General features: G+C 39.8%; 57 protein-coding genes (2 of these 57 running past the window's edge). 26 read left to right on the forward strand and 31 right to left on the reverse strand.

Annotated features, from left to right (window positions below):
- Positions 1-488: the 3' portion of a pirin family protein gene (locus DYH63_RS08235; RefSeq protein WP_240409106.1), read on the forward strand. Its footprint begins 232 nt before the window's first position; the window shows 488 of its 720 coding nt (coding positions 233-720); its start codon lies beyond the left edge, outside the window; its stop codon occupies positions 486-488.
- A 121-nt stretch (positions 489-609) separates the two neighbouring features.
- Positions 610-1,140, forward strand: coding sequence for a YceI family protein (locus DYH63_RS08240; protein ID WP_116788357.1), 531 nt, complete (start codon positions 610-612; stop codon positions 1,138-1,140).
- A 178-nt stretch (positions 1,141-1,318) separates the two neighbouring features.
- Here the strand turns inward: DYH63_RS08240 and DYH63_RS08245 are convergent, their stop codons facing one another.
- From DYH63_RS08245 to DYH63_RS08260, 4 genes are all read right to left on the reverse strand, one after another.
- A complete protein-coding gene (locus DYH63_RS08245) occupies positions 1,319-4,744 on the reverse strand; it encodes a methylmalonyl-CoA mutase family protein (RefSeq protein ID WP_116788358.1) in 3,426 nt (1,141 codons plus the stop codon).
- A 234-nt stretch (positions 4,745-4,978) separates the two neighbouring features.
- Positions 4,979-5,629 carry a hypothetical protein gene (locus DYH63_RS08250; RefSeq protein ID WP_116788359.1) on the reverse strand — a complete coding sequence of 217 codons (651 nt, stop codon included), beginning with the start codon at positions 5,627-5,629 and terminating at the stop codon, positions 4,979-4,981.
- A 105-nt stretch (positions 5,630-5,734) separates the two neighbouring features.
- Positions 5,735-6,907 carry a class I SAM-dependent methyltransferase gene (locus DYH63_RS08255; protein ID WP_116788360.1) on the reverse strand — a complete coding sequence of 391 codons (1,173 nt, stop codon included), beginning with the start codon at positions 6,905-6,907 and terminating at the stop codon, positions 5,735-5,737.
- 2 nt (positions 6,908-6,909) lie between these two features.
- Positions 6,910-7,992 (reverse strand): AI-2E family transporter, encoded by a 1,083-nt coding sequence (locus DYH63_RS08260; RefSeq protein WP_116788361.1) that lies wholly within the window; start codon positions 7,990-7,992, stop codon positions 6,910-6,912.
- A gap of 244 nt (positions 7,993-8,236) precedes the next feature.
- Here DYH63_RS08260 and DYH63_RS08265 point away from each other — a divergent pair, with 244 nt between their 5' ends.
- The gene (locus DYH63_RS08265) at positions 8,237-9,979 is read left to right on the forward strand and encodes a thiamine pyrophosphate-dependent enzyme (protein WP_116788362.1); all 1,743 of its coding nucleotides are present in this window, start codon (positions 8,237-8,239) and stop codon (positions 9,977-9,979) included.
- Between the two features lie 85 nt (positions 9,980-10,064).
- On the opposite strand, the gene DYH63_RS08270 is transcribed toward DYH63_RS08265, so the two are convergent.
- Positions 10,065-10,703 carry a DUF4159 domain-containing protein gene (locus DYH63_RS08270; RefSeq protein WP_116788363.1) on the reverse strand — a complete coding sequence of 213 codons (639 nt, stop codon included), beginning with the start codon at positions 10,701-10,703 and terminating at the stop codon, positions 10,065-10,067.
- Positions 10,704-10,857: 154 nt separating this feature from the next.
- Positions 10,858-12,492 carry an NADP-dependent glyceraldehyde-3-phosphate dehydrogenase gene (locus tag DYH63_RS08275; RefSeq protein ID WP_116788364.1) on the reverse strand — a complete coding sequence of 545 codons (1,635 nt, stop codon included), beginning with the start codon at positions 12,490-12,492 and terminating at the stop codon, positions 10,858-10,860.
- Positions 12,493-12,689: 197 nt separating this feature from the next.
- Here DYH63_RS08275 and DYH63_RS08280 point away from each other — a divergent pair, with 197 nt between their 5' ends.
- The 3 genes from DYH63_RS08280 (at position 12,690) to DYH63_RS08290 (ending at position 14,996) form a co-directional block, all read left to right on the forward strand.
- On the forward strand, positions 12,690-13,580 hold the full coding sequence (locus tag DYH63_RS08280) for a sulfite exporter TauE/SafE family protein (RefSeq protein ID WP_116788365.1): 891 nt from the start codon (positions 12,690-12,692) through the stop codon (positions 13,578-13,580).
- 99 nt (positions 13,581-13,679) lie between these two features.
- On the forward strand, positions 13,680-14,528 hold the full coding sequence (locus DYH63_RS08285) for an aldose 1-epimerase family protein (RefSeq protein ID WP_116788366.1): 849 nt from the start codon (positions 13,680-13,682) through the stop codon (positions 14,526-14,528).
- A 66-nt stretch (positions 14,529-14,594) separates the two neighbouring features.
- Positions 14,595-14,996, forward strand: a complete 402-nt coding sequence (locus DYH63_RS08290) for a hypothetical protein (protein ID WP_116788367.1) — start codon at positions 14,595-14,597, stop codon at positions 14,994-14,996.
- A 113-nt stretch (positions 14,997-15,109) separates the two neighbouring features.
- Here the strand turns inward: DYH63_RS08290 and DYH63_RS08295 are convergent, their stop codons facing one another.
- A complete protein-coding gene (locus DYH63_RS08295) occupies positions 15,110-16,981 on the reverse strand; it encodes a M1 family metallopeptidase (RefSeq protein WP_116788368.1) in 1,872 nt (623 codons plus the stop codon).
- A gap of 210 nt (positions 16,982-17,191) precedes the next feature.
- Entirely contained in the window at positions 17,192-19,093 is a 1,902-nt protein-coding gene (gene rho, locus DYH63_RS08300) for a transcription termination factor Rho (RefSeq protein WP_116788369.1), read from the reverse strand.
- A 193-nt stretch (positions 19,094-19,286) separates the two neighbouring features.
- Here rho and DYH63_RS08305 point away from each other — a divergent pair, with 193 nt between their 5' ends.
- Positions 19,287-19,700: a DUF4293 domain-containing protein gene (locus DYH63_RS08305; RefSeq protein ID WP_116790775.1), complete on the forward strand. Its 414-nt coding sequence runs from the start codon at positions 19,287-19,289 to the stop codon at positions 19,698-19,700.
- A 558-nt stretch (positions 19,701-20,258) separates the two neighbouring features.
- Positions 20,259-20,450 carry a cold-shock protein gene (locus DYH63_RS08310; protein WP_116788370.1) on the forward strand — a complete coding sequence of 64 codons (192 nt, stop codon included), beginning with the start codon at positions 20,259-20,261 and terminating at the stop codon, positions 20,448-20,450.
- 341 nt (positions 20,451-20,791) lie between these two features.
- On the opposite strand, the gene DYH63_RS08315 is transcribed toward DYH63_RS08310, so the two are convergent.
- Both DYH63_RS08315 and DYH63_RS08320 read right to left on the reverse strand, forming a co-directional pair.
- On the reverse strand, positions 20,792-21,787 hold the full coding sequence (locus tag DYH63_RS08315) for a 2-hydroxyacid dehydrogenase (RefSeq protein ID WP_116788371.1): 996 nt from the start codon (positions 21,785-21,787) through the stop codon (positions 20,792-20,794).
- Between the two features lie 75 nt (positions 21,788-21,862).
- A complete protein-coding gene (locus DYH63_RS08320) occupies positions 21,863-22,360 on the reverse strand; it encodes a metallophosphoesterase family protein (protein WP_116788372.1) in 498 nt (165 codons plus the stop codon).
- 118 nt (positions 22,361-22,478) lie between these two features.
- Between DYH63_RS08320 and DYH63_RS08325 the strand changes: the two genes are divergently transcribed.
- The 3 genes from DYH63_RS08325 to DYH63_RS08335 are packed head-to-tail and all read left to right on the forward strand — an operon-like array spanning position 22,479 to position 24,703.
- A complete protein-coding gene (locus DYH63_RS08325) occupies positions 22,479-23,273 on the forward strand; it encodes a HipA family kinase (protein ID WP_116788373.1) in 795 nt (264 codons plus the stop codon).
- Positions 23,251-23,634 (forward strand): DUF3037 domain-containing protein, encoded by a 384-nt coding sequence (locus tag DYH63_RS08330; RefSeq protein WP_116788374.1) that lies wholly within the window; start codon positions 23,251-23,253, stop codon positions 23,632-23,634. Before DYH63_RS08325 ends, DYH63_RS08330 begins: the two co-directional genes overlap by 23 nt.
- Before the next feature lie 10 nt (positions 23,635-23,644).
- Positions 23,645-24,703: an NAD(P)H-dependent flavin oxidoreductase gene (locus DYH63_RS08335; RefSeq protein ID WP_116788375.1), complete on the forward strand. Its 1,059-nt coding sequence runs from the start codon at positions 23,645-23,647 to the stop codon at positions 24,701-24,703.
- A gap of 143 nt (positions 24,704-24,846) precedes the next feature.
- On the opposite strand, the gene yajC is transcribed toward DYH63_RS08335, so the two are convergent.
- The 4 genes from yajC to DYH63_RS08355 all read right to left on the reverse strand — a co-directional run bounded on the left by yajC (position 24,847) and on the right by DYH63_RS08355 (position 27,786).
- Positions 24,847-25,134 (reverse strand): preprotein translocase subunit YajC, encoded by a 288-nt coding sequence (yajC, locus tag DYH63_RS08340; RefSeq protein ID WP_116788376.1) that lies wholly within the window; start codon positions 25,132-25,134, stop codon positions 24,847-24,849.
- A 10-nt stretch (positions 25,135-25,144) separates the two neighbouring features.
- The gene (locus tag DYH63_RS08345) at positions 25,145-25,624 is read right to left on the reverse strand and encodes a DUF1573 domain-containing protein (RefSeq protein ID WP_240409082.1); all 480 of its coding nucleotides are present in this window, start codon (positions 25,622-25,624) and stop codon (positions 25,145-25,147) included.
- 26 nt (positions 25,625-25,650) lie between these two features.
- A complete protein-coding gene (nusB, locus tag DYH63_RS08350; protein ID WP_205528290.1) occupies positions 25,651-26,595 on the reverse strand; it encodes a transcription antitermination factor NusB in 945 nt (314 codons plus the stop codon).
- 87 nt (positions 26,596-26,682) lie between these two features.
- The gene (locus DYH63_RS08355) at positions 26,683-27,786 is read right to left on the reverse strand and encodes a Glu/Leu/Phe/Val dehydrogenase dimerization domain-containing protein (RefSeq protein ID WP_116788377.1); all 1,104 of its coding nucleotides are present in this window, start codon (positions 27,784-27,786) and stop codon (positions 26,683-26,685) included.
- A gap of 196 nt (positions 27,787-27,982) precedes the next feature.
- Between DYH63_RS08355 and DYH63_RS08360 the strand changes: the two genes are divergently transcribed.
- Positions 27,983-29,740, forward strand: coding sequence for an ABC transporter ATP-binding protein (locus tag DYH63_RS08360; RefSeq protein ID WP_116788378.1), 1,758 nt, complete (start codon positions 27,983-27,985; stop codon positions 29,738-29,740).
- A 71-nt stretch (positions 29,741-29,811) separates the two neighbouring features.
- Positions 29,812-30,183 carry a PUR family DNA/RNA-binding protein gene (locus DYH63_RS08365; RefSeq protein ID WP_116788379.1) on the forward strand — a complete coding sequence of 124 codons (372 nt, stop codon included), beginning with the start codon at positions 29,812-29,814 and terminating at the stop codon, positions 30,181-30,183.
- Positions 30,184-30,625: 442 nt separating this feature from the next.
- On the opposite strand, the gene DYH63_RS08375 is transcribed toward DYH63_RS08365, so the two are convergent.
- Together DYH63_RS08375 and DYH63_RS08380 are read right to left on the reverse strand one after the other, a co-directional pair.
- The gene (locus DYH63_RS08375) at positions 30,626-31,105 is read right to left on the reverse strand and encodes a hypothetical protein (RefSeq protein WP_116788381.1); all 480 of its coding nucleotides are present in this window, start codon (positions 31,103-31,105) and stop codon (positions 30,626-30,628) included.
- A 121-nt stretch (positions 31,106-31,226) separates the two neighbouring features.
- Positions 31,227-31,700, reverse strand: coding sequence for a DNA-deoxyinosine glycosylase (locus DYH63_RS08380; protein ID WP_116788382.1), 474 nt, complete (start codon positions 31,698-31,700; stop codon positions 31,227-31,229).
- Positions 31,701-31,872: 172 nt separating this feature from the next.
- Between DYH63_RS08380 and DYH63_RS08385 the strand changes: the two genes are divergently transcribed.
- The 3 genes from DYH63_RS08385 to DYH63_RS08395 all read left to right on the forward strand — a co-directional run bounded on the left by DYH63_RS08385 (position 31,873) and on the right by DYH63_RS08395 (position 35,053).
- Positions 31,873-32,526: a YciE/YciF ferroxidase family protein gene (locus DYH63_RS08385; RefSeq protein WP_116788383.1), complete on the forward strand. Its 654-nt coding sequence runs from the start codon at positions 31,873-31,875 to the stop codon at positions 32,524-32,526.
- 132 nt (positions 32,527-32,658) lie between these two features.
- A complete protein-coding gene (gene uvrB / locus DYH63_RS08390) occupies positions 32,659-34,644 on the forward strand; it encodes an excinuclease ABC subunit UvrB (protein ID WP_116788384.1) in 1,986 nt (661 codons plus the stop codon).
- A gap of 31 nt (positions 34,645-34,675) precedes the next feature.
- Complete coding sequence (locus DYH63_RS08395) at positions 34,676-35,053, forward strand: VOC family protein (RefSeq protein ID WP_116788385.1); 378 nt, start codon at positions 34,676-34,678, stop codon at positions 35,051-35,053.
- A gap of 111 nt (positions 35,054-35,164) precedes the next feature.
- On the opposite strand, the gene sucD is transcribed toward DYH63_RS08395, so the two are convergent.
- From sucD to DYH63_RS08445, 10 genes are all read right to left on the reverse strand, one after another.
- Positions 35,165-36,037 carry a succinate--CoA ligase subunit alpha gene (gene sucD / locus DYH63_RS08400; RefSeq protein WP_116788386.1) on the reverse strand — a complete coding sequence of 291 codons (873 nt, stop codon included), beginning with the start codon at positions 36,035-36,037 and terminating at the stop codon, positions 35,165-35,167.
- Between the two features lie 109 nt (positions 36,038-36,146).
- Positions 36,147-37,229, reverse strand: a complete 1,083-nt coding sequence (locus DYH63_RS08405; RefSeq protein ID WP_162926964.1) for a DoxX family protein — start codon at positions 37,227-37,229, stop codon at positions 36,147-36,149.
- Between the two features lie 52 nt (positions 37,230-37,281).
- Positions 37,282-37,638: a hypothetical protein gene (locus tag DYH63_RS08410; protein ID WP_116788388.1), complete on the reverse strand. Its 357-nt coding sequence runs from the start codon at positions 37,636-37,638 to the stop codon at positions 37,282-37,284.
- A 2-nt stretch (positions 37,639-37,640) separates the two neighbouring features.
- Complete coding sequence (locus DYH63_RS08415) at positions 37,641-38,570, reverse strand: UDP-3-O-(3-hydroxymyristoyl)glucosamine N-acyltransferase (protein ID WP_116788389.1); 930 nt, start codon at positions 38,568-38,570, stop codon at positions 37,641-37,643.
- A 12-nt stretch (positions 38,571-38,582) separates the two neighbouring features.
- On the reverse strand, positions 38,583-39,848 hold the full coding sequence (locus DYH63_RS08420; protein ID WP_162926965.1) for a carbohydrate porin: 1,266 nt from the start codon (positions 39,846-39,848) through the stop codon (positions 38,583-38,585).
- Between the two features lie 63 nt (positions 39,849-39,911).
- Positions 39,912-40,475 (reverse strand): elongation factor P, encoded by a 564-nt coding sequence (gene efp / locus DYH63_RS08425; RefSeq protein WP_116788391.1) that lies wholly within the window; start codon positions 40,473-40,475, stop codon positions 39,912-39,914.
- Positions 40,476-40,593: 118 nt separating this feature from the next.
- Entirely contained in the window at positions 40,594-41,379 is a 786-nt protein-coding gene (gene lpxA, locus DYH63_RS08430) for an acyl-ACP--UDP-N-acetylglucosamine O-acyltransferase (RefSeq protein WP_116788392.1), read from the reverse strand.
- A gap of 10 nt (positions 41,380-41,389) precedes the next feature.
- Positions 41,390-42,778, reverse strand: coding sequence for a bifunctional UDP-3-O-[3-hydroxymyristoyl] N-acetylglucosamine deacetylase/3-hydroxyacyl-ACP dehydratase (locus DYH63_RS08435; RefSeq protein ID WP_116788393.1), 1,389 nt, complete (start codon positions 42,776-42,778; stop codon positions 41,390-41,392).
- A 23-nt stretch (positions 42,779-42,801) separates the two neighbouring features.
- Positions 42,802-43,824 carry a UDP-3-O-(3-hydroxymyristoyl)glucosamine N-acyltransferase gene (gene lpxD, locus DYH63_RS08440; RefSeq protein WP_116788394.1) on the reverse strand — a complete coding sequence of 341 codons (1,023 nt, stop codon included), beginning with the start codon at positions 43,822-43,824 and terminating at the stop codon, positions 42,802-42,804.
- 23 nt (positions 43,825-43,847) lie between these two features.
- The gene (locus DYH63_RS08445) at positions 43,848-45,092 is read right to left on the reverse strand and encodes an HD domain-containing protein (protein ID WP_116788395.1); all 1,245 of its coding nucleotides are present in this window, start codon (positions 45,090-45,092) and stop codon (positions 43,848-43,850) included.
- Between the two features lie 191 nt (positions 45,093-45,283).
- On the opposite strand from DYH63_RS08445, the gene DYH63_RS08450 reads away from it, so the two are divergent.
- The 5 genes from DYH63_RS08450 to DYH63_RS08470 all read left to right on the forward strand — a co-directional run bounded on the left by DYH63_RS08450 (position 45,284) and on the right by DYH63_RS08470 (position 50,051).
- On the forward strand, positions 45,284-45,577 hold the full coding sequence (locus DYH63_RS08450) for a hypothetical protein (RefSeq protein WP_116788396.1): 294 nt from the start codon (positions 45,284-45,286) through the stop codon (positions 45,575-45,577).
- Between the two features lie 249 nt (positions 45,578-45,826).
- Positions 45,827-47,380, forward strand: a complete 1,554-nt coding sequence (gene porX, locus DYH63_RS08455; protein ID WP_116788397.1) for a T9SS response regulator signal transducer PorX — start codon at positions 45,827-45,829, stop codon at positions 47,378-47,380.
- A 15-nt stretch (positions 47,381-47,395) separates the two neighbouring features.
- A complete protein-coding gene (gene tsaE / locus DYH63_RS08460; RefSeq protein WP_116788398.1) occupies positions 47,396-47,803 on the forward strand; it encodes a tRNA (adenosine(37)-N6)-threonylcarbamoyltransferase complex ATPase subunit type 1 TsaE in 408 nt (135 codons plus the stop codon).
- Positions 47,804-47,855: 52 nt separating this feature from the next.
- The gene (locus DYH63_RS08465; RefSeq protein WP_116788399.1) at positions 47,856-49,049 is read left to right on the forward strand and encodes an alanine dehydrogenase; all 1,194 of its coding nucleotides are present in this window, start codon (positions 47,856-47,858) and stop codon (positions 49,047-49,049) included.
- Positions 49,050-49,202: 153 nt separating this feature from the next.
- Entirely contained in the window at positions 49,203-50,051 is an 849-nt protein-coding gene (locus DYH63_RS08470; protein WP_116788400.1) for a trypsin-like serine peptidase, read from the forward strand.
- A 101-nt stretch (positions 50,052-50,152) separates the two neighbouring features.
- Here DYH63_RS08470 and DYH63_RS08475 read toward each other — a convergent pair whose 3' ends face one another.
- From DYH63_RS08475 to DYH63_RS08485, 3 genes are read right to left on the reverse strand one after another with little or no spacing between them, the layout of a single operon-like run.
- Complete coding sequence (locus tag DYH63_RS08475) at positions 50,153-50,764, reverse strand: DUF6705 family protein (RefSeq protein ID WP_116788401.1); 612 nt, start codon at positions 50,762-50,764, stop codon at positions 50,153-50,155.
- A 16-nt stretch (positions 50,765-50,780) separates the two neighbouring features.
- Positions 50,781-51,395: a DUF6705 family protein gene (locus DYH63_RS08480; protein WP_116788402.1), complete on the reverse strand. Its 615-nt coding sequence runs from the start codon at positions 51,393-51,395 to the stop codon at positions 50,781-50,783.
- A 16-nt stretch (positions 51,396-51,411) separates the two neighbouring features.
- The gene (locus DYH63_RS08485) at positions 51,412-52,023 is read right to left on the reverse strand and encodes a DUF6705 family protein (RefSeq protein ID WP_116788403.1); all 612 of its coding nucleotides are present in this window, start codon (positions 52,021-52,023) and stop codon (positions 51,412-51,414) included.
- Between the two features lie 566 nt (positions 52,024-52,589).
- On the opposite strand from DYH63_RS08485, the gene DYH63_RS21440 reads away from it, so the two are divergent.
- Together DYH63_RS21440 and DYH63_RS08490 are read left to right on the forward strand one after the other, a co-directional pair.
- The gene (locus DYH63_RS21440; RefSeq protein WP_205528291.1) at positions 52,590-52,790 is read left to right on the forward strand and encodes an endonuclease V; all 201 of its coding nucleotides are present in this window, start codon (positions 52,590-52,592) and stop codon (positions 52,788-52,790) included.
- A 12-nt stretch (positions 52,791-52,802) separates the two neighbouring features.
- Positions 52,803-53,306: an endonuclease V gene (locus tag DYH63_RS08490; protein ID WP_205528292.1), complete on the forward strand. Its 504-nt coding sequence runs from the start codon at positions 52,803-52,805 to the stop codon at positions 53,304-53,306.
- A 42-nt stretch (positions 53,307-53,348) separates the two neighbouring features.
- Here the strand turns inward: DYH63_RS08490 and DYH63_RS08495 are convergent, their stop codons facing one another.
- Both DYH63_RS08495 and glmM read right to left on the reverse strand, forming a co-directional pair.
- On the reverse strand, positions 53,349-53,912 hold the full coding sequence (locus DYH63_RS08495; RefSeq protein ID WP_116788404.1) for a hypothetical protein: 564 nt from the start codon (positions 53,910-53,912) through the stop codon (positions 53,349-53,351).
- Positions 53,913-54,064: 152 nt separating this feature from the next.
- Positions 54,065-55,456, reverse strand: a complete 1,392-nt coding sequence (glmM, locus tag DYH63_RS08500) for a phosphoglucosamine mutase (protein ID WP_116788405.1) — start codon at positions 55,454-55,456, stop codon at positions 54,065-54,067.
- Positions 55,457-55,822: 366 nt separating this feature from the next.
- On the opposite strand from glmM, the gene DYH63_RS08505 reads away from it, so the two are divergent.
- From DYH63_RS08505 to DYH63_RS08515, 3 genes are all read left to right on the forward strand, one after another.
- Positions 55,823-56,404: an acyl carrier protein phosphodiesterase gene (locus DYH63_RS08505; protein ID WP_116788406.1), complete on the forward strand. Its 582-nt coding sequence runs from the start codon at positions 55,823-55,825 to the stop codon at positions 56,402-56,404.
- A 34-nt stretch (positions 56,405-56,438) separates the two neighbouring features.
- Complete coding sequence (locus tag DYH63_RS08510) at positions 56,439-57,071, forward strand: DNA alkylation repair protein (protein ID WP_162926966.1); 633 nt, start codon at positions 56,439-56,441, stop codon at positions 57,069-57,071.
- A 73-nt stretch (positions 57,072-57,144) separates the two neighbouring features.
- On the forward strand, positions 57,145-57,671 hold the 5' end (the start) of the coding sequence (locus DYH63_RS08515; protein ID WP_116788408.1) for a chloride channel protein. 1,291 nt of this gene lie beyond the right edge of the window; 527 of the gene's 1,818 nt are visible here — the first part of the coding sequence; its start codon is at positions 57,145-57,147; its stop codon lies off the right edge, out of view.

The raw sequence follows: 57,671 nt of genomic DNA on the forward strand, positions 1-57,671 counted from the left end.
AAGACAGTATGGGCAATACCGCCGTTATTAAAAGGGGCGATATACAGGTAATGAGCGCCGGTACGGGCATACAACATAGCGAATATAACCGCAATGCGGACAGGCTCACCAAGTTCCTGCAAATATGGGTATTCCCTAATAAACGTAACGTTACCCCACGCTACGACCAGATAACACTTAAAGAGGCCGACAGGCAAAATAAGCTACAACAAATACTTTCGCCCAATGCTGATGATGCAGGCGTATGGATACATCAGGATGCGTGGTTTAATCTGGGTACGTTTGATAAAGATTTTACAACCACGTATAATATTAACCAAAAAGGAAACGGCGTATACGTCTTTGTAATAAAAGGTGATGTAACTGTAGGCGGAATTGCGTTAAACGAACGCGATGGACTGGGTGTATGGGATGTAGACACTTTTAGCCTGCAGGCAAATTCTCAGGATGCCGAGGTGTTACTGATGGAAGTACCCATGACCTTATAATTTTTTAAGAGTAAGTGGTTTTCTTGTCCTAGTTCAATGCCGGGGCAGTTTCCCTCCCCTACCTTTGCTTCATCAAAATTGATAAAATAATTAAAAATAATAACCATAACATTTTATAATCATGGCAACAACAAAATGGGTATTAGACCCAACACACTCAGAAGTTACTTTTAAAGTAAAACACTTAATGTTTACAAACGTATCTGGTAACTTCACAAAATTTGAAGCTACAGCTGAGTCTGACGACGAAAATTTTGACAATGCTTCTTTCGCATTTAGTGCAGAAGTAGACTCTATCAACACTAACAATGCAGACCGCGACGGACACCTTAAGAGCGCTGACTTTTTTGATGCTGCCCAGTTTCCAACAATCACTTTCAAATCTACTAACGTAGTTAAAGCTGAGGAAGGCGAATATGTTGTTACGGGTGACCTTTCTGTTCACGGCGAAACTAAAGAAGTTACCCTTGCAGTAGAATATGGCGGTATCCAGAAAGATCCTTGGGGTAATATTAAATCAGGCTTCTCTGTAGTAGGTAAAATTAACCGTAAAGATTTTGGCCTTAGCTGGAACGCTGCCCTTGAAACCGGTGGTGTTATGCTTGGCGAAGAAGTAAAACTGGCGCTTGAGCTTCAGTTTGTAAAACAATAATTTTTCTCTCCCGAAAAACTATCTTTATATATATATTTCCTTAATCCCTGCTATGGTAAACATAGCAGGGATTTTTTACTTTAGTTTATGTCATTTGCAGGCACAAAAAAGTCCCGCAAAAACGGGACTGATTATTATGTTCTGATTTCAAAATAGCGAATAAATAAATTAGCCTAAACTACATATTCCTCCTGTACTGACCTCCTACTTCAAATAAGGCTGAAGTAATCTGGCCAAGTGAACAGAATTTAGTTGCTTCCATAAGCTGTTCAAAAATATTTTTATTCTGTATTGCAGCCTCCTGAACAATTGCCAATTGCTCATTAACCTGTTCTTCATAAACTTTATGCAAACTTTCAAGCGTTTGTATCTGAAACTGTTTCTCATCCTCTGTTGCGCGGATAACCTCAGCAGGAACTACTGTAGGCGAACCTTTAGAACTTAGAAACGTATTTACACCAATGATAGGAAACTCACCTGTATGCTTAAGAGTCTCATAATAAAGGCTTTCTTCTTGTATTTTAGAACGTTGATACATGGTTTCCATAGCACCAAGAACACCACCACGCTCTGTAATACGGTCAAATTCAGCCAGTACAGCATCCTCTACTAAATCAGTTAGCTCCTCAATAATGAACGATCCCTGAATAGGGTTCTCATTTTTAGCAAGCCCAAGTTCTTTATTAATAATAAGTTGTATAGCCATAGCACGACGTACGCTTTCTTCTGTAGGTGTAGTTATGGCCTCATCATAAGCATTGGTATGCAGCGAATTACAGTTATCGTAGATAGCATAAAGTGCTTGTAATGTGGTACGTATATCGTTAAAATCAATCTCCTGCGCGTGTAGCGATCTACCCGATGTTTGTATGTGGTATTTAAGCATTTGTGCACGCTCGTTAGCGCCATATTTGTTCTTTAAGGCTTTAGCCCAAATTTTACGTGCTACACGGCCTATCACGGCATATTCTGGGTCTACACCATTACTAAAAAAGAACGAAAGGTTTGGCCCAAAATCGTTGATGTTCATGCCACGGCTCAGGTAGTACTCTACATACGTAAATCCGTTAGCTAATGTAAAGGCTAATTGCGTAATAGGGTTAGCCCCCGCCTCTGCAATATGATACCCCGATATAGAAACTGAGTAGAAATTCCTGACATTTTTTTCGATAAAATACTCCTGCACGTCTCCCATAAGACGTAGTGCAAATTCAGTACTAAAAATACAGGTATTCTGCGCCTGGTCTTCTTTTAAAATATCTGCCTGAACGGTACCGCGAACCTGGCTTAACGTACTTGTCTTTATTTGGTTATAAACATCTAAAGGCAATACCTGGTCGCCGGTTACGCCCAGCAGCATCAGTCCAAGTCCATCATTCCCCTGTGGCAGGTCGCCGTTATAACGCGGACGCTCAAGACCTTTAGCCTTGTATATCTCATTAATCTTATTATCAACCTCATCTTCAAGGCCATTAGCCTTAATATACAGCTCACACTGCTGATCTATGGCAGCATTCATAAAGAAGCCCAGCAGCATAGGTGCAGGCCCGTTTATGGTCATACTTACAGATGTAAGCGCATGAGCAAGATTAAAGCCTGAATATAGTTTCTTAGCATCATCAAGACAACAGATGGATACACCTGCATTACCTATCTTACCATAGATATCCGGACGTAGATGCGGGTCATTTCCATAAAGCGTAACACTATCAAATGCTGTAGATAAGCGCTTTGCAGGCAGTCCGGCACTTACATAATGAAAACGCTTGTTAGTACGCTCAGGGCCGCCCTCTCCGGCAAACATACGCGATGGGTCTTCTCCCTCACGTTTAAACGGATATAAGCCTGATGCAAACGGGAACTCTCCCGGTACATTCTCCTGAAGGCACCAGCGTAATATATCGCCCCATGCCTGATATTTAGGCAGCGAAACCTTTGGTATCTGGCTGTGTGATAACGATTCTGTATGGGTTTGAATTTTAATTTCTTTATCCCTTACCTTAAAGCTATAAACCGGATTTTTATATTTGTTTACTTTATCATCCCACGTAAAAATAACCTCCCAGTTATAAGGGTCTAGGTTCATTTTAACACGGTCAAATTCTGCCAGTAGTAATCGTAAGAAATCTTTGTCGCATTGGGCATCAGTAAGGCCATCTGTATCAATACCAAATTTTGATAAACTTAGTTTAATACCCGTAACAGATTCTATGGTCTTATAAATACCATACAGCTTTTGGGCTACCTCCTGCTGGCTTGCAGCCGTTGCATCATACTTACGGTTGTTCTCAGCTATTTCGCTCAGGTAGCGTGTTCTGTGCGGCGGTATCACAAAGATCTTTTCGCTCATTTCGCGGGTAATGGCAAAAGTAGATTGCAGGTTAACACCCGTTTTATCTACTATTTTATCCATTATCTTTTTGTAGAGCGTGTTCATGCCCGGGTCGTTAAACTGGCTGGCAATCGTACCAAAAACAGGCAGGCTGTCAGGGCTGGCATCCCACAGGTTGTGGTTGCGCTGGTACTGTTTTTTAACATCACGCAGGGCATCTAAGGAGCCGCGTTTATCAAACTTATTTATGGCTACCAGGTCGGCAAAATCAAGCATATCGATCTTCTCCAGCTGGGTAGCGGCACCAAACTCAGGTGTCATAACATATAAAGACACATCGCTGTGCTCCAGTATTTCAGTATCACTCTGGCCAATACCCGATGTTTCTAATATAATAAGGTCGTACTGTGCTGCCTTAAGTACCTGTATGGCCTCAGCAACATATTTAGAAAGCGCAAGGTTACTCTGGCGTGTAGCCAGCGAACGCATATATACCCTAGGGTTATTAATGGCATTCATCCTGATACGGTCGCCCAGTAAAGCGCCGCCTGTCTTGCGTTTAGAAGGGTCTACAGATATAAGGCCGATGGTTTTTTCAGGAAAATCAATAAGGAAACGACGTACAAGTTCATCTACTAAAGATGATTTACCCGCACCACCCGTACCGGTAATACCCAGCACTGGTATGGTTGTATCTTCATTTTGTTTATGAATGGCATCCAGCGTGGGCTTAGCCACTTCCGGATAATTCTCGGCAGCTGAAATTACTCTTGCAATTGCCGTAGGGTTTTTATCTGCAAGATGCTTCACTTCGCCGTTAAGGCTGTCGCCAATAGGATAATCTGCGCGCTGTACAAGGTCGTTGATCATGCCCTGTAATCCCAGCTCACGACCATCATCCGGCGAATAGATACGCGTAATGCCATATTCATGCAGGTCGCTTATCTCTTCCGGCAGTATAACGCCGCCACCTCCGCCAAATATTTTGATATGCCCCGCACCTTTTTCTTTAAGCAGGTCGTACATATATTTAAAGTACTCATTATGACCACCCTGGTATGATGTCATTGCAATAGCATTGGCATCTTCCTGTATGGCGGTGTTTACCACTTCTTCCACACTACGGTCGTGCCCCAGGTGAATTACTTCTACACCCGTAGACTGGATGATGCGGCGCATAATGTTAATGGCGGCATCGTGACCGTCAAACAACGAAGCGGCTGTTACAATACGTACTTTATTTTTTGGAATATAAGGCGTTACTGGTTCCATGTTGAAATATCTTCAATTTTAAGTGTGCAATTTAGCAAATTATTAAGAATACTAAACTTTTCAAAACTTATTTAATTCACAAAGAAAACGTAATAGTACTTTTAGCTCCGTTTTGTTTGATTAAACAGAGTCATCATTAAAATCACACTTAATAAAAGCCACACTATGTATTATGTTATTCAATAAAATTAGAAGTAATTTTATTGAATAACATAATACAAATCATAAATATAATTATCTCGCTATATGCCCCACATTTCCGTCCTGCATAAACATAACCCGTACCGGGAAACGCTGTGCGGCTATACTTGTAGGATACCAGTTACGGCCACGCTCAGATAATAATATAAGCCCTTCATCATTACCAAGTGCCACAAAATCATCGCGGCGTGGTTGCCTTTTAAAAATAGGCACCCCCTCCTCTTTCATTAGCGTATCTGCCAGTACAGCGACTTCGCCGGTTACAAGCCCTATTTCGCTGATGCTGATGTAGGTCTTGTTGTTAAATGGTTCGGGATCATAATTACGGGTAGGATACCGGGTTATCACTTCGGCAATGTTGCCGTTGTTATCGTAAAAGTAAAATGATTTAGCATCCCAGTTGGCAAAATTCACAATTTCATCATCGCCTGCCATAATTATTTTTGTACGCTGCTTTATATAATTGTGCGCATCAAAAAAACGGTTATTGGGCACTTCAATTGCAAAATGATAAACAGGTTTTACATTGTCAGATTTTTTAAAGATAAGTTCTGTTCCGCCAATCTTAAAGAACAAAAAGGCAGTATCATCTTTATAATATGGAGCCAGGCCTAACACATTACGATAAAATTTTTCGGTTTCGGCTAAGTTGTCGCTAAGCAGTTCTACTTCAATAATGTCCATATGCAGCAGGGATGATTTCGTACTAAGGTAATCATTATTTTTACCCCGAAATACATAAACCTAACAAATTAAATTTGTAGAAGCTAGCGTAGTAAAAATATCCTTTTAGGCCTTGCTGCACAGCACTACCACTTTTTCATCATTAGCTGTGGTGATAAAAAAAGCATACACATCTCCACCATCTTTAATCTTCCATTTTTTAAGGATGTCTGCCACCTGTAACGGAAAGTTACGGGCACTTACATTCATCTTGCTGCCTTCAAGCTGCTTCATTTCTGCTTTCTGGTAAGGCAAAACGCTTTCAATTTTAAACCTGCGACCCGGAAAGTCAATCAGCGTATCAGACGTATACAAATGCGTATGCCTGTGTAGTTTAAACACGTCATAATGTGTCGCTACAGCATCAAAAGCCCCAGATTTCATAATGGCGCTATTGGGTTCATAAAGGTATTTAAGGGGTTTGCTGTAATCAGGATAGGCTTCATCACCATAGGGCGTTTCAAAAACCTCTTCCCCATCTTTTGTAATGCAAACGGCAGTAAGCGTGGGTGCGCCTTTATAACCTTTTTCAAGTATCCAAAGTAACTCTTTAACTTCGTTATGTACTGCCAAGACCTGTACAGCCTTAACCGAATGCAGTTCGCCCAGCGCAGCGCTTATGTCCAGCAACGGAGCAGTTTTTATCAGTACATTATCGGTATATTTAAAATAGGTATCCAGTAGCTGCGGCACATTGGGCAGGCAGTCGTTTAGCATAAAAACTTTGCCTTTAGCATCATTGCGGCGGCTGGGGTCTATATATATCCAGTCCCAACGCCTTTCGGTAAGCGTCAGTACATCAAGGCTGTCGCCCGGCAGACACTCAATATTATCGGCACCAAGCACTTCAAAATTATGCTTTGCAATGGCAGATAACTCCAGGTTTAGTTCGCAGTGGGTAACGTGCTGTACTTTTTTAGAAAAGTAATAATCGTCTATACCAAACCCTCCGGTAAGATCAATAAGGCTTTCGCCCGAAACCAATGAAGCCTTATAAGCCGCTGCCTTTTCTGACGATGTTTGCTCTATCGAAACTTTTGACGGATACAGGATGTTTTCAGCCGCATACCAGGTAGGTAATTTTTCTTTTGCCTTTTGGCGTGCTGCCACCTGGTTGAGTACTTCTGTAAACTGTACCTCAGGGAACGGGTTCTTTTGCAGGGCAAGCTTTGTTACATTATCATCGGTATGCTTGCGGATGTATTCTTGTATTTCCGGCTGTAATAAAACGTTTAGCAAGGCTATAAATCTTTAGTTAAGGCTTTAACAACGGGGTTTTCAGGGAAAAATTCCTTAGCAATAACCTTTAATGCCGTATACATAGGTATGGCAATGATCATTCCCAGGATCCCAAAACTAAAACCACTAATCAAAACTACAATAAATATTTCAAGCGGATGCGAATTTAAGCTGCTGCTGAATATAAGTGGCGAACTAAAATTATTGTCTATAAACTGTGCAACGCAATAACCTATAAGTACATACAGCGTTGTAGAAAACATATCGCCCTGAGCCTCAGGCCCAATATGCCCCAGTAAGGTAAGTATTACCACCAGTATGGTACTGATTATGGGCCCTATGTAAGGTATAATATTAAGAAACGCAGTAATAAGCGCTATTACAAAGGCATTTTGTACGCCAAAAATAAGCAACACTGTAAGGTATAGTACAAACAGCACCGCCATTTGTATAATAAGCCCTATAAAGTAGCGGCTTAGCATAAAGTTTACCTTTCGCAGTGAGTTAAGTATTTTATCTTCATGGGCATCTGGCAATAGTTTTTTAGCGCCAATGGTAAACAGTTTCCTGTCTTTAAGAAAGAAAAAGGTAATAAACATTACCGATGCCAGCCCCATACCAAAACCACTCAGCACACCTAATATACCGTTAAGAAATGCAGGAATAATATTAAAATCTATTTTAGAAGTAAGCTTAGATTCTTTTATCATCTTGGCAGTATCTATACCAAAATAGTTGTTTACCTGTGCTATAAGGTCGTTTACATCCTGCTCCAGCTTGGCTGTATCCAGTAACGATAAGTTTTCGCTTTGCGATACAATTAGCGGAACAAACATCATTATAAAACCTGCCAGTAAGGCAATAAAAAATATAAGTGTTACCACTACGGCAAGTATATGCGGAAATTTAAGCTTTCGCTTTAAAAAGTAAACTACCGGGCTGGCTACCATACTAAACAGTAGTGATATAAAGAGGTAAACAAGCACTGTTTTTATACTGTATAAAAATAACAGGAGTATGTATACGCCCGCAAGTACTGCTACCGTGCGCAGTAAGCCATTTGAGATAGTTTTAGAGGTGACCATGATATAAATGTGTATTGTTTTGGTGTATCGAAAGTAGTAAAAATTTTACGAAAGCATTTCTGTTTAATATAACATTAAGAATTTAAGAAATCTTCTTCATCTTTTATAATCCGTACGATTATTTATCTTAAAATTTTAAACAAAACCAAATGTTAGAGTCGCGTTAATTGTTCAGAATAAGCCGAGACAGAGGCGTAAATTTGAGAGGCTTGCTAAATATTATTATCAAATTAAAACAAATACCATGGCTAAGAAAGTTGCTGACCAGATCGTGGAAATGCTTATTGAAAACAACGTAAAACGTATATATGCCGTAACCGGCGACAGCCTTAATGAACTAAATGACGCGGTGCACCGCAGCGGAAAAATTAAATGGATACACGTGCGCCATGAAGAAGTGGGTGCTTATGCCGCTGCCGCAGAAGCTGAGCTTAATGATGACGGGCTTGCCTGCTGTGCCGGAAGCTGCGGCCCCGGTCACGTACACCTTATAAATGGCCTATATGATGCGCACCGCAGTGGTGTACCACTACTGGCGATTGCCTCTACGATTAATACGCCGGAGTTTGGTGTAGATTACTTTCAGGGTACCAATACCATTAAACTTTTTGACGATTGCAGCTGCTATAATGAGGTAGCCTCTACCCCTGCCCAGGCACCGCGTATGCTTCAGGCTGCCATTCAGCATGCTATTCATTTAAAAGGTGTAGCCGTTTTTGGGATGCCCGGCGATGTATCAGGCATGCCGGCTGTAGAGAGTGCTACCGCAATGCACAATTACCGTAATAAGCCTGTTATTCGCCCTGCTGATGACGAACTGCAACAACTTGCCGATATACTTAATAAAGGCAAGAAAGTAACCATTTTTTGCGGTACTGGAGCTGATAAGGCACATGACGAAGTGGTAGCCCTTGCCGGAAAACTAAAATCGCCGGTGGGTTATTCGTTCCGGGCAAAGATGGGCATACAGTATGATAACCCGTATGAAGTAGGTATGACCGGCCTATTGGGTCTTCCCTCTGCGTTTCATGCAATGCACGAGGCTGATACGTTACTGTTACTGGGAACCGACTTTCCATATGCTAACTTTATACCTACCGATAAAAAGATCATACAGATAGATACCCGCCCCGAAAAACTGGGACGCCGTGCAAAACTTGCGCTTGGCCTTTGTGGCGACATTAAACCCACAATTGAAGCGTTACTGCCATTACTCGAAGAAAAAACAGATGATACATTCCTGTTCGCGCAGCTTGGCTTATATGAGCAGGTTAAAAAACACCTCAACGTTTTTGTAGAAGACCGCGGTACCGACCACAAAATATCGCCTGAATATGTGGCAGCTACCATAAACCGTATTGCGGCTAACGATGCTATTTTTACCGTAGATACAGGTATGTGTTGTGTATGGGGCGCACGTTACCTTAAGGGTACGGGAGAACGTAAATTATTAGGATCTTTTAATCACGGGTCTATGGCTAATGCAATGCCCATGGCTATAGGTGCCGCATTAAGCCATCCGGATAAACAGGTTGTGGCCTTTTGTGGCGATGGCGGCCTGAGTATGCTACTGGGCGACCTCGCTACAATACACCAATATAAGCTGCCGATAAAAATTGTTGTATTTAACAACAGGTCACTGGGTATGGTAAAACTTGAAATGGAAGTTGCGGGCCTGCCGGATAATGAAACCGATATGGTAAACCCTGACTTTGCTCTGGTAGCCACTGCCATGGGCTTTAGGGGCATAAATGTTACTGATCCGGATAAGGTAGAAGAAGCATTAAGGGATGCTTTTGCTATAAATGGCCCGGTACTGGTTAATGTATTTACCAACCCAGCATCACTTGCTATGCCTCCTGAAATAGAATGGAAACAGGTTAAAGGCTATGCGCTAAGCATGACAAAACTTGTACTTGGCGGCCGTATGGATGAAGTAATAGAAACTGTAAAAGCAAATTATAAGCATTTGCCGGAAGTGCTTTAGGTATTTAAAAATTAAAAGATTTGAAAATCTGAAGACTCTGTAAGAACATTTTCAAATTTTCAAATCTTTATAATTTTAAATTCAATCAGTTTTTAAAAGCGTAGTTCAGGAGGTTAGCCCCCATTTTAAGGGCTTTAGCACGTACTTCGGGTGGGTCGTTGTGCACTTCAGGGTCTTCCCAGCCGTCGCCTAAGTCGGTTTCATGAGAGTAGAACAGTACGAGTCTTCCGTCTACAAAAATTCCCCAGCCATCCGGCGCTTTCCCATCGTGTTCGTGTATCTTAGGTAATCCCTGCGGAAACACAAATGGCCCTTTAAATATCTCGTGTCCTGCCGGTACGCGTACCAGTTCTTTATCAGGGAATATCCTTTTTATTTCGCGACGAATGTACTGATCCATGCCATAGTTATCATCTATATGCAAAAAACCTCCGGAAGTAAGGTAGTTACGCAGGTTTATAAGATCTGTATCGCTAAATACTACATTACCGTGCCCCGTCATGTGTACAAAAGGGTACGAAAAAAGATCCGGGCTGCCCGCCTCTACTACAGCAGTACGGGTATTTAGTTTTGTGTTAATATTCTGGTTACAGAATTTTGCGAGGTTAGGTAACGCTGTTGGGTTACCATACCAGTCGCCCCCACCAGGATACTTAAGTACTGCTATCTCCTGTGCCTGTACCAGCAAGGGTGCAAATAAAAATATATATAAAAACTTCTTCATTAGCTGAATGGCGAATTATAAAGCGTAAATATATAAATAAAGCACCATTTGGCTAATGGCCTTTTCTGTTAATTGCCTAAAGTGGTGTCCTGAAATATAAACTCCCGCTAAGCATAAGCCGCGGGAGCAGTATAAAACGATAAAAATTAATTGTTTAGAAAATATAGTCGGTACTCAGGAAGTTAGAATCGTGGTCGCGCACTATGGTGTTGAATAGTTCTTTATTAGCATCTGTAACTTTAGCAGCAACTAACGACCTGATTGAGAATGATCTTAGTGCATCAAATACTGATAGTGTACCTTCGGCACTGTCTTTTCTTCCTGTAAAAGGAAAAACGTCAGGGCCGCGCTGTGCCTGGCAATTGATATTTACACGACTTACCAGGTTTACAAACGGGTCTATAAGGCTTGCAACCTCTTTAGGGTCTGTACTAAATATACTTACCTGCATACCGTGCGATGCATTAATCTGGTATTCAATAGGCTCATCAATGGTATCAAATGGCACTACTGGAATTATTGGCCCAAACTGCTCTTCGTGGTACAATTTCATATCGCTGTTTACAGGATATACCACCGCAGGAAACACAAACGAAGCCTCGTTAAAGCCACCGTTTTCATTAATCACTTTAGCACCTTTAGCCACCGCATCTTCAATGCACTCTTTTAAATAAGCAGGCTTATCAGCTTCCGGCAGCGGGGTAATTTTTACATCCTTTTCCCATGGAAGTCCCGGCTTAAGGGCAGATACTGCTGCGCTTAATTTTTCAGTAAACTCAGCCGCTACTTCTTTCTGCACAAAAATAAGTTTAAGGGCGGTACAGCGCTGTCCGTTAAAAGACAATGCACCTAATATACATTCGCTAACAGCCACATCAAGGTCGGCATTTTTTGTAACTATGGCGGCATTTTTAGCATCTAAGCTTAGTATAGCACGAAGTCTGTTTACCTTAGGATGTTGTTTTTTAAGCCCGTTAGCCACTTTACTTGAACCAATGAATGCAAGCACATTTACCTTTCCGCTTTCCATGATAGGCGAAATAATTTCAGATCCTTTACCATAAAGTGTGTTTACAGTACCTTTAGGAAAGGCTTCTTTAAAGGCATTAAGCAACGGATAATGCGCCAGGACACCATGCTTAGGCAACTTGAATAAAATGGTATTACCCATAATAAGTGCCGGTATAAGTGTTGTAAAAATTTCGTTTAACGGATAGTTAAACGGCCCCATGCTAAGCACTACCCCCAGTGGTGCACGCCTTATCTGGGCAATGGTACCTTCTGCTTCCTGAAAACGCGACGATTCCCTGTCGAGGTCTTTAAGTGCATCAATAGTTGCGTTAATGTACTCTACTGTACGGTCAAACTCTTTAGTAGCATCACCCAGCGTTTTTCCTATCTCCCACATCAGCAGTTTTATAACCAGGTCACGCTGCTGTATCATCAGGTACACAAATTTTTGCATGCACTTAATGCGGCCTTCAACAGTCATGGTTGGCCATTCTCCCTGCCCATTATTATAAGCTGCTACAGCGGCATCGAGCGCTTCCATAGCCTCTTTTGGCGATGTTTTAGGAATACTGCCCACTACTTTGCGCTCCAGTCCGTTAGGTCCCGGTATGCAAACGGGCGAATAAATAGTATCTGTAGTACCCTCCCAGGTTACACATTCGCCGTTAAGCAGGTACACACGCTGGTGTATTTCCGGTATCCTGTATTGTTCGGGTATAGAATTTTCGTCTTTAAATATGCCATGCAGGCCATTTGCCTGTGTGCTTGTTTCGCTCATAATTTTTGAAGTTGATTTTTGTGTGTTATTTGTACTATTAAAATTAAGGAACTTAATGTAATGTTGGTGCTTACAAATTGTAATTTTTATGTAAATCGTATAAATCGTTATAGCAATAAGGTATTAAAAATGTTTAGTTATATTTGCATTTCTATTACCCTATAGAACTAATAGGATAAAATAAGACGCTTATCATAATGACTAGGATTATACTGCAATTAGAACGCGCTACAGATAACATCAGCTTTAGGCACATAGCCATAACTATGCTAATACTAAAGATGCTTATAATTAGCTATTTTGGTTACCTCATAGCCACTGAGATTTATAATGGTACGCTTCTTTTTGATTCTATGTTCTTTGTTTTTATGGGTGTAGGCTTTGTAGCACAAATAGTAGATGGCGCCCTGGGCATGGCTTATGGTGTTAGTTGCACTACATTGCTCATGAACTTTGGTATACCTGCAAGCCTGGCTACTGCAAGTGTGCATACCTCTGAAATTTTTACCACGGGAATATCAGGACTGTCGCATATCAAATTTAAAAATATTGACAAGAAACTGTTTTTCAAAATAGTAATTACAGGTACATTAGGCGCTGTTGCCGGAGCATATCTGATAAGCGACTTTTTTGATGCAAAAGTAATCAAGCCATATATTTCAGGTTATTTGGTACTATTGGGTGCTTATATAATATATAAAGGTATTCGTAATAAAAAAACTGTAAATCAAAAGGTTAAAAGAGCACCTTTACTTGCATTGATAGGTGGTTTTCTTGATACTACAGGTGGTGGTGGCTGGGGACCTATTGTAACAAGTAACCTTATAAGCCAGGGAAAAGACCCACGCGAAGTAATAGGAACTGTAAATACTGCAGAGTTTTTTATTACTTATGCAGCTACTGTAATTTTTACCATTATATTGGGCGTAAAGCACTGGCAAATAATTCTTGGCCTTATAACCGGCGGGGCACTTGCAGCTCCTTTTGGAGCTTATTTAGCATCTAAAATCAATAAAAGGCTGCTGTTTTTTATGGTAGGTACATTAATTATTATTATTTCGTCGTATTCGTTATTGCAGTTGCTGTAAATCGAAGAAAATATGTTAAAAATAAAATCTGAAAGGATTTTTAAAAAAAGTTTGCTTTAGTAGTAGCATTTGGTAATTTAGCCTTGCTAAACAAATACCATGGACATCCAAATTTCTAACGGCACACTTACGGCTACCATTAATCCAAAAGGGGCAGAACTAAATTCCTTAAAAAAAGATAACACCGAATATATTTGGGAAGGTAATCCTGAATTTTGGGGCAAGCATTCGCCGGTACTTTTCCCAATTGTGGGTACTTTAAAAAACAACTCTTATCTGTATAATGGTACTGAGTACACACTTAGCAGGCATGGTTTTGCGCGTGATAATATTTTCACGGTAAAAGAACAACAGCAAAATCGTGTAGTATTTTCTTTGGTTGCTAATGATTCCACCCGTGCCGTTTACCCTTTTGATTTTGAACTGGAACTTATTTATACGTTAGACGGCGATACTTTAAGCCTTGAGTATATTGTAACAAATAAAAGCGACAATGATATGCCGTTTTCAATAGGTGCACATCCTGCCTTTGCCCTGCCGGGAAATTTTGAAGATTACAGCCTGCAATTTGAAAAAGATGAACAAATAGAAAGTGTACAGCTTGAAGATGACCTGATATCTGATAAAACAGAACTATTAGACTTAGAGCATGGCAATTTACCTTTAACTTACAAATTATTTGAAAATGATGCCTTGATAATCAAATCGGCTCAAAGCAGAGAAATTACCATAAAAAAGGGAACTTCAGATTATATTAAGGTAACTTACCCCGCATTTCCACATTTAGGGCTATGGACAAAAGTAGGCGCCCCATTTTTATGCATAGAGCCATGGCAAGGTTATAGCGATAGTAATAATGCCAGCGGAAATTTATTAGAAAAAGAAGGTATTGTTATATTGAAAACACAAAGTAAATTTACAGCCGGATTTAAAGCCAAAATTTTCTAAAAAAATACATTTTATAACGCAACCTTTTACAAAAAACGTATCTAAAGCTAAACAACAATTATAAACATGAAACTTAAACTTCTATCTCTATTACTTCTTATTGTCGTTATTACAGCATGCAGCATTGACGGTAATGAAAATAAATACTGTACTTTTCAGGGTCAAATGGCTACCACAGCTGTAACCGGAGCAGATTCAACTAAAGTTAACGTTCCTGTTAACCTGAATGTTACTTTTGTAATTGGTAACAATTGTGGTCAATTCAACCAGTTTCTTTCTACAGCAGCATATCCTAAAAGTATTGTAGCGCTTGTAGATTACACCGGATGTGAGTGTGATGATAAATCGTACACACAAACAAAACCTTATACTTTTGCAGCTACAGCAGCAGGTACTTATGTGTTAAAGTTTCTTACTGAAAATGAACTATCACCAATAACTAAAACTATAGTAGTTACTGCTGAGTAATATATTATACATATATCAAGACAAATAAATACCAAAACATTTTCGATATTTATTTGAATGAAAAAAGCCATACTTAGTAAGTATGGCTTTTTTCATGTTTTACTATCGGTAGTTTAGTTTTGCACTTTATGCTGATTATCATTCGGTGTAAAATCCATAAAAATACCACCATCCAGCAATACAGAAGTTATCTTTTTGTTGGCAGAAATAGTCACAGTAGCTTTTACAGCTCCGGATTCCCATACGGATGGCGTAAAATGTGTTTTCTGGATAGTTCCGTCTTCCAGTGTTGCAACAACATCAAACGGAACTGCAAACCCTCCTACATTATTAATATTAATGCTTAACCTGCCACTTTTGTATTCTGTTTTGGTAACCCTAAGGTCAATATAATTATTGCTGAAAAACCAATTGTTCCAAAACCAGTTAAGCGACTTACCTGCACCGGTATTCATAGAATAAAAGAAATCCCACGGCATAGGGTGCTTATCATTCCAGTTAGTCATATACAGGTGTAATGCCTTTTTAAATGTGGCATCGCCCAAATAATCTTTTAACGCCAGATAGGCTAATGATGGTTTTACATAAGAGTTATTACCATAGCCCGGGCCGCTAAGCTGGCTGCTCATGGTTATAATGGGCTGGTCCTGCTCTGTAGCTATACTGTTTATCCAGTGCTTTACCCTGAATTCCTGATAGAATTTTTTGGCAGCTTCTTCCCCATTCTCATCAATGCCAATCAAGTACTCAAGCGTTGTAGCCCAGCCCTCGTCCATAAAAGCGTAGCGCGTTTCGTTAATGCCCATATAAAACGGAAAATAGGTATGCGCAATTTCATGGTCTGCCGTAAGGCGTGCATCTTCTAAGTTATCCGGTATACTACTATCGTTAATCATCATAGGATATTCCATATCCGCAAAGCCCTGTATGGCCGTCATTGCCGGAAACGGATATTCTATACCTGGCCACTTATCGCTGTACCATTTAAGGCTATAACGCATCCATTCGGTATAGCGCTCAAAATCTTTTGCTCCTGCTTTGTAGGCCGCCTGTACACTTGCCCTTTTGGTTTTAAGCTTTACGCTAGACGCATCCCATACATAATGATTACTAAGCGCAAAACAAAAATCGGTTATATGTGAAGCCTTAAATTTCCATACGTTCCATTCGGCCTGTTTTGTAACCTTACCGGCTTTCATTTCATCTTTAGTGGCTACATGAACAATGCCGTCTTCTTTAAGCGATTTTTTAAAGCGTTTTAAGTACTCAGGCTGTAATACTTCTTCAGGATTCTGGAAATCACCGGTAGACCATACCACAAAGTTTTTACGGGCTGATATTTCAAACTTATAGTCATTAAAATCGTTATAAAATTCTCCGCCATCTGTGTGTGGCAGGTAATCCCAGCCGTTGTAATCGTCATAAACAGAAACACGTGGAAAAGAATAAGCTACATAAAAAGTTTCCGGGTCTATCTGCCCTTCCCTGCCGCTTTCTTTAGATAACGGGTACTCCCATTCAATCTTAAGTTCTGCAACAGCTTTTGATGCTAATGGCTTATTAAGTTTCAGGCCACCAACAGTACCCCAGCCCTCTGTATTTATATCGTATTTTTCTCCATTTATTAAAAGTGATTTTATGACTAATCCTGTAGTAAGAAAATCGCTGCCTACATAGCCACTCCTGGGCGCATTTGGCTTATGGATATTATTGACAAAACGTATCATTATACCCCTTAAATCGTCAGGACTATTATTTGTGTAAGTAATTACCTCTGAGCCCGAAACAATTTTAGTCTGGTCATCTACCTTTACCTTAACATCATAAATACCTTTATTTTGCCAGTAGTTTTTTCCTGGCTCGCCTGTAAGGCTACGGGTTTCGTTTTCGTATGCTTTTTGAATATTACGTGGTATGTACAGGTCTTGTGCATAGCCCTGAAAAGCTAATCCGGATAATAAGAGACTGAAAAGTATTTTTTTCATAATGAGATAAATGGTTTGGGTAAAAATAGAATAAAAAACGAAAAGACTTATGTAGAATTTAAACATATTTTTCTTTAGAAAATGCGCGACACACCTCAAAATCGTCTTGTTTATTTTGACGAAAAACGTGTAAGATATCCTAAAACAAGATTATAAAAAAACCGCCTAAAATTGCTTTTAGGCGGCTCATATCTTAAAGGTTAAAATTAATTAACCGTTCATACTCATTAAAAACTCATCGTTATTACGGGTCTTTTTAAAGCGATCGTTAATAAAGTCCATAGCCTCTACAGGATTCATATCTGCAAGGTATTTACGCATTATCCACATACGCTGTATTGTTTTTTCGTCCAGTAACAGGTCATCGCGGCGCGTGCTTGATGAAGTAAGGTCAATAGCAGGGAAAATACGCCTGTTAGCAATCTTACGATCCAGCTGAAGTTCCATGTTACCTGTACCTTTAAATTCTTCAAAGATAACCTCATCCATTTTAGAACCGGTTTCAGTAAGCGCTGTAGCAATAATACTAAGCGATCCGCCTCCTTCAATATTACGTGCCGCACCAAAAAAGCGTTTTGGTTTTTGCAGTGCGTTAGCATCTACACCACCACTAAGTACTTTACCAGATGCAGGCTGCACCGTGTTGTATGCCCTTGCAAGACGTGTAATAGAGTCTAACAAAATAACCACATCATGGCCACACTCTACAAGGCGCTTGGCTTTTTCAAGTACTATGTTAGCTACTTTTACATGGCGCTCTGCAGGTTCGTCAAAGGTAGAGGCGATAACCTCTCCCCTTACACTGCGCTGCATATCTGTTACCTCTTCCGGGCGTTCGTCTATAAGTAGTACAATAAGATAAACTTCAGGATGGTTTGCAGCAATAGAGTTAGCAATGTCCTTAAGCAACATTGTCTTACCTGTCTTAGGCTGTGCCACAATCATACCCCTCTGGCCTTTACCTATTGGCGAAAACAAATCTATAATACGGGTAGATATTGTACTATGCTTATCGGCAAGATTAAACTTTTCTTCAGGAAAAAGCGGTGTAAGGTGTTCAAAAGAAACCCTATCCCTTACTACCTGAGGGTCATGCCCGTTGATTTTAAGGACACGTACAAGAGGAAAATATTTTTCGCCCTCTTTTGGCGGACGTACCACACCTTTTACAGTATCTCCGGTTTTAAGGCCAAAAAGGCGAACCTGCGAGTTAGATAGGTAAATATCATCTGGAGATGCAAGGTAATTATAGTCAGACGAGCGCAGGAAACCATAGCCATCAGGCATCATTTCGAGCACACCTTCGCTTTCTATAATACCATCAAATTCATAATCTGCCTCACGGTAGTTTGGCTCTTTATGTTCTTTATGCTCTCGTTCTCTTTGGGGTTGTGCAGCTTTTGGTGCAGGGGCACTACTTGTTATTGCAGGTGCCGGGCCTGGAGCCGTACCCTGTTCTTCTGCTATTCGTTTTTTATAACTTGGGTGGTTTGGATTATTAGCATTGGCACGTTCTATCTGAGCACGACGCTCTTCATCTGTCAGTACAGGACGCTTTGCTTTACCGTCTTTATCTTTATCCTTAACGGGAAGAGGCTTTTTATTTTCTTTAGAAAAAACTTTATCGGCAGCGGGCTGTATTGCAGGGCCATCAGTAGCTACTAGTTTAGGCTCTGCAGTTGCTTCTTCTTTAGGCACCACCGTTTCTTCTGTATCTTCTTGTTGCTCAGTTACCGTCTCTTCAGATGCTTTAACAACAGGTGTTTTCTTCTTAATTATTTTTTCTCCGGCGGGTGCAGCAGTAACAGGCACTTCTTCAAACGGAGTTTCGACAGGTGCGTTATCAGTATCCGCCACAGGAGCATTTTCTGGCTCAGTATCTTTACTTATGCGTGCTCTTTTAGGTTTAGATGCCGTATTTGCTTCAGGGGCTGCTTCTGCAGTTTCTTCAAAAAGCGGTTGTATCTCTGCCGGATTAGCCGCCTGATGGTCGAGTATCTGATAGATAAGCTCGTCTTTTTTTAGCCCCCTGAATTTATTGATTTTCGCCTTCTTGGCGATCTCTTGAAGCTCAGGAAGCTTCATTTCTTTTAATTCAGAAATATCAAACATGTATAGTTAATAGTTAATTTAGGCAATTTCAAAAATTGAAGTAAAGGGTAAGTGGAAATTTTCTGGGTAACGATTTCAACGCAGTATGAAGTACTTGCGGTTTTGTAATGCAATAATACAAATTATTTTTTACCTTACAATAGTATTTATAAAAAAGAAAACATATTTTTGTGCTGAAATTAGTACAAAGGCAATGATACAACGCATACAAAGCGTATACTTAGCAATAGCATTTACAGCAAGCGGCCTGTTGCCGTTTTTGTTTCCGCTATATACTTTAAGCAATCAAAATGAGCCAACGTTTTTTATAAACAACCTGGCATATATTATATTGTTTGTTTTTAGTGCAACGCTTTCTGTTGTAAGCCTTTTTAGCTTTAAGAAAAGAAAAAAACAGTTTGTAATAAACAGGCTGAACATAATATTAAATTTTATTTTACTGGGTTTATTTATATACCTGTCGCTTAATCTATCCGGAGACGCTACGGTGTCTGAGAAGGGTATTGGGATGATTCTTCCTCTTGTTTCTATCGTTTTTTTAAGCCTTGCAAACAGGGCCATCAAGAAGGACGAAGATCTCGTAAAATCTGCCGACAGATTGAGGTAAACCTTTTAACTTAGTTTATTAGTGCGTAAAAAATCCGGGTTGCCACCCGGATTTTTTTTGTTATATACTCAAAATATTATAAAAAAACGCTCCGGAAAATTCTTTGAATTTGCGCAGAGCGTTTTAAACCAATCAAAACCAATTATGAAAAATCTTATATTCTTTTTTATTACAGTATTAGGGGGCTAACCTGTTTTGTTGAGACAAATGTATGGCGCAAAAATGTGTTTTAATATATTTTTAGACCGATGCTATAGTTGATATCGGCGAACGGTTGTTATCTTTAGATGATTGAATTTCAACACAAAAGCTTATTGATTATACACTGCTAAAAAATAAGTTATATGGCAGCCTCAACCAGCCACCAAAATAGATAATTTTAATCTTCATTATGCCCGGAATTAAAACCCTGATAATGTTTTTGTATGCGAATACATAAATCTTAAACGCTAAATAACTTTATTAAAGGCAATATAAATCGTTAACCTTAAATTAAAACATTATTAATCAATAAGTTTAAAATTAAAATATTACTTTTGCGCAAATTATTTATACAAAATGCAAGAAGGTACAGTAAAATTCTTCAATGAAGAAAAAGGTTTTGGATTTATTACTCCAAGCAATGGTGGTAAAGAAATCTTCGTTCACGTTTCTGGTCTAAAAGAAAGCATTCGCGAGAATGACGAAGTTCGTTTTGACGTAGAAGAAGGCCGTAGAGGTCCAAACGCAATAAATGTTGTTATAGCTTAATACGCGCTAATAAAATTTACAGTAAAGCCCTTGCTAATGCAAGGGCTTTTTGTTTATACAGTATTCAGCACTTACGTGAAAGAATTGCTTATGTTAAGAAATTGCAATAAGCAGCCAAATACTTTTAAAATAAAAACGCCCTGGGAAAACCACTAACCCGGGCGTTTTATAAAACCAAATCAAAACCAATTATGAAAAAAAAACTCTTATTCTATGTTATTACAGTATTAGGGGGCTAACCTGTTTTGTTGAGACAAATATATGGCAACAAAAACACCAATACATTCATTTTTAGACGAATGTAAATTAAGTATCGATAAGCAGTAATTATGTTTCGATATCTATACTAATATAACCTCAGGAGATGGTTCACTGCCTTCTGCAAAAGCAGCAATACTGCCAAGGGTTACTTTTGCTATTTGCGAAAGCGCCTCATCTGTAAAAAATGCCTGGTGTGCAGTTACCAGCACATTTGGGAAACTCATAAGCCGTTGTATGGTATCGTCTTCAATTATATTTTCTGACAGGTCGCGAAAGAAAAGTTTTTCCTCCTGCTCATAAACATCAATACCCAACGCTCCCACCTTTTTACTCTTTAGAGCTTCAATCATATCTGCTGTAGATATAAGCCCTCCCCTGCTGGTGTTTAAAACAATCACACCATCCTTCATTTGCGCAAGCGTATCACTGTTGATAAGATAATGGTTTTCTGCGGTAAGTGGGCAGTGCAGAGAGAGTATGTCGGCTGTTGCCAAAACCTCGCCCTGTGATTTATAAGCTACGCCCAGTTCTTTAAGGCCGGCATCTTCATAAACATCATAAGCAACAACCGTACAGCCAAAACCCAGCATTATTTTACAAAAAGCTTTACCTATTTTACCTGTACCTATAACCCCTATTGTTTTACCAGACAGGTTAAAGCCCAGTAAACCATCAAGCGAAAAATTTTGCTCACGCACGCGGTTGTAGGCTTTGTGGGTTTTACGGTTTAGTGTAAGCAGCATGGCTATGGTATGTTCTGCAACTGCCTCGGGAGAATAAGCAGGAACACGGCATACCCTAAGCCCCAACCGTTTTGCGGCATCAAGGTCTAGATTATTAAAACCGGCGCACCGCAGTGCAATTACTTTTACACCTTTAGCCGCAATAGCTTCTAAAACGGGAGCGCTAAGCTTATCATTTACAAATACACAAACAGCGTAAGCATCTTCTATAACATTAACTATATGAGGGCCAAGATGGGTTTCATAATACTCTGTTTCGAGTCCGGGAATATTATTATACCGGTTAAAAAACTGGCGGTCGTAAGGCTTAGCCGAGAAAAAGATAACTTTCATGGTTGAAGGATTAGTTTCACTAAAAATACAAATTGTATTTAAGTAAAACCCCGTACATTATCATATTTAAGGCACCTACCCCTTTTTGGCAATTTCGATAACTTCAAGATTATCTATTTTATCGCCTGTTATGGTAAAGCGCAGCATGGTACGCACCTGATGAAAACCGTGTGTACCCGCAGCACCCGGATTCATGTGCAGCAAGCTCAGTTTCTGGTCATACTGCACTTTTAAGATATGCGAATGTCCACAAATAAAAAGTTTTGGAGGGTTAGCATAAAGTTCCTCACGAATCGCCTGGTTGTACTTACCGGGATAGCCGCCTATATGGGTAATGAGCACATCTACCCCTTCGCACATAAAACGGTTGTTTAGCGGAAACTCCAGTCTGGCTTTAGCATCATCAATATTACCGTATACCCCGCGCAATGGTTTAATTGCTTTTATGGTATCAGTAACCGAAAGATCGCCAATATCTCCGGCATGCCACACCTCGTCTGCCTGGTGTACATATTTTAAGATGGTATCGTCTATATGGCTATGCGTATCGCTAAGGAGGAGGATTTTTGTCAATTTGTTAAGGTCTTTTAAATATCCAAATATACCTCTTAGACTCTTAATGCGCAAAACCTATTATACGCTTTGAGTTAAAAACACTATTTTTACATAGAGAATCCATAAAAAAATATTGATGGAAAAAAGTATTGCCTTGCGTAGCGTAAACGTTACGCGGTATATAACCCCCCTTCGCGAAGGTGGCTCGCTGCCTGCGCTTGCCGAGGCAGATGACGATTTTAATTATGTACTTAAATTTAAAGGGGCAGGACATGGCACTAAAGCACTGATAGCTGAACTACTGGGTGGCGAAATAGCCCGCGCACTTGGACTACCGGTACCCGAACTGGTTTTTGCCAATCTCGATGAAGCCTTTGGCCGTACCGAAGCCGATGAGGAAATACAGGATTTACTGCAAAACAGCCAAGGGCTTAACCTTGCACTGCATTACCTAAGTGGTGCCATTAATTTTGACCCCGTAGTTACTACTGTAGAAGCTAAACTTGCTTCGCAAATTGTGTGGCTGGATGCGTATATAACAAATGTAGACCGTACTTTTCGTAATACCAATATGCTGATATGGCATAAGGATTTGTGGCTGATTGACCACGGCGCATCGTTTTATTTTCATCATGCGTTTACCGAGCCTGAAAAGCACGCATTAGTGCCTTTTACACTAATAAAAGACCATGTATTACTGCCACAGGCCACATTGCTTAACGAAGTAGATGCCGAATATAAAGCACTACTTACCGAAGATAAGATACGCGCCATTGTAGGCCTGTTACCGGATGAATGGCTACAATGGGAAGGCATGGAACAATCGCCGGATGCTGTGCGCGAAGTGTATGTACAGTTCCTTTTATTACGTTTACAAAACGCTGACATATTTATAAAACAAGCTCAGGATGCAAGACAGGCACTTATATGAATATGCAGTAATTCGCGTGGTACCCAGGGTAGAACGCGAAGAATTTATAAACGTGGGCGTTATTTTGTTCTGCAAACGTAAACGCTTTATAAAAATGATATTTACTGTAAACGAATCAAGGTTGCTTGCCCTGCACGCGGCATTGGACATTGAACAACTGCAAGCCAACCTCGACTCCTTTCAGCGGATAGCACAGGGAGCAAAAAATGGCGGCCCCATAGCACTAATGGAAACGCCCGAACGTTTCAGGTGGTTAACAGCCGTACGCAGTTCGGTAATACAAACATCACGGCCGCATCCGGGACTGTGCCTCGACCTTGACGAAAAGGCACAACAGCTTTTTACAGAATTAGTACTCTAAATTAGTTATTATGGAATGGCAAAATAAACTTACGCAATTACTGGGTGTTACTTACCCGGTAATACAGGCACCCATGCTGGGGGTAACCTCTCCGGCTATGGTGGCCGCAATAAGCAATGCAGGCGGATTGGGCTCATTACCTGTAGGCGGGTTTTCGCCAGAGAAAACCCGGCAGTTGATACAGGAAGTAAAAAGCCTTACTGATAAGCCATATAGCGTAAATCTCTTTGCCCACGATGTTCCTGACATTGATAGTGTACAGGCAGAAGCAATGCGGAGTTATCTTAATACACTGATTGACAAGAACGGTTTACACGCTGAAGTTCCCGATTTAGAAAGCCTTAAATTCTATACTTATAAAGAGCAGATTGCTATTCTAACAGAGGAAAATGTACCCATAGTAAGCTTTACATTCGGAATACCGGACGACGGTTCTTTAACTAAAATGAAACAACACGGCATTATACTCATTGGTACTGCAACGTGTACCGAAGAAGCAATACTGTTAGCCGAAAAAAATGTTGATGCCATAGTGCTTCAGGGTATTGAAGCAGGCGGACATCGCGGTAGCTTTATACCCGGCGATGTACCTCAGGTAGGATTGATGGCACTTGTACCCATGGCCCGCAAGGCAGTAAATATACCACTCATAGCATCGGGATCTATTAATTCTGGTGAAACGGTTAAAGCAGCTTTTGCTTTAGGAGCATTAGCTGTACAAATAGGCACCGCCTTTATTTCTGCCAACGAAAGCCTTGCTATACCAGCATACAAACAAGCACTTGCTACAGCAAAAGATACCGACACCATACTTACACGTGCATTTTCCGGAAGGTGGGCACGCGGTATAAAAAACGACTTTATAGATAAAGTTGAGTCAACAGGTCTGGACATCCCTCCCTACCCTATACAAAATAGCCTTACAGGCACATTAAGGGCTGAAGCTCAAAAAAAAGATAACGGACAGCTTACAAATCTTTGGTCGGGACAGGCCGCGGCCTTATCTGCAGACAAGCTTCCGTCTGCCGATATTTTTAATAAGATTATAAGTGAAACAGAGAGTTTGTAATCGCTATTATAAAACTAAAGCCACGAATTTCACAAATCTACACTAATCGATTAGTGGTAATTAGTGAAATTCGTGGCTTTATTATTGTCACCAATCCCTCAACTCCAATAAAAAACCCCTGATAATTTCAGGGGTTAGTTGTATTATGCTTTTGCAACTGTAGGATTGTTAAGCTTATGCGTAAGTTCAGGAGAAATCGCGGCACGCTCAAATTTAAGTTTACCTGCCATAGTTTCGATAACTATTGTGGTATCACCTATTTCTGCAAGCCTGCCATGTATGCCGCTCTTGGTTATAACCTTGTCGCCAACTTTTAAAGCTGCTTCAAATTCTTTTTCCTGTTTAGCCTTTTTTTGTTGCGGCCTTATCATAAAGAAATAAAACACGATAACAACAAGGATAAGGGGTAAAAAACTTTGTAATTGTTCCATTATATAAATATTAGTGTGCAGCAGGCGCTACTGTGCCTATGCCTTTAGATTCTATGTTAGCTTTAAAACTTACAACTTCGTTGCCTTTTTCGGTATTTACAGTAAGGGTAACCGTTTTAGAAACCTCACCACTTTTACCTGTAGAGTCAAACACAACGTGTACTTCTCCTGTTTTACCGGGAGCCACAGGCTCTTTAGTATAATCAGGCACAGTACAGCCGCAGCTGGCTTTAGCATCTGTAATAAGCAGGTCTGCCGTACCTTCATTAGTAAATTTATAAGTATGCTCTGCTTTAACACCTTGCTGGATAGTGCCAAAGTCAAATTCAGCATTATCAAACTTTATAATTGCAAGTTTACCTGAGTCAGCATGGGCAAGTTCAGCTTTTTTTGCTGTAGCGTCGTCAATTGTAAGGGCTGCATTTTCTTTTTTGCATGAAGCCATTACTAAAGATACCATGGCAAGCATGGCCACTGATTTTTTAATCATAACTATAAAAATGTTTTTAATTGGTATTACATTAATCCCCTGCCTGCTTTTACCATCTTATTATTTTCATGGTAATCCTTAACAAGGTTATCTAAAATTCCGTTGATAAAGATACTGCTTTTTGGTGTACTGTACTCCTTGGCAATTTCAAGATATTCGTTAATAGTAACCTTTACCGGTATCGACGGAAATTTCAGGAATTCGCAAATAGCCATCTTAAGTATAATGGCATCCAGCTCAGCAATACGGTCAGAATCCCAGTTAGGTGTCTTATCTATAAATTCTTTTGCAAGCTCGTTGTCATTCAGTATTGTTTTACGGAACAGGTCGCGCACAAAATCTTTATCTTCAAAATCCTTATATATCCTTGGCACCGAAAAAGAATCGCGGCCTTCCGGCGAAAGCACCTTAAGCTGCTTGCTTATAAGCGTGTTTACTACCGGGATATCATCTACCCAGGTAAGTTTATAATCTTCAAGGTATTCATACAACTTTTCGTTAGGGGCTATAACCTCGTCAAAAAGATTAGCAATAAACGCACGGTCTTCGTCGTAATTGCTTTTTTCTGTTTTCATATACTCCTTATAAAGGTCGCTGCTTTTAACGGCCTCTAAAAGTATAAGTACATAATCGTCGTTACGCTTCCAGTTGTCAATTTTGTTTTCAGCAAGGGCAATACTAAGCGGATTGCTTTCGGCAAGCAATTGCAGTATCTGGTTGTTGATAAACTTTTTGTTTGGGTTACGCTCCTGTGCAGTAGCCAGGTGTTTTTTCTGAGATTTTTCGATAAAATCTTCTTCAACGCTCCTTAGCTCTACAAGAGCCGACACCACTATAAGGTAGAGGTCACGGATGTTTTCAATACTTTGGAACAGGAATTTTTCTTCCTTGTCCATATTGTCTGAATTATTTTGGTGCATGGCATAAATACTTTGCATCACCTTAACACGAATATGTCTCCTGTTTAACATCCGGATATAAGAACTTTAAAATTAAACGAGGCGAAAGCATTATCGCTTTCGCCCCGCAAAATTAAGAATAATATCTTTTTCAGCTAATTATTTAGCAATTTCTTTTTTTCGGTCGTCAATACGCTTTTGGGCAATCTGCATTGCAGCCTGCTGCGTAGTTATTCCGCTGCTTTCGGCAACGTGAAAAATTTCAAGCGTAGTGTTGTAAATATTCTCAGTCCTTTTCAGGGCTTCTTCTTTACCGTAACCCGCTATTTCGCCATATACATTAATAATACCACCGGCATTAATAAGGAAATCCGGAGCATAAGAAATGCCTTTATCCATAAGTATCTTACCGTGTACTTCTTCAACCGCAAGCTGGTTGTTAGCCGCACCTGCAATAACTTTAGCCTTTATTTTATTAATAGTAGCATCGTTAATGGTAGCGCCAAGGGCACATGGGGCATAAATATCTACATCGGCACTGTAAAGATCATCTCCTGTAAATAGCTGCACGCCATATTTAGCCGCTACCTCGTGCATACGGTCTTCGTTAATATCGCTTATTTGTACAAGTGCGCCCTCTTTAGCAAGGTAGCTGATAAGGGTTTCGCCTACATGGCCTGTACCCTGCACTAATATTTTTTTACCCTCAAGGTTATTAGACCCAAACTGGTGCATTGCTGCAGCTTTCATACCCATATATACACCATATGCTGTTACAGGGCTTGGGTTGCCAGAGCCTCCCCTGCTTTCTGAAATACCGGTAACGTGTGGTGTAACATCGCGAATAAGATCCATGTCGGCTGTTGTACTGCCCACATCTTCTGCGGTAATATATTTACCACTAAGTGAGTTAACAAACTCTCCAAAACGTGTTATAAGTTCAGGAGTCTTATCTGTTGCGGCATTGCCTATTATTACTGCCTTACCTCCTCCAAGGTTAAGGCCTGATATTGCCGACTTGTATGTCATCCCTCTCGAAAGCCTTAAAACATCGTTAAGAGCCTCCCATTCGTTAGCATACTTCCACATACGGGTACCGCCCAGTGCAGGCCCCAAAACTGTGTTATGTATGCCAATTATTGCTTTTAAACCAGTATCTTTGTCATGGCAAAATACAACCTGCTCATGATCGTTAAAAGAGGGTTGGCCAAACACCGGGTCAACCTTGGTAAGCTCATTGGCTTTAACAACTTCTGCTATCATAATATTATTTTTTAAATTTGAAAGATAATTCAAAAACCTGACACAAATTTATACATTTTCTTGTTACAGGGCTGAAAAATGAGCATTTTTTGTATTTTCCATAAAAGTTAAGGAAATCCATAAAGGATACTTAATAACGATTATTAAACAAATTTAACAGTAAGCTTAAGGTAATTTTACCTTACCAAAACATACAATGAAAGAATTACAGTATTTAAACAAATATTTTGTAAAATATAAATTTCAATTTCTTTTAGGAATTGTAATAACCATAGCGGCGCAAATATTTTCGTTATTCACTCCTAAGTACATTGGGAGTGCTGTTACAGCCATAGAAAAGTTTACAAAAGGTCAAATTAGTGCAGATGCCGTGCGTAGCGAACTTCTTACCGTTATACTACTAATTGTAGGAACAACCCTTGTAGGAGGTATACTTACTTTTTTTATGAGGCAAACACTTATCGTAATGTCTCGCCACATAGAATTTGAACTCAAGAACGAAGTATTTCGCCATTACGAGAACCTGTCGCAAAGCTTTTACAAACGCAACCGCACCGGCGACCTTATGAACCGCATTAGCGAAGATGTAAACAAAGTACGCCAGTATGTAGGGCCGGCTATTATGTACTCACTCAACACAATAATAGGCTTTGTTGTTATCCTTACCCAGATGACGCTAATATCGCCAAAACTTACCTTATATACTATACTACCGCTACCATTACTGGCTTACAGTATATTTTGGGTTAGCCGCGAAATAAACCGCCGCAGCACACTTACACAGCAAAATCTTTCATCGCTGGCTACCTACTCCCAGGAAATGTTTTCAGGCATACGCGTTACAAAGGCTTATGCACTTGAGACACAAAAAGAAGAAGATTTTACAGCGCTGTCCCGCGAAAGTAAATCACGCAACATGAGCCTGGCTAAAATCAGCGCGCTCTTTGGCCCGTTAATGATATTACTTATAGGGCTTAGCAACCTTGTGGTAATACTTGTAGGCGGCACCATGTATATAAACGGCACCATTGCAGATATTGGTACCATTGCAGAGTTTATACTTTATATAAACAAACTTACCTGGCCGGTAGCATCATTAGGATGGATATCGAGCATGGTACAGGAGGCTGAAGTTTCGCAAAAGCGTATTAATGAGTTCTTAAAAACCCTGCCGGAAATTCGTAACGAACACCCTGAGCATACACCTATTTTAGGCAATATAGTTTTCGACAACGTAAGCTTTACGTATGAGGATACTAACATTACAGCATTGCATGATGTTTCTTTCACACTAAATAAAGGTGAAACCCTTGCCATACTGGGTCGTACAGGCAGCGGTAAAAGTACTATACTGTCTTTAATAAGCAGGCTTTATGACACCAGCAGTGGTAATGTAACAGTAGATGGCGAAAATGTAAAAGACCTTAACCTGTATGACCTGCGCGGCGGTATAGGGTATGTACCGCAAGATGCGTTCCTGTTTAGCGATAGTATAAAAAACAACATTAAGTTTGGGAAAGAAGATGCCACACAGGAAGAAATTGTATCGGTAGCTAAAAAAGCAGCAGTACACCATAATATAGAAGGCTTTACCCATCAGTACGAAACCATACTTGGCGAACGTGGTATTACACTTTCGGGTGGGCAAAAACAACGTGTATCTATAGCGCGTGCCATGATTAAAGACGCACCTATACTATTGCTGGATGATTGCCTCTCTGCAGTAGATACAGAAACCGAGGAAACAATACTGAACAACCTGCGCGACTTTTGCCGCGATAAAACCACAATTATTGTAAGTCACCGGGTATCATCTGCCAAGAATGCTGACAAAATAATAATACTTGAAGACGGAAAAATAGTAGAACAAGGCACTCACAATCAATTGATAAACCATAACGGATATTATAAAGAACTGTACCTGCTGCAATTATCAGAAAAAGAATTGCAGTAATTAGTTGGATAATTAAGATTTTTTTTAGATTTTTGGTAACTACATAAACCAATCTAAATGTACACAGGATTATGAGAGAAAATGATATGCTGGAAAAGGAAGAGATCTTTTCTAAAGTTTTGAGGGCAGGCAGAAGAACCTACTTTTTTGATGTGAGGGCCACTAAGGCAGATGATTACTATATAACCATTACTGAAAGTAAGAAATTTACTGAAGAAGATGGGTCTTTCCATTTTAAAAAACATAAAATTTACCTGTACAAAGAAGACTTTACAGCATTTAAAGATATTCTTGACGAGATGACCGGTTATGTTTTAAACAACAAAGGCGAAGAAGTAATTTCTGAAAGGCATCAAAAAGACTTCAGGAAATTATTTGGCGAGAGAGCCGAAGATGCTGTTCCTGCAGAAAGCTATACTGACATTAATTTTGACGATATATAATAATAAAGCCCTCAAAAAGGGCTTTATTTATTTCTACAAACAGGCTACTTAAAGCTAAGCCGATATTTATAAATTATACTTTGTCGTCTTTTCGGCATATTTATAAGTATACCTGTAATACATATCAAAATCAGGAGCAGCATTAAAAACAGATAAATTATTCCGTTAAAGCTAAGGTCAGGAAAATTGGTTAATAAGAAAAACAATGTGCTCATTAGCGTAAGCACCGAAAGGCTAAGGCTAAATAGTTTCATAATCTTTGTGTTTGTATTAATTCCTGCAAATACCAATAGAAAAGTACAAGAGCACTTCTTACATAATATTTATTTTAGCACTTTTAAGTCCTAAAATAATAAACGGATAATTTCTCATCCTGTATCGAACCTCTATAAAGCTACAAAAAATATTTAACCCGCTAAATTAAATTACTGGTTATTAATTGTTAAGACCTGCTTTTATAAATAAAAGTCATTGTGAAAATTTTATTTAGATAGCCATCTATACAAGCTAAATCTTTTTCGGCAATATTAGTTGCAGTGAGTTCGTTGTTGGTAATGTAGTACTTACCAGCTTCTGTACTTGCTTTTCCCTTGCCGGTAAAACGAATGTTAGATACGGTTACGCGGTACTTACCCTCGGCAACTTCAATTTCAAAGTCAAAATTGTATTCAGATTTCAATATTTTAGACGTTTCCGGGCAAGAGCTGCCTACACCTGTAGCCGTTCCCTTATATAACGGACCTTTTTCTGAAATAATTTTGAGGCGTGAGTGGCGCTGTATGATTGCCGGAATATTAGTTTCGCTTGTTATAAAAACATTTTCCCACAGAAGCTTACCTCCTACAGCAGAAAAGCCCGTAGATTGTGCATTGCCAATTATAGCAAATAGGAATAACGCAATTATAAACGCCTTTTTTTTCATTTGTTATTTTCGTTCTGGAATAAAACAAAGATATATCTTTTTATCTCTGTAAAAACAGGTTACAGTTTATATTTAAGTACAAAATCTGTTACAACATTATACAGAATCTCTTAAAAGGATTCTAAAGAATGCTCTTCCATATTTCAAGTTTTTTATCAAAACTCATAGTTGCATTGGCACCACTTGGTGAAGGAAGCACTGTATATTCAATACCCTCTACCCTGCCCACATACTTATCATAATATGCAGCTGCATTTTTACTGGAGAAAAACACCTTCTTAATATTAGGATACTCCTTGTAAAATTTAGTAAAATCGTTAGCTACTTCATTTTTTATATTACTATCCAGGCTCCCCTCTCGTTCGCAGTATTCTAATACATCCCATAATGCAATATGGTTATTTTTTAGCAAAGCTTTTTTATCATCATAATTATGGGTCATTTCCCTTCCGAAAATCGTAAATAACAACTTCCAGAACTGGTTGCCACGATTTCCATAATATTCTTGTAACTCAAGGGATTTTTCTCCGGGCATGGTACCCAATATAAGCATAGTACAACTGGTATCTACAATAGGTGCAAAAGCTTTTTTCATAATAAAAACATAAGGATAACTAACCGTATAAGTAATGTATTACACTGATAGTTAAACAATTGTTAGCGCGGTTTGATTTATGATTTCATTGTGATTAGCGGCTTGTACCATTATATAACTTTGGGTAACAAGCATAAGCTAAAATATCAAAAATAACTTAATTATTACTAAGATGGCTACAACAAAAACCACATCAAGAACTACAAAAAGTACTGCTGCTAAGAGCGCAGCATCTAAAACAACTGCTGCCAAAGCTACAGCCGCTAAAACTGCAACTGCAATAACAGCAAGAGGCATTGTAAAAGCAAAATCTACTGCTGCCGAAGGCCTTAAAGAACTGTTTATTGACTGCCTTAAAGATATTTACTGGGCAGAAAAAGCACTGACTAAAGCCCTGCCAAAAATGGCTAAGAATGCTACCACACAAAATCTTATAGATGGCCTTACGGCTCATCTTACAGAAACTGAAGAACAGATAGCAAGGCTGGAGCAAGTATTTGAAATCGTTGGCAAAAAAGCTGTAGCTAAGAAATGCGAAGCTATGGACGGGCTTATTAAAGAAGGCCAGGACATTATGGAAAGTACTGAGCCGGGTCCTGTGCGCGATGCCGGTATTATTGCCGCATCACAAAAAATAGAGCACTATGAGATTGCTACCTATGGTACCATCATTGCCTTTGCAAAAACACTAGGCATGGACGATGTAGCCGATATTCTGCATGTAACACTTGAAGAAGAAAAGGCAGCCGACATAACACTTACAGAAGCAGCTTACAATACCATAAACTTTGATGCTGCTGAAGCAGATGATAGTGAAATGGAGTAATTGATCAGCAGCATTTGTCAGAAGACGGGGTTTTTATTAAAGCCCCGTTTTTTTGTTTGACAAAAACCCCGTACTGTTAAACCATTGTAATGGGGCTAACTATTCCGTATATTTGTAGTAAAAGCTATCAGAATGAAATTTCAGGTTGTATCAGATTATAAACCTACCGGCGACCAGCCCGGTGCCATAAAACAGCTTACAGAAGGTATTAATGCCGGTGAGCCGTTCCAGACGTTACTGGGTGTAACAGGATCGGGTAAAACCTTTACGGTTGCTAATGTAATACAGGAAGTGCAAAAGCCTACCCTGGTGCTTGCGCATAACAAAACGCTGGCGGCACAGCTGTATTCAGAATTTAAACAGTTTTTCCCTAATAATGCGGTAGAGTACTTTGTATCTTACTACGACTACTACCAGCCGGAAGCTTATATTCCGGTAACGGGAACCTATATAGAAAAAGACCTTTCCATAAACGAGGAGCTGGAAAAGATGCGTCTTAGCACCACCTCTTCGCTGCTTTCAGGCCGCAGAGATGTGTTGGTCGTAGCATCGGTTTCATGCCTGTATGGTATTGGTAACCCGGTAGAATTTCAAAAAAACGTGGTATCCATTCATAGTGGCCAGATACTTAGCCGCACCAAGCTGCTGCATAAACTTGTACAGAGCCTTTATGCCCGTACCGAAGCCGACTTTACGCCCGGTACCTTTCGCATTAAGGGAGACATCGTAGAGGTTTTTCCAAGTTATGGTGATGAACCATTCCGTATCCACTTTTTTGGCGATGAAATCGAGGAGATTGAGGCTTTCGATAAAGTAACCTCATTAGTCATTGAAAAATATGACCAGCTGAATATTTATCCGGCTAACATGTTTGTAACCAGTCCGGATGTACTTCAGGGTGCAATATGGGAGATACAACAAGATCTTGTAAAACAAGTAGATTATTTTAAAGAAATAGGCAAACACCTTGAGGGCAAGCGCCTTGAAGAGCGTACTAATTTCGACCTTGAAATGATACGCGAGTTGGGCTATTGTTCCGGTATCGAGAACTACTCACGCTACCTGGACCGCAGGCTGCCCGGTACACGCCCGTTCTGCCTGCTCGATTATTTCCCTAAAGACTTCCTTATGGTAATCGACGAAAGTCACGTTACCGTTAGCCAGGTACATGCCATGTATGGCGGCGACCGTTCGCGCAAAGAGAACCTTGTAGAATATGGCTTTCGTCTGCCTGCTGCTATGGATAACCGCCCGCTGAAGTTTGAGGAATTCGAGGCTTTGCAAAACCAGGTAGTATATGTTAGTGCCACCCCGGCTGATTACGAACTACAAAAAAGCGGTGGCGTTTATGTAGAACAGGTAATACGCCCCACAGGGCTGCTTGACCCTGTTATAGAAGTGCGCCCAAGCCTTAACCAGATTGACGACCTTATAGACGAAATACAGCAACGTGTAGAACTTGACGAACGTACACTTGTTACCACCCTTACAAAGCGTATGGCCGAAGAACTGGCTAAGTACCTTACTAAAGTTTCCATCCGTTGCCGTTACATACACAGTGAGGTAGATACGCTGGAGCGTGTAGAAATAATGCAGGACCTGCGTAAAGGATTGTTTGATGTGCTTATAGGTGTTAACCTGCTGCGTGAAGGACTCGACCTGCCGGAGGTTTCGTTGGTTGCAATACTGGATGCCGATAAGGAAGGTTTTCTGCGCAATACACGATCGCTGGTACAGACCGTAGGCCGCGCCGCGCGTAACGTAAATGGTAAGGCTATTTTATATGCTGATAAAGTAACAGACAGTATGCAGCGTACTATTGATGACACTGCCTACCGCCGCGAAAAACAGCATAACTATAACATTGCCAATGGTAAGGTACCTATGGCACTGAATAAAGAAATCAGTAAAAATTCACTTGGTAAAAGCAATGCCTATAAACTGGAACACACGCCAAAAGTTGCTGCTGAACCAGACACAACATACATGGCTAAAGGCGATATAGAAAAAATCATCCGCGAGAAACGCAAGTCTATGGAGAAAGCTGCCAAGGAACTTGACTTTTTACAGGCCGCTAAACTAAGGGATGAGATTAAGGTGCTGCAAGAGAAGGTTTGATAAATTACTTTAATTCTAATTTCACAAAACCATGAATACCCTCGCCTACTTCGAGATACAAGCTACAGATGTACCAAAAGCCAAAGTATTTTATGAAGCGGTTTTTGGCTGGAACTTTGTAAAGGAAGAAAGCTTCCCGATAGAATATTACCGTATTGAAACCGAAAATATGTTTGGTGGGCTGTTAAAGCGTTTTGCTCCTACCCCAGCCTTAGGAGGTGGAACCAATGCCTTTACCTGCTCAATACAGGTGGAGAACTTTGACGCCAAGGCAAAGATAATTTTAGATAACGGCGGCATCGTGGCCATGGATAAATTTGCCGTAGCGGGACGTTGCTGGCAGGGTTATTTTATAGATGTAGATAATAATGTATTTGGGATTTTTGAGGTAGATGAAGATGCGAAATAAAAACACAAATTACATTAACTTATACTAAAATTTGGAAATTAGTGACTGAATATAAAAAGAGAGCCGGATGAAAAATCATCCGGCTCTCTTACTATGTGTTTGTTTTAGTGGTTATCCTAAAACTTCTTTTACTTTTTTGCCTATTTCTGCAGGAGAGTCAACAACGTGGATACCGTTCTCTCTCATGATGCGTTTTTTAGCTTCAGCTGTATCATCAGCTCCACCAACAATTGCACCTGCGTGACCCATTGTACGGCCTTTAGGAGCAGTTTCACCAGCGATAAAGCCAATTACAGGCTTGCGGTTACCGTCAGCTTTAACCCATTTAGCAGCATCAGCTTCAAGCTGTCCACCAATTTCACCTATCATGATGATAGCTTCAGTTTCAGGGTCATTCATAAGTAGTTCAACAGCTTCTTTAGTAGTAGTACCAATAATTGGGTCACCACCAATACCAATAGCTGTAGTAATACCAAGACCTTGTTTTACAACCTGGTCAGCAGCCTCATAAGTAAGAGTACCTGATTTAGATACAATACCTACTTTACCTTTTTTGAATACGAAGCCCGGCATGATACCTACCTTAGCCTCTTCCGGAGTAATAACACCCGGACAGTTAGGACCTATAAGGCGACAGTCTTTACCCTGAATATAATCATAAGCTTTAATCATATCTGCTACAGGAATACCTTCAGTAATAGCAATAATTACTTTAATACCTGCTTCAGCAGCTTCCATAATAGCATCTGCAGCAAATGCAGGCGGAACGAAGATAATAGAAGTATCTGCACCTGCTATATCTACAGCGTCTTTTACAGTATTAAAAACGGGCTTGTCCAGGTGAGTAGAACCACCTTTACCTGGTGTAACACCACCTACCACGTTAGTACCATATTCGATCATCTGGGTAGCATGGAAGGTACCTTCGCTTCCTGTAAAACCCTGTACAATTATTTTGGAATCTTTATTAACTAAAACACTCATGATATATTGATATTTTTTTTAATTCAATTTTGCGTTACAAAAATAGCTTTTTAAGCAATACGCCCGAAGCTTTTTTTGATATTTGTATACCTAATTCTGCAAGAAAATATTACTTAATTTCTTTAACTTCCTTATAAGGATAAATGGTGTAAAACATCTGTAATTGCCAGTCAGGATATTTACTGCCTATTCTTTCTTTTAAACGTTCATAATAAAATAATTCTGTAAACGGCATCAGTCCCGTTTCTGCCTCTGCCCATCTGTTAAGCCTGATCTGACATCCGGATGTGCACTTTTGACACTCGTTATCTCCACTAAAATAGGATGATACAATCTTTGTTTTTCCACTTTTCTCCAAACAGATGTAGACATTTGGCGTCTTACCACTATACATTCCTGACGAAAAATAATGTATCCAGTAACCAAACAGATTACTGGCAGGTAATATTAGCCAAAAAACCAAAAGCAATATTGCTGCTATTTTAGGAAACTCTTTTAAAATTACCGGTTTATTTATAACGTGATAGTTAAGTATATATAAAACGACAATAAGACAAATGTTCCACCCCCATATTATGTAGTTACTATTGAGACCAAAGGGACCTAAGACTAATAATATACAAATGTGCATAAATATAAGTGCCAATGCAGGCCATCTTCTATTTTTATAAAGCAGCAACGCAATTCCGGCTCCAAGTTCAGCCAAAGGAAGTAATAAACCTGAGTAATGTAATACAAGTCCATGCTTACCAATACCTCCAAATTTGAGCAGAAATTGTTTATCCCATGTTGAATATAAAAATGCTCCCCCTATTTTATGAAGACCACTAAAAATATATGTAGATGATAATAGTATACGTAAAATAATAAAAAAATGTTGAGGCCTATCCTTAAAAATAAGATAAAAAAAGGCAATGAATATGTACAGATATTCATAAGGTTGCCAGCGTAATAAATCAAGCAGGCAGGAGCAAAATTCTACAATCAATGCCACTGCCAGCATCCTGTACCATCCTTTGATTATGAAAACTGTGAAACACAACAAAGCAACAATATATAATGAAAGATGTATAAAAGCGGGAATAATATCAAGAAACCTTATGATAGCTACAGTTGGTAAAGATCTTTCTGCAATCCAGGCGTTAAATGATATAAGTTTTGTAATGACCCAAAAAAAGCAGATAACCTTCATAAGAATTACCTGCTTTTTATAATCGCTAAAATTTGTAATTAGCATAATATTACTATTCTATAAAGCTCATTACATAGCCCCGAAGTAATTTATTGTTCTCAACCTTCCACATTGCTAGCGATCTCGAATATAGCTTTTCTTCGGTAGGTGTATCTAAAGGGTTGATATAATGGTCATATTTAACCGATACATTATTGCCCTCTGTAATAATTTCCCTCACATCAATCCGCGAACCCGCATTCATCTTTGCAAGCTGCTGCATCATGATAAGGATTTCCTTTTTGCTGAACTCCATATACCCACGCGTGCTAGTCCACTCTACACTAAACTGCGGATGCAGGTGTTCCTGTAGCTTATCAGCATCTGGAATATCTTTATAGTAAGCCAAAACAACATCGCCTGCGCTCATGATTATTTCAGTTTTTGTAATATTTCAGGAATACGTTTTACATAAGCCATATCTTTCAGCTTCTCGCGCGATTCCTCTGCCGGAGAACCAAAATATACCTTACCGCCCGGCAATGATTTTGCCACACCGGTTTGTGCCAGTATTACCGCCTTAGTACCTATGGTTATGGCACTGGTAACACCTACCTGTCCCCACATAGTAACTTCATCTTCTACTACTACGCAGCCTGCAATACCGGTTTGCGATGCTATCAGGCATTTTTTGCCAATGACAGTGTCATGCCCTATGTGTACCTGATTGTCTATCTTAGTACCTGCACCTATAGTGGTGTCTCCGGTAACGCCTTTGTCTATAGTACAGGCGGCACCTATGCCCACATTATCTTCAATAACTACACGTCCGCCAGATAGTAACTGGTCAAAACCTTCGGGGCGTTTTTTGTAATAAAAAGCATCACCACCTAAAATAGTGCCCGCATGAATTATTACGTTATCGCCTATAACGGTATTGTCATATATGGCTACATTACTGTGAATAAGGCAGTTTTTACCAATAGTAACATTATTACCCACAAAGGTATTGGGCTGTATGACTGTACCCTCGCCTACTTTTGCCGTTGGTGCAATAGAAACATTAGCCTGTAAAAATGGCCTGAAGTGCCTTGTAAGTGCATTGAAATCTCTGAAAGGATCGTCAGATATTAGCAGGGCTTTACCATCCGGGCAATCTACTTCTTTGTTTATCAACACTATTGTTGCTGCAGATTGCAGTGCCTTATCATAATATTTTGGGTGGTCTACAAACACGATATCGCCTGGTTCTACAACATGAATTTCATTCATGCCATGTACTTCAAAATCATCGGCACCTACATATTCGCAGTCAATTAATGCCGCAATATCTTTTAGCGCCTGTATTTGGGGAAATTTCATAGTAAGATCTGATTAAAGTTCGGCATGAAGCCTTAATGAAAAAATATTTACAAGACCATTTCTGTCTTTATTATAGCCCGGGTTCATTACAAACTCATAACCACCTGTAAGATAGAGATTATTATTGAGTTGGGCAGCATAATAAAATTCTGTTGCACTTTCTATGGCATAGTTAAGTTTACCATCGCCCAGCATAAATCCGTATCCGCCAGAAGCCAGATAATCTTTATGCGGGTCAGAAATTCCGGAAGCAACTACCGCTAATCCGGCCGTGTCCTGTTTACGGTTCCAGAGGGTTCCTTTTTCGCTTACGCCAAGGCTAATGCTTTCGTCAATTTCTGTAAATGCCCAGGTTTGCGTATACCCGTCATTCCAGCTTGCCCTGAAAAATGCGCCCATATCATCCGTAATTTCCTGTTCGGCATTAAGGCCAAAACCATACTTTTTATTACCATACTGCTGCACATCCTCTATAACCGGCGCTGATGGATTTAAGGCTATTGCCTCGCGATAATTTCCCATCTTGCCATTGGTTACAAAACCAAGTACTCTTATTGTACCGGGCTTGCCAAACATAGTATAGTGCCGTGCATATTCAAGGGTAACAGAGTTTGCTTTGCCCATGCTCCAGTTTACAGGAAGTCCATTAGCTACTTCGGGCAATAACGAAAAAGCAAGACGCCACTCATTAACCGGGGTTACATATTGTAGTATGGCACTGGGAATATAGCCACGAGTGTTGGCCGGGTAATCCCATGCGCCGTTGCTCATAAGCCCCCAGTTCATAAACTGTGTACGGGGATCATGGCTGTAGGTATTTTGGTCAAAAAAGTCGGAAAGGCAAACCTTACCGACTGTTATGCCAATATATTTTTCGGGTATTTGTCCGGCAAGCTGGTTTTGGTCGCTTTCCTGCGCAATTGTATTGCCATTAAGGGCAAACAATTGGGTAAAATACAACCTCGCCAGGTATATCTTTGGAGATGTACTGCCCACCCTAAAGGTTTCACCGTTAGGCGCATCACCAAGCCCTAAAACTTTACTGAGGCCGGAGCCACCTGCCATTTCGGGATTAATGTAAACACTCGCCCCTTTCCAGAGGCGTGCTCCTGCAAAAAGCGTAGACGTAACCGAATTAGACTGTTCTTCTTCAGTACTCAGGCTGTTCTGCCCGCTGTAAGGAGCAGAAAAGCCCGGTTTATACTGATATATTATCGTAGTTTGTCCGTGAAAAGAAAAATTTTCTTTTTTAATACTGTCATTGGTTTGCGCTTTCATGCTTAACCCAGTTAAAGAAAGCAGCAGGGCGGCGGCGGTAACCGGTTTCACCTTGTATAAGTATTATTTAACGCGCTCCATGTAAGCACCGGTAGCAGTATCGATCTTGATCTTATCGCCTTCGTTAATAAAAAGCGGTACGTTTACAGATGCTCCTGTTTCTACTTTTGCAGGCTTGGTAGCATTAGTTGCAGTGTTACCTTTAACACCCGGCTCTGCATAAGTAACTTCAAGTACTACAGATGCTGGCATATCTACAGATAATGGCGCATCAGTTTCAGCATTGATGATAACCATAACCGTTTCTCCTTCTTTTAAAAGATCTGGCGCATCAAGGATATCCCTGTGTAGCGATATTTGCTCGTATGTTTCAGAGTGCATAAAGTGAAACTGGTCACCCTCAGGATAAAGAAACTGGAACTTGTGTGTTTCTACCCTTACATCGTCAATTTTGTGGCCCGCAGAAAAAGTATTATCAAGTACTTTTCCGTTTGTAAGGCTCTTAAGTTTTGTACGAACGAAAGCTGGGCCTTTACCCGGCTTAACGTGAAGGAATTCGATAATTTTATAAATGTCGTGGTTGAACTTAATGCACAAACCGTTGCGGATATCTGACGTACTGGCCATTTTATTAGTTTATTTGTTTATTTCTATGTTTATACGGTAATCTGGTTATAAGGAATCTGTACATCCGGCTAAGTGCTGCCCCGAATCACAGAATCGGCACATGACCAAACTAACAATACTAGGAAATTCCTGTATATCCTTTCATGATACCCCTTGATGAGTTACGGATGAAAAGCAATATCTCATCCCTCTCCGGTGTAGCTTCCATTTCAGCTTCAATAAAGCTTACTGCCTGGGTAGTATTATAATTTCTTTGGTACAGTATCCTGTAAATTTCCTGTATCTCACGAATTTTTTCAGGTGTAAAACCGCGCCTTCTTAAGCCTACCGAGTTAATACCCACATAACTAAGCGGTTCTTTTGCCGCCTTGGTAAACGGAGGTACATCTTTACGTAGTAATGAGCCACCAGAAATCATGGCGTGCGCACCTACACTTATAAACTGGTGTACCGCAGAAAGTCCGCCAATGATGGCATAGTCTCCTATGGTAACATGGCCGCCAAGCAACACGCCATTTACAATAATGGCATTATCGCCTATATGGCAATCGTGCGCTACGTGTGCAGCTGCCATAATAAGGCAGTTTTTGCCAATTACGGTTTTGCCCGATGCCACAGTGCCCCGGTTGATGGTTACACACTCGCGTATTGTAGTATTATCTCCAATGATGGCAAGAGAATCTTCACCACCAAATTTAAGGTCCTGCGGAACGGCAGAGATAACCGCACCGGGAAATATATTACAGTTCTTGCCTATACGGGCACCTTCCATAATGGTAACGTTAGAACCTATCCAGGTTCCTTCGCCTATCTCCACATTGTTATGGATGGTTGTAAAAGGCTCAATCACTACATTTTTAGCGATTTTAGCGCCCGGATGCACATATGCTAAGGGTTGATTCATAGTCGTTTTTTTAACTGTTTTTGGCTATTTGCGCCATTAGTTCGGCCTCAGCCACAAGTTTTCCGTTAGCATAAGCATTTGCCTGCATATGGCATATACCACGGCGTATAGGTGTTATCAGTTCACATTTAAATACCAGGGTATCGCCCGGCAGCACTTTTTGTTTAAACTTTACATTATCCATCTTCATAAAATAAGTAAGATAATTTTCAGGATCAGGTACAGTACTAAGTACAAGTATACCTCCCGTTTGTGCCATTGCCTCTACAATAAGAACACCCGGCATTACCGGTGCCCCGGGAAAATGTCCCACAAAGAAGTTCTCATTCATGGTAACATTCTTAAGGCCTACCACATGCGTACTGCTCATTTCAAGTATCCTGTCTACTAATAAGAACGGAGGCCTGTGCGGCAGCATTGCCATAATTTTATGGATGTCCATAAGAGGCTCTTTGTGCAGGTCATACACCGGCACCTGGTTGCGCTGCTCTGTTTTTATAATTTTGGAAAGCTTTTTAGCAAACTGGGTATTTACAAAATGCCCCGGCTTGTTAGCTATAACTTTGCCCCTTATGCGCGTACCTATAAGTGCAAGATCGCCAATAACATCAAGTAGTTTATGACGTGCAGCCTCATTAGGATGATGCAGGGTAAGGTTATCAAGTATACCATTTGGTTTAACGGTTATGCTCTCTTTACCAAATGCAGTTTTAAGGTTCTCCATTGTTTCGGCAGATATTTCTTTATCTACATAAACAATAGCATTATTAAGGTCGCCACCTTTTATAAGCCCATGCTCTAAAAGTGCTTCAAGCTCATGAAGGAAACTAAACGTACGCGAATCAGCTATTTCAGATTTAAAATCGGCTATATTTTTTAGTGTTGCATTTTGTGTGCCCAGTACTTTAGTACCAAAATCTACCATTGTAGTTATCTGGTAATCGTCTGCCGGCATTACAATAATTTCGCTGCCTGTGTTTTCGTCAGTATACGATATTACTTCCTTAACCACATACACTTTGCGCTCTGCATCCTGCTCTTCTACACCTACGGTTTCAATAGCTTCTACAAAAAACTTAGAAGACCCATCCATAATAGGCGGTTCGCTGGCATCAAGTTCAATAATCACATTATCTACATCGCAGCCTACAAAAGCAGCAAGAACGTGTTCTGAAGTTTGTATTTTAACACCTTTTTTCTCAAGGTTAGTACCACGCTGGGTATTAACTACATAAGTGGCATCAGCTTCTACAACAGGCTGGCCTTCTAAATCTACCCTTACAAAAGTAAACCCGTTGTTTACGGGTGCAGGCTTAAAGGTCATTGTTACTTCTTTGCCTGTGTGGAGGCCCACTCCCTTTAATGAAATCTCACTTTTGATTGTGGTTTGTTTCACCATTATATATTTCTCTTTAATATTGATTAGTCTTTACTTACTTTTTTAAGCTCTTCCAGCTCGTGCACGATTTTTGGAAGGTTCCTGAAATGCACATACGATTTACTAAAATCGTTATAATGCATTGAAGGGCTACCCTGTATTATATCGCCGTCAGGAATACTTTTACCCACACCGCTTTGCGCCTGTATGCGCACACCGTTGCCTATGGTTATGTGGCCTACAATACCTACCTGTCCGCCTATGATGCAGTTATTACCTATCTTGGTAGAACCTGCCACACCGGTTTGCGAAGCAATAACTGTATTTTCGCCAATAACAACATTATGGGCAATTTGTATCTGGTTATCCAGCTTTACGCCTTTTTTAATAACGGTAGACCCCATTGTGGCCCTGTCTATAGTAGTACAAGAACCTATGTCTACATTATCTTCTATAATAACGTTGCCTATTTGCGGTATTTTGCTGTACACACCGTTTTCATCCGGTGCAAAACCAAAACCGTCAGACCCTACTATAGCACCAGAGTGTATAGTACACCCACTGCCTATTACTGTTTCGCTATACACGCGTACCCCTGCAAATAATATAGTATTGTCTCCAATGGTTACATTATCGCCTACAAAAGTATTAGGATATATTTTTACATTATTACCTATGGTAACATTTTTGCCTACGTAGCAAAAAGCCCCAAGATAAAGGTTATCGCCATAAATAACGTTATCTGACACAAAAGATGGCTGCTCTATACCGCTCTTCATAAGCTTAACCTGGTTATAATATTCCAGTAGCGTAGAGAACGATTTATAAGCATCATCCACTTTAATAAGTGTAGTCGTAAATTCGTTTTCAGGCTCAAAAGTGCGATTAACAATAGTTATTGATGCCTGTGTGGTATATATGTAAGGCTGGTATTTAGGATTAGCCATAAAAGTAACAGCCCCTTCTATCCCCTCCTCTATTTTTGCAAGCTTATATACTTCAGCGTTTGGGTTGCCCACAATTTCGCCATCCAGTATACCTGCTATTTGTTCTGCTGTAAATTTCATCCCGACAAAAATATGAAATTAAATTAAATCGACGCTTCTTCCAAAAGCACTTTTGGAAAACACACATAATACTTAGTTACCGGCTTAGATAATGCTTTAAGATTCAATTGGTCAGATGCCTGAACAACATCAATAAGGCTGCGGTCTTTAAGCATAATATGAATGGGCTCACCCTCCTTATTATAGGCCTGGTTTTTAATTTTACCCTCAAAAACAAAATACTTTGCTTCTTTTTCGGTAATTCCAAGCTTTACTATCGCTTTATCGCGCAGTGCAGCTACCTCTTCGCGCGTTGCCTTTTCAGCACGCAGTTTTATCTTTGGCAAATCGCGGTTAATGATCATCTTACTCAGTTCGCTCAGCACATAATCATCTGCAAACTGCCACGCCTTAATAGCGCTGATAATATCAAAATCGTCAAGCAGGGAAAATTTAGTCAGTACATCTCCGGTAAAATCTTCGCCTTCTATTTTATGATGTAAAAAAAACTGCAACGGCTTGCTGGCTTCCAGCGTAGCTCCCTCATGGGTAAGCTCTTTGGCACGTTTTAGTATTTTTGTAAGTATCAGCTCTGCAGCGACACTGGTTTTATGCAAATAAGCCTGCCAGTACATAAGGCGGCGTGCTACAATAAACTTCTCTACACTGTAAATCCCTTTTTCTTCTATTACAAGCTGGTCGCCCTCAACGTTAAACATCTGAATAAGACGCTCACTATTAATATTACCCTCTGCTACACCGCTGTAAAAACTATCGCGCTTCAGGTAGTCCATACGGTCCATATCCAGTTGGCTGGAAATAAGTTGCAGCATAAACTTGCGGTGGTACTGCCCCCTGAAAATTTGTATTGCCAGGCTTAGTTTGCCTTCAAAGGTTTCGTTAAGGCTGTCCATAAACAATAGCGAAATGTCTTCGTGACTAATACCTTCTACTATACTATGCTCCATGGCGTGGCTAAACGGCCCGTGGCCAATGTCGTGCAGTAATATGGCAATGCTAAGCGCATTTTCTTCGTCCTCGCTTATTTCTACACCTTTAAATCGCAATACCGCTATTGTGCGCTGCATAATGTGCATACAGCCCAGTGCATGGTGAAACCTTGTGTGGTGCGCCCCTGGATATACCAAATATGACATTCCCATTTGCGATATACGGCGAAGCCGCTGAAAATAAGGATGCTGTATAAGGTCGTATATAAGAGGATTTGTTATAGAAATAAACCCGTAAATAGGGTCGTTCAATATTTTTAGCTTATTGATCTGGCTCACTGGAGTTGTAAAATTTTAACAAAGATACTAAAAGCACGCTTATTTTAACAATTACATCTTTATTTAACGACTGCTGTAAGGCTTTTAACGCTTATTAATAATACACGTTAAACATTGGTTAATCCCTGTAAAGACTGGATGCCGTAATAAATGAATGTTTAATTTTACAACACCATCAAAGCTTTACTATCATGAAGAAAGCACTACTCATAATAGCATTTATACTATTTGCACTACCGGCAATAGCCCAGCAAGGCGATAATCAGGAACGTCAGGACCAGATGCCCCCACCAGTAACTGAACGACAGATTGAAAAAGATGCAAAAGCGGCACAGGAAGAGCGCAAAAAAAATGAGGATGCTGAAAAGAAAGAAGATACTTTAAATAAGGAGAATACCAACAAAAGTTCTGATAATAAACCGATAGAAGGTTCAAAAAATCCTTCTTCCGGAAAAACTTCAAACACACCAGGAAAACAACAATAATAACGTTATTTTTTGTTACTTAGGTTATTGAAGGAGAGGTCTGCAAAATTTATTTGCAGGCCTTTTTCTATTTAACATATACCAAATAACGACTACTATTCACCGATTTCAAAAAATAAATATCAACCTTCTAGAGTTATAAATTTCCCACATTTAAACACGGTGTATTTTATAAAAAAATTAATAGTATAATAGTTAAATAAAAGTAACTTAGCGTACTTATTTAAGAACGAAAATTCCCTCATAAACATGAATGAGATTAATATATTATGGGTTGACGACGAGATCGATATGCTTAAACCCCATATACTTTTCCTTGAAAAAAAGAATTACAAAGTTACCACAGCAAACAATGGGCAGGATGCACTGGTGTTGTTTGATGAACAAAACTTTGACATTGTTTTTCTGGATGAGAATATGCCGGGACTTAGTGGCCTTGAGGTGCTTGCAGAGATTAAGGAAAAAAAATCGTCGGTACCTGTTATCATGATTACCAAAAGTGAGGAAGAAATGATAATGGAGGAAGCCATTGGTTCTAAAATAGCCGACTACCTTATCAAGCCTGTAAACCCTAACCAGATTTTACTTTCTTTGAAAAAAAACCTGGATAATTCGCGCCTGGTATCTTCTAAAACCACACTCGATTATCAAAAGGAGTTCCGAAAAATATCTATGGATATGGGTATGGTGCGTACTTATGAAGATTGGGTAGACATGTACAAAAGGCTTATATTTTGGGAGATGGAACTTGAAAATATTGAAGACCAGAGTATGGTAGAAATATTAGAGAGCCAAAAAACAGAAGCTAACTTTCAGTTTGGAAAATATATAGAGAAAAACTATGAAGACTGGTTTGAACCAAAAGCAGACAAGCCGGTATTGAGTCACAATTTGTTTCGTGAACTTGTGGTACCAGAAATTAAAAAGAAGCAGCCCATACTTTTTGTAGTTATTGATAACCTGCGCTGGGACCAGTGGAAAGCCTTTGAAAGCGTAATAAACAACCACTATAAGCTTGAAAAAGAAGCTGCTTATTTCTCTATACTTCCTACGGCTACACAATATGCCCGTAATGCGATTTTTAGCGGTATGACACCACTGGAAATGGAAAAGAAATTTCCGCAATACTGGAAAAATGATGTAGATGAAGGTGGAAAAAACCTTTTTGAAGGCGAGTTCCTTACAGAGCAGCTACGCCGCCTGGGCATGAGTGGCCTTAAGCAGGAATATTATAAAATTACCAATTATAAAGATGGTAAAAAACTGGCAGAAAACTTTAAGGGGCTTAAAAACAACGACCTTACTACCATTGTGTACAATTTTGTAGACATGCTAAGCCATGCCAAGACTGAAATGGATGTTGTTAAGGAGCTTGCCAGTAACGATAAGGCATATCGCTCGCTTACGCTAAGCTGGTTCCGCAATTCGCCGTTACTGGAAATGATACAGCAGGCGCAGCAAATGGATTTCCGCCTTATTATTACTACAGACCACGGTACCATAAATGTAAAGAACCCAAGCAAGGTTATTGGCGACCGCAATACCAGCCTTAACCTGCGCTACAAAACCGGCCGTAGCCTTACTTATGAAGATAAAGATGTATACCATGTAAAAGACCCTAAAGCCATACAGCTGCCTACCATAAATATGAGCAGTTCTTATATCTTTGCCAAGAACGACCTTTTCCTGGCCTACGTAAACAATTATAACCACTATGTAAGCTACTACCGCAATACCTACCAGCACGGCGGTATATCGCTGGAAGAAATGATAATTCCGTTCCTTGTATTTAACCCGAAATAAGAATTGGCAATAATTATGGAAATTACTTTTTCCCTTGCGGAAATAGACGACGTAGCAAAAATAGTATTAGCGTCAAACCTTAAAAACATTATCCTTTTTCATGCCGAAATGGGTGCAGGAAAAACCACTTTTATCAAAGCTCTTGCGCGCCAGCTGGGGGTTATCGACATGACGGGGAGCCCAACCTTTTCGCTCGTTAACGAGTATGGAACAGAAGACGGGCGTGTGCTATACCACTTTGACCTTTATCGCCTTAATAGCGAGGAGGAGGCTTATGACATGGGTATAGATGAATACTTTTATAGTGGCAACCTGTGCCTTATAGAATGGCCGGAGAAAACCCCTAATCTTATACCACTGGACCACACTGCTATATGCCTTACAACATTACCAGACGGCAGGAGAAATCTTGTAATAAAATAGTGGAAAACCATAGCAGAAATTTTGTATATTGTAGACAGTTTTTTAAAACACCATGCCGATAACACCTTTTACAAGACAACAACTATTGCCGCAGGAAGAGAAGCTTGAAGTAGCGCGGCAAAAGGGGGAATTATTTATAGGATTGCCAAAGGAAACATCCTACCAGGAACGCCGCATTTGCCTTACGCCCGATGCCGTGAGTTCGCTTGTGGCGCATGGCCACAGGGTATTGATGGAAAGCGGTGCAGGGCTTACCGCAAGCTATAGCGATAAAGAATATAGCGATGCAGGTGCCGAGATAACCCACGACACAAAAAAAGTTTTTGGCTGCCCCATTATACTTAAGGTAGAACCGGCCAGTGTAGCAGAAATAGAGATGATGAACCATGAAACACTCATCATTAGTGCGCTACAGTTAAAGACACAAAAAAAAGAATACTTTAAGGCTTTAGAAACCAAAAAGATAACAGCACTTGCCTTCGAATTTATAAAAGATTCTGATGGCTCCTACCCTGCCGTTAAATCGCTTAGCGAAATTGCAGGAACGGCATCTGTACTTATTGCTGCCGAGTTAATGATAAGCCAAAAACTGGGTAAAGGCCTGCTGTTTGGTAACATTACAGGCGTACCGCCTACAGAGGTTGTTATACTTGGTGCAGGCACCGCTGCAGAATTTGCTGCAAAGACCGCCATAGGCCTGGGTGCAAGCGTAAAGATTTTTGACAACTCTATCAATAAGTTACGCAGGTTGCAAAACAACCTCAACCATCGCATTTTTACCAGTACCATTCAGGAAAAGGCGCTACTTAAAGCACTTATGCGCTGCGATGTAGCCATTGGCGCCATGCGTGGCAAAGACCGTAGCCCCGTTGTAGTTACAGAAACCATGGTAGAGCGCATGAAGCGCGGTGCCGTAGTTATCGACATTTCTATAGACACGGGCGGTTGCTTTGAAACCAGCGAGGTAACAACCCATGAAAAGCCTACTTTTGTAAAGCATAATGTTACACATTATTGTGTGCCAAATATTCCGTCAAGGTACAGCAAAACAGCATCATTATCAATCAGTAACATTATTAGTCCATTCTTACTACAAATGGCCGATGATGGCGGTATAGAAAGTGCCATGCGCTGTGATGCCGGACTAAAAAATGGTATTTATTTTTACCATGGCCGCTTAACAAGCCGTAGTATTGCAGAATGGTTTTCTATAGATTATACAGATATTAACCTGTTGGCATTTTAGCCTGAAAAGACCCTTTTTAAAAGAGTAAACAATTCACAATATTTCCTTAAAAAACATCAACAGCGTAATTAATAATTAGCTACATTAGCCTTAACCAATTGTAAGCAGGCATATTTTACTATGATGCCTATAATTTCATCAAAAGGCTAAGTTTTGAAAATAATTACGCGATTTGATGGCAGCAGGCCGTCATTCCTCATAAAATATGGTATTCCTGATATCGCCGGAGCTATACATCCGGAATGGAATAGCTATCTAAGCCCCTGTACACCTGCTCTGGAACGCGCCATAGGTTGTACAGGTTGTATTATGTATTCTGGCGAGTTGGCAGGAACAGGATTTTTAATTGCCAATAACCTTATTGTTACCAACAGGCATGTACTACAAAATATTGGGGCTTTTCGCAATGGAAGCTGGACACTTTACAAAAATGTATCAATAGATTTTGGTTTTGAGTATGAAGGCCGCCAAAATTACCTGACCCGTAAGGCAACTAAAGTAGTTTTTACAGGATTGGCTGCTATAGACGGTAGTAACGTAGACCACACAAAGGCAGATATTGCTCTGGTAGAAATTGATGGTATAACGGATACTACCCTGCAACAACCTATTGCATTTAGGCTAACACAGGCTCTTACTCCCGGCACCAAAATATTTACTATTGGCTATCCGCAAATTTCAACCGATGGCGAAACGCCTGAAGCAGCAACCATTTTTAACGGAAAATATAGTGTAAAGCGCATTGCTCCCGGAGAGATAATTACGGGATCTCAACCGGGTTACCCAGGAAGGATATGCCATGATGCCAGTACACTTTCCGGCAATTCTGGTTCGCTGGTTGTGGCCTGCGGAGATGAAGATGTGGCTGCAGCCATACACTATGGAGGCACTACAGACCCTATTAGCGAAAATTGGGGACATAGCTTAAACTATTTTTGCAGTGAGGGTATAAATCCGTATCTCAAGGATTATTTTGATGCGTATGGAGTGGAATATCTTTAAAATAAATCTTATCCCATAAAACAACTACAGCCTGCGAATACAGGCTGTAGCTTAGTAATATACATATAATTGTAAGACACTTCATATCATCTTAAATAACTTTAAGGCTGTTTTACAAGCAGGTACTCCCCAAACGGTATGCTGTAGCTGGTGTACTGAGGCGTAACACCCTCTTCATCATACCTGCCGCTTATGGTTCTAAACTTGAGTTTAAGTTTCTGTACACTACCGCTATCTGCCCTTTGAAAAATCATCTCCGGTTCATAGCCGGGAACTTCTCTATTGGGTTCAGAAAATTGCAAAAGTAACTTTCTGTCTGATACGCCACAACCCTGACAGTAGATAGAACCCGGACCTGCGATAATAGTTCCTACAATCGGATAATCATAATTAGATGGCATATTTAGCATCAACAGATGTAATGTATTAACTTTTTCAACACCATTTTCTACATATTTGTATCCGCCTATTACTATATCCTCATAGTAAAATTTATTTAAAGTATGTTCCTGCTTTATTTTCTTTTGCAGTGTAATTGTTAACGAAGTAGTACCGTTAGTATATTTCCAGGTACCTGTAAATTTATCAAAGTCATTAAATGTATCTTTATAATACACGTCTTGAGCACTTCTGCTATTTTTGTATATAGGTACTACAGCCTGCGAATACAGGCTGTAGCTTAGTAATATACATATAATTGTAAGACACTTCATATCATCTTAAATAACTTTAAGGCTGTTTTACAAGCAGGTACTCCCCAAACGGTATGCTGTAGCTGGTGTACTGAGGCGTAACACCCTCTTCATCATACCTGCCGCTTATGGTTCTAAACTTGAGTTTAAGTTTCTGTACACTACCGCTATCTGCCCTTTGAAAAATCATCTCCGGTTCATAGCCGGGAACTTCTCTATTGGGTTCAGAAAATTGCAAAAGTAACTTTCTGTCTGATACGCCACAACCCTGACAGTAGATAGAACCCGGACCTATGATATTACTTCCTACAATCGGATAATCATAATTAGATGGCATATTTAGCATCAACAGATGTAATGTATTAACTTTTTCAACACCATTTTCTACATATTTGTATCCGCCTATTACTATATCTTCATAGTAAAAACTACCTGGTAATGTTTTCTCCTGCATCAACTTTTTCTGTAGTACAATTGTAAGTGATGTATTTCCATTTGTATATTTCCAGGTACCTGTAAATTTATCAAAGTCATTAAATGTGTCTTTATAATACACGTCATCAGCATCTCTACTGTTTTTGTAGATAGGTACTACAGCCTGCGAATACAGGCTGTAGCTTAGTAATATACATATAATTGTAAGACACTTCATATCATCTTAAATAACTTTAAGGCTGTTTTACAAGCAGGTACTCCCCAAACGGTATGCTGTAGCTGGTGTACTGAGGCGTAACTCCCTCTTCTTCGTACCCGCCGCTTGTGGTTCTAAACTTGAGTTTAAGTTTTTGTACACTACCGCTATCTGCTCTTTGGAAAAACATTTCGGGATCAAGCCCAGGAACCTCTCTATTGGGTTCAGAAAAATGCAAACGTATCTTTCTGTCTGATACGCCACACCCCTTACAGTATAAGGACCCAGGACCTATGATACTATTTCCTACAATCGGATAATCATATTTAGATGACATATTGAACATCACCAGATGTAATGTATTAACCTTTTCAACACCATTTTCTACATATTTGTATCCGCCTATTAATATATCCTCATAGTAAAATTTATTTAAAGTATGTTCCTGCTTTATTTTCTTTTGCAGTGTAATTGTTAACGAAGTAGTTCCGTTAGTATATTTCCAGGTACCTGTAAATTTATCAAAGTCATTAAATGTATCTTTGTAATACACGTCTTGAGCACTTCTGCTATTTTTGTATATAGGCACCACAGCCTGCGAATACAGGTTGTAGCTTAGTAATATACATATAATTATAAGACACTTCATCTTTAGTTAATATAAGGCTTTTAATTCACCTTCTCATTTCAATTTCTCCTATCGGTATACTGAATAAAGGTTGGCCATCGTTATAAAACGACCTGTCATTAAAAGTACGGTAATTACCCAAACCCAGGTTAAACTTTATTTTTGTAGAAGTAGGGAAAGGCTTTATTATTGTCTAATAGCCTATTACATTACGGGTATGATCTAAAATTCGTCCATCTAAAAAGTTGTAACCTGCCTGCTTTATTCCGTAAGATTTTATAGGGTTTACAATTAAATTAGCAATATTGTCACATATCGTAACTCCATTATTAATTAACTTGTAACATGACTTGTTGATATAATTCTAAGTTTCGTCGTCAATTTTGTTAATTAACATATTCTGTTTCTCAATCTTTAACTGAAATGTTTGTCTTCATAAATATGGTTGGTTTTAGATTACTGATTGGTAGTACAAGTTTAAAGAATTGAAATGTAATACATGCCATCATTACTGTTAAATAATTAACACAACCCGCCTTAACATTTTTGTATACCTGTTTTTAAAGTACATTTAATACTTTTACTTTATGCTAATACCTAACTATAACGGAATCTCTAAAGCCGAAGCTACCCAGCTGCAATACCAAATGCGTACGGGCATATCGTTGCAAACAAGCATTGATAAAATTACGACTATAGCCGGTGCAGATATTTCGCACAATAAAAATTCTGATATTGTGTATGCCGGTATTGTAGTACTGAGTTATCCGCAAATGGTGGTACAGTAATACTCAATGGTAGTGGCGCAAACAACAGTACCTTACATACCCGGTTACTTAGGGTTCAGGGAAGTCCCTGCCCTGTTACAGGCCTGGCAACAGTTATCACAAAAACCCGATGTCATCGTTCTTGACAGGCAGGGCATTACACATCCGCGCCAAATGGGCATTGCCTCTCACTTTGGGTTATTGGCTGACTGGCCTGCTATTGGCTGCGCAAAGAGTATGCTCTATGGCAATTTTCCAGATTTGGGAGACAGCAAATTTAGTACGAGCCCTATTAAAGATCGTACCAATAACCTGTTAGGCTACGCATTGCGTACAAAGAACAAGGTAGAGCCGGTATATATTTCTCCCGGCCATAAAGTATCTATACCCGACAGTCTTGAAATTATTACCAATTGCGTGCAGGGTTACCGCATACCCGAACCTACACGGCAAGCGCACAATCATGTAAACCTGTTGCGAACAGGAAAATTAAAACCGGGTTTTTATAAGGCAGATACGCAAGGAAGTTTGTTTTAACTATAGATTACTAAGCCATGAATTTGATTAGTCTTCCGCACTTTAATTAATTCCATTTCTCCTAAAAATTTCTTTCAGATACAAGATCCGTTCATTACCACAATCAGGAATATGATTGAGTTCATTTATTTTTCCTACTGCAGGAGAAATGTAGGATTGCATACACTCAAAACAAATTTCTAAAAAGCAAATAACTTTACCCGTTTCATCATAAAACACCACACCATTGCGAGGCTGGTAACATTTGACTTCCTGCATAATATTACTTTTATACCCTTTGCGTATCGTGTAATTAATCAACAGCTTACTTAAGCTATCTACATCTTTACCTGATATTTCCTTTTCCTGTAAAAGATTATATTTTTTTTCTTTTCCCTCAAAATTTAGCGTTAAGGTTCTTATAAACGAATTTTCCGAACTGCCCTTTTTAGCCAAAGCAATCTCGCCGGGATACGAAATCAGCACAATCTTCTTTGCCTTATTAAAAGGAAATTGTTTTATGCGTTCAGCCGGTTTCATGTTACCAAACCAGCCGCAATCCTGCTTTTGCGCGTAACCAGATTGTATGAGTAAAAAGAAGTTGAGTATAAGAAAGATATTTTTCATAGCAAATTATGATTGGTTGATATCTCAAATATATAAAAAAACAGCTGTTAGCCCGGATATAAAATCCTACTAACAACTGTTTATATATCTCTGAGATTCTTCGACTCCGCTGCGCTGCGCTCAGAGTGACAAACTGCAAAACTGTGAAAGTCTTAAATTCCCGCTACAGCCTTTATCTCATCAATGATTCTTAAGGCAAGCACATCTGCTTTTTCCTGAGTCTGTGCCTCGGTATAAATACGTATAATAGGCTCGGTATTGCTTTTGCGCAGGTGTACCCATTCTTCAGCAAAGTCTATTTTTACACCATCTACAGTTGATATATCTTCGTGTGCATACTTAGCCGTCATGGCTTCCAATATGGCATCAACATCAATTTGTGGTGTAAGCTCAATTTTATTTTTACTCATAAAATACTGTGGATACGATGCCCTTAACGCAGCTACATCAGTAATATTATTTTCAGCCAGGTAAGTAAGGAACAACGCCACACCTACAAGAGAGTCACGCCCGTAGTGCGATTCAGGGTAAATAATACCACCATTGCCTTCGCCACCTATAATGGCATTGTTCTTCTTCATAAGTTCAACTACATTTACCTCTCCCACAGCGCTGGCCTCATAAGTGCCGCCGTGTTTTTGGGTAATATCGCGAAGTGCACGGCTTGATGACATATTGCTTACCGTGTTGCCCGGTGTTTTACTCAGTACATAATCTGCACAGGCAACAAGGGTATATTCTTCGCCAAACATTTCGCCATCATTGCTTATAAAAGCAAGGCGGTCAACGTCCGGGTCTACTACGATACCAAAGTCCGCTTCCTCTTCTACAACCAGTTTACAGATGTCGCCCAGGTGTTCTTTAAGCGGCTCTGGGTTGTGGGGGAATTGACCGTTTGGCGTGCAGTACAGGCGCACTACTTCCACTCCCATTTGTTCAAGTAGCTTAGGAATAATAATACCACCAGAAGAGTTAACACCATCTACCACAACCTTAAATTTCTTTTCCTTAACAAGATCAGCATTTACGAGTGGTAAATCCAGTACCTCATCAATATGGATATCCATATAGGCATCATTTTGGGTTACTTCGCCCAGGCTGTCTACGTCAACAAAAGAGAACGCTTCCTCTTCGGCTATTTCAAGTATTTTAGCACCATCTGCACCGTTCAGGAACTCGCCTTTTTCATTAAGTAACTTAAGGGCATTCCACTGCTTAGGGTTATGGCTTGCAGTAAGTATGATACCACCATCGGCTTTTTCAAGGGGCACAGCAATTTCTACCGTAGGTGTAGTGCTAAGGCCAAGATCTATAACATCTATACCTAAACCTACAAGCGTATTTACTACAAGGTTGTGAATCATAGGGCCGCTAATACGCGCATCACGACCTATAACCACAGTTAATTTTTCTTTATCTGAATTATTTTTAAGGAAGGTGCCATATGCCGAAGCAAATTTTACAGCATCAACTGGTGTCAGGTTATCTCCGGTTTTTCCACCTATGGTACCACGAATACCTGATATCGATTTAATTAACGTCATTTTCTGTGTGTTTGTTGCAAAAAGCAAATATAGTTTTTTTTGTCCGAAGTCGAATGTCTAAAGTCAAAGGCCGCTGAGAGCCGAAAGCACATCCGAATATTTAGAATGCATAGCAACCGTTGGGTATGATATAGACATTGGTCAGCTCAAACGCATCATTTCATTTGCTTTATTTTTTGCCACGAATTCCTCGAATTTTCACAAATTTTCATTCTGCTTTAAATCACTTTGAATATAACGAATTGAATGATTTCTGAAATTTGTGAAAATTCGAGGAATTCGTGGCTTATTTTTTATGTTGCGTTTACCCTGAGACACTAACCATTCGACTTTTTACTTTCGACTTAAAATGTTATCTTCGGGCTTATGAATTTTCTTGCACACATTTACCTTTCCGGAGACAACGACAATTTAAAGATTGGTAACTTCATTGCCGACGGTATCCACGGGCAACCCACCAAGTTTCATCCTGAGATTCAAAAAGGCATCATGGTACACCGTGCCATTGATACTTATACTGATGCGCATCCTATATTCAGGCAGGGTACTAAAAGGCTGCACGCCAACTACCACCACTATGCGGGGGTAATTATGGATATTTTTTATGATCACTTCCTGGCTAAGAACTGGAATAATTACCATGCTGTGCCACTGGCAGATTATGCACAGGATTTTTACAGCCTGCTCAATAGAAACCTTTCAATACTGCCACCCCGAAGCCTTAGCTCAGTGCAGCACATGACAGAGCACAACTGGCTGCTAAGCTATGCCAGCCTTGAGGGTATAGCCCGCACGCTAGCGCAAATGGACTATCGTACAAAACACCGATCGGGCATGACAACGGCTATAAACGAGTTGCAGGAATTTTATACCGAATATGAAGCTGAGTTTACCGTATTTTTTGAAGATTTGAAGCAGCATGTAATCCAGAAATTGAGCGAACTCTAAAATGGATTTTGTTATTGATGTCAAAAAAGCTTTCATGGAAAACGCCGACAGCACCAACGCTGCGGCAATGGCGGCATATATGAAGGGGAATTTTCCGTTCGTTGGTATTAAAACAGGCCTTCGCCGCGATGTACAAAAGGAAATCCTCTTAAAACATAAAAAGGAAATACAGGCTGAAGCCCGCACCGTTGCACTACAACTATACAACCTGCCACAACGGGAATATCATTATTATGCTATCGAGATATTGATAAAAGAGCTGCATAAAAAGTTTGTCCCAAACGATATTGATCTGATAGAGCACATGCTCATTACCCACTCGTGGTGGGATAGTGTAGATACCATAGCAAAATACCTGCTGGGTGGTTACCTCAAACAATATCCCGAAAGCATTACAACAGTAATTGAAAAATTTTCAGGTTCAGAAAATATGTGGCTTAACCGGAGTGCCATTATTTTTCAGCTCGGGTATAAAAAAGATACCAATGCAAAACTACTCTTTAGTCTTTGTGAAAAGCACCGCCTTTCAAAAGAATTCTTTATACAAAAAGCCATAGGATGGGCGCTGCGGGAGTACGGAAAAACAAATCCTGAAGCTGTAAAAAATTTTGTAAATATTGCCCAGCTTAAACCTCTAAGCACTCGCGAAGCCTTAAAAAACTTATAAATAAGGCGGTATTTTTTTAGTAAATGGAGTATCTTAGCGTTTTATTGCAAATTCTCAAATTCCACTTACTACAATGCCCACCAGAAAAGACTCCAAATTCAGGCTTTGGCTACGCCGTAACCTTGCCCGATTAGAAGCCTTATTTTTTATCCTCAAAAGCCTGTTGTCTGAAAGGCATTTTATTTATTTATCAGCAGTAATAGTAGCTATTTCTACATCTTTTGCGGTAATAATACTTAAAAGTTTTGCCCATAACGTGTTTAGGCTGGCTACTTATGTAAACAGCTATTTAAAGCTGCCTTATATAAATAGTATACTACCTATTGTAGGTATATTACTCACAGTACTTGTAATAAAAAAAGTACTGCAAAATAAAATTGAAAAAGGAAGTTCGCGCATACTCGTCGCCGTAGCAAAAAAAGGTGGCATCATGCCCAGAAAGCAAATGTATGCCCAGATCATTACAAGTTCACTTACTGTAGGGCTTGGCGGATCGGCAGGGCTTGAGTCGCCCATTACCGTTACTGGGGCTGCATTTGGGTCTAATTTTGCACGTAAATATAAACTTCACAAAAAAGACCGTATACTACTGTTAGCCTG

The organism is Flavobacterium psychrotrophum, from assembly GCF_003403075.1.
Lineage (GTDB): Bacteria > Bacteroidota > Bacteroidia > Flavobacteriales > Flavobacteriaceae > Flavobacterium > Flavobacterium psychrotrophum.

Bases quoted from the DNA above. Each gene is read 5' to 3' on its own strand.
- DYH63_RS08240 (WP_116788357.1), top strand. From the start codon at position 610: ATGGCAACAACAAAATGGGTATTAGACCCAACACACTCAGAAGTTACT.
- DYH63_RS08245 (WP_116788358.1), bottom strand. From the start codon at position 4,744: ATGGAACCAGTAACGCCTTATATTCCAAAAAATAAAGTACGTATTGTA.
- DYH63_RS08250 (WP_116788359.1), bottom strand. From the start codon at position 5,629: ATGGACATTATTGAAGTAGAACTGCTTAGCGACAACTTAGCCGAAACC.
- DYH63_RS08260 (WP_116788361.1), bottom strand. From the start codon at position 7,992: ATGGTCACCTCTAAAACTATCTCAAATGGCTTACTGCGCACGGTAGCA.
- DYH63_RS08265 (WP_116788362.1), top strand. From the start codon at position 8,237: ATGGCTAAGAAAGTTGCTGACCAGATCGTGGAAATGCTTATTGAAAAC.
- DYH63_RS08270 (WP_116788363.1), bottom strand. From the start codon at position 10,703: ATGAAGAAGTTTTTATATATATTTTTATTTGCACCCTTGCTGGTACAG.
- DYH63_RS08275 (WP_116788364.1), bottom strand. From the start codon at position 12,492: ATGAGCGAAACAAGCACACAGGCAAATGGCCTGCATGGCATATTTAAA.
- DYH63_RS08280 (WP_116788365.1), top strand. From the start codon at position 12,690: ATGACTAGGATTATACTGCAATTAGAACGCGCTACAGATAACATCAGC.
- DYH63_RS08285 (WP_116788366.1), top strand. From the start codon at position 13,680: ATGGACATCCAAATTTCTAACGGCACACTTACGGCTACCATTAATCCA.
- DYH63_RS08290 (WP_116788367.1), top strand. From the start codon at position 14,595: ATGAAACTTAAACTTCTATCTCTATTACTTCTTATTGTCGTTATTACA.
- DYH63_RS08295 (WP_116788368.1), bottom strand. From the start codon at position 16,981: ATGAAAAAAATACTTTTCAGTCTCTTATTATCCGGATTAGCTTTTCAG.
- rho (WP_116788369.1), bottom strand. From the start codon at position 19,093: ATGTTTGATATTTCTGAATTAAAAGAAATGAAGCTTCCTGAGCTTCAA.
- DYH63_RS08305 (WP_116790775.1), top strand. From the start codon at position 19,287: ATGATACAACGCATACAAAGCGTATACTTAGCAATAGCATTTACAGCA.
- DYH63_RS08310 (WP_116788370.1), top strand. From the start codon at position 20,259: ATGCAAGAAGGTACAGTAAAATTCTTCAATGAAGAAAAAGGTTTTGGA.
- DYH63_RS08315 (WP_116788371.1), bottom strand. From the start codon at position 21,787: ATGAAAGTTATCTTTTTCTCGGCTAAGCCTTACGACCGCCAGTTTTTT.
- DYH63_RS08325 (WP_116788373.1), top strand. From the start codon at position 22,479: ATGGAAAAAAGTATTGCCTTGCGTAGCGTAAACGTTACGCGGTATATA.
- DYH63_RS08330 (WP_116788374.1), top strand. From the start codon at position 23,251: ATGCAAGACAGGCACTTATATGAATATGCAGTAATTCGCGTGGTACCC.
- DYH63_RS08335 (WP_116788375.1), top strand. From the start codon at position 23,645: ATGGAATGGCAAAATAAACTTACGCAATTACTGGGTGTTACTTACCCG.
- yajC (WP_116788376.1), bottom strand. From the start codon at position 25,134: ATGGAACAATTACAAAGTTTTTTACCCCTTATCCTTGTTGTTATCGTG.
- DYH63_RS08345 (WP_240409082.1), bottom strand. From the start codon at position 25,624: ATGATTAAAAAATCAGTGGCCATGCTTGCCATGGTATCTTTAGTAATG.
- nusB (WP_205528290.1), bottom strand. From the start codon at position 26,595: ATGTTAAACAGGAGACATATTCGTGTTAAGGTGATGCAAAGTATTTAT.
- DYH63_RS08355 (WP_116788377.1), bottom strand. From the start codon at position 27,786: ATGATAGCAGAAGTTGTTAAAGCCAATGAGCTTACCAAGGTTGACCCG.
- DYH63_RS08360 (WP_116788378.1), top strand. From the start codon at position 27,983: ATGAAAGAATTACAGTATTTAAACAAATATTTTGTAAAATATAAATTT.
- DYH63_RS08365 (WP_116788379.1), top strand. From the start codon at position 29,812: ATGAGAGAAAATGATATGCTGGAAAAGGAAGAGATCTTTTCTAAAGTT.
- DYH63_RS08375 (WP_116788381.1), bottom strand. From the start codon at position 31,105: ATGAAAAAAAAGGCGTTTATAATTGCGTTATTCCTATTTGCTATAATT.
- DYH63_RS08380 (WP_116788382.1), bottom strand. From the start codon at position 31,700: ATGAAAAAAGCTTTTGCACCTATTGTAGATACCAGTTGTACTATGCTT.
- DYH63_RS08385 (WP_116788383.1), top strand. From the start codon at position 31,873: ATGGCTACAACAAAAACCACATCAAGAACTACAAAAAGTACTGCTGCT.
- uvrB (WP_116788384.1), top strand. From the start codon at position 32,659: ATGAAATTTCAGGTTGTATCAGATTATAAACCTACCGGCGACCAGCCC.
- DYH63_RS08395 (WP_116788385.1), top strand. From the start codon at position 34,676: ATGAATACCCTCGCCTACTTCGAGATACAAGCTACAGATGTACCAAAA.
- sucD (WP_116788386.1), bottom strand. From the start codon at position 36,037: ATGAGTGTTTTAGTTAATAAAGATTCCAAAATAATTGTACAGGGTTTT.
- DYH63_RS08405 (WP_162926964.1), bottom strand. From the start codon at position 37,229: ATGAAGGTTATCTGCTTTTTTTGGGTCATTACAAAACTTATATCATTT.
- DYH63_RS08410 (WP_116788388.1), bottom strand. From the start codon at position 37,638: ATGAGCGCAGGCGATGTTGTTTTGGCTTACTATAAAGATATTCCAGAT.
- DYH63_RS08415 (WP_116788389.1), bottom strand. From the start codon at position 38,570: ATGAAATTTCCCCAAATACAGGCGCTAAAAGATATTGCGGCATTAATT.
- DYH63_RS08420 (WP_162926965.1), bottom strand. From the start codon at position 39,848: ATGAAAGCGCAAACCAATGACAGTATTAAAAAAGAAAATTTTTCTTTT.
- efp (WP_116788391.1), bottom strand. From the start codon at position 40,475: ATGGCCAGTACGTCAGATATCCGCAACGGTTTGTGCATTAAGTTCAAC.
- lpxA (WP_116788392.1), bottom strand. From the start codon at position 41,379: ATGAATCAACCCTTAGCATATGTGCATCCGGGCGCTAAAATCGCTAAA.
- DYH63_RS08435 (WP_116788393.1), bottom strand. From the start codon at position 42,778: ATGGTGAAACAAACCACAATCAAAAGTGAGATTTCATTAAAGGGAGTG.
- lpxD (WP_116788394.1), bottom strand. From the start codon at position 43,824: ATGAAATTTACAGCAGAACAAATAGCAGGTATACTGGATGGCGAAATT.
- DYH63_RS08450 (WP_116788396.1), top strand. From the start codon at position 45,284: ATGAAGAAAGCACTACTCATAATAGCATTTATACTATTTGCACTACCG.
- porX (WP_116788397.1), top strand. From the start codon at position 45,827: ATGAATGAGATTAATATATTATGGGTTGACGACGAGATCGATATGCTT.
- tsaE (WP_116788398.1), top strand. From the start codon at position 47,396: ATGGAAATTACTTTTTCCCTTGCGGAAATAGACGACGTAGCAAAAATA.
- DYH63_RS08465 (WP_116788399.1), top strand. From the start codon at position 47,856: ATGCCGATAACACCTTTTACAAGACAACAACTATTGCCGCAGGAAGAG.
- DYH63_RS08475 (WP_116788401.1), bottom strand. From the start codon at position 50,764: ATGAAGTGTCTTACAATTATATGTATATTACTAAGCTACAGCCTGTAT.
- DYH63_RS08480 (WP_116788402.1), bottom strand. From the start codon at position 51,395: ATGAAGTGTCTTACAATTATATGTATATTACTAAGCTACAGCCTGTAT.
- DYH63_RS08485 (WP_116788403.1), bottom strand. From the start codon at position 52,023: ATGAAGTGTCTTATAATTATATGTATATTACTAAGCTACAACCTGTAT.
- DYH63_RS21440 (WP_205528291.1), top strand. From the start codon at position 52,590: ATGCTAATACCTAACTATAACGGAATCTCTAAAGCCGAAGCTACCCAG.
- DYH63_RS08495 (WP_116788404.1), bottom strand. From the start codon at position 53,912: ATGAAAAATATCTTTCTTATACTCAACTTCTTTTTACTCATACAATCT.
- glmM (WP_116788405.1), bottom strand. From the start codon at position 55,456: ATGACGTTAATTAAATCGATATCAGGTATTCGTGGTACCATAGGTGGA.
- DYH63_RS08505 (WP_116788406.1), top strand. From the start codon at position 55,823: ATGAATTTTCTTGCACACATTTACCTTTCCGGAGACAACGACAATTTA.
- DYH63_RS08510 (WP_162926966.1), top strand. From the start codon at position 56,439: ATGGAAAACGCCGACAGCACCAACGCTGCGGCAATGGCGGCATATATG.